Origin of the sequence: Paenibacillus sp. UNC451MF (assembly GCF_000686845.1) — a bacterium.
Lineage (GTDB): Bacteria > Bacillota > Bacilli > Paenibacillales > NBRC-103111 > Paenibacillus_S.
The window spans coordinates 1-57671 of the sequence record NZ_JMLS01000031.1; the positions used below are offsets into that span (position 1 = coordinate 1).

59 protein-coding genes (1 of these 59 running past the window's edge) are annotated in these 57671 nt (G+C 46.9%); 19 read left to right on the top strand and 40 right to left on the bottom strand.

The window, feature by feature from the left end; all coding sequences use genetic code 11:
* From BP97_RS37510 to BP97_RS0126235, 3 genes are all read left to right on the top strand, one after another.
* Positions 1 to 222: transposase (locus BP97_RS37510; RefSeq protein WP_028549151.1), on the top strand; the 222-nt coding region annotated here is incomplete at its 5' end.
* A 209-nt stretch (positions 223 to 431) separates the two neighbouring features.
* Complete coding sequence (locus tag BP97_RS39850; RefSeq protein WP_231506435.1) at positions 432 to 593, top strand: hypothetical protein; 162 nt, start codon at positions 432 to 434, stop codon at positions 591 to 593.
* Positions 594 to 716: 123 nt separating this feature from the next.
* Complete coding sequence (locus tag BP97_RS0126235; RefSeq protein ID WP_051620985.1) at positions 717 to 1265, top strand: GNAT family N-acetyltransferase; 549 nt, start codon at positions 717 to 719, stop codon at positions 1263 to 1265.
* Between the two features lie 52 nt (positions 1266 to 1317).
* Here the strand turns inward: BP97_RS0126235 and xylA are convergent, their stop codons facing one another.
* The 3 genes from xylA to BP97_RS0126250 all read right to left on the bottom strand — a co-directional run bounded on the left by xylA (position 1318) and on the right by BP97_RS0126250 (position 4434).
* Positions 1318 to 2484, bottom strand: a complete 1167-nt coding sequence (xylA, locus tag BP97_RS0126240) for a xylose isomerase (protein ID WP_028551775.1) — start codon at positions 2482 to 2484, stop codon at positions 1318 to 1320.
* A 239-nt stretch (positions 2485 to 2723) separates the two neighbouring features.
* Positions 2724 to 3719 (bottom strand): asparaginase, encoded by a 996-nt coding sequence (locus tag BP97_RS0126245; RefSeq protein ID WP_028551776.1) that lies wholly within the window; start codon positions 3717 to 3719, stop codon positions 2724 to 2726.
* A gap of 19 nt (positions 3720 to 3738) precedes the next feature.
* On the bottom strand, positions 3739 to 4434 hold the full coding sequence (locus tag BP97_RS0126250) for a copper homeostasis protein CutC (protein WP_028551777.1): 696 nt from the start codon (positions 4432 to 4434) through the stop codon (positions 3739 to 3741).
* A 254-nt stretch (positions 4435 to 4688) separates the two neighbouring features.
* Here BP97_RS0126250 and BP97_RS40770 point away from each other — a divergent pair, with 254 nt between their 5' ends.
* The 4 genes from BP97_RS40770 to BP97_RS0126270 all read left to right on the top strand — a co-directional run bounded on the left by BP97_RS40770 (position 4689) and on the right by BP97_RS0126270 (position 7611).
* A complete protein-coding gene (locus BP97_RS40770) occupies positions 4689 to 4865 on the top strand; it encodes a hypothetical protein (protein ID WP_197035542.1) in 177 nt (58 codons plus the stop codon).
* A 100-nt stretch (positions 4866 to 4965) separates the two neighbouring features.
* Positions 4966 to 5580 carry a superoxide dismutase gene (locus BP97_RS0126260; protein ID WP_028551778.1) on the top strand — a complete coding sequence of 205 codons (615 nt, stop codon included), beginning with the start codon at positions 4966 to 4968 and terminating at the stop codon, positions 5578 to 5580.
* Between the two features lie 198 nt (positions 5581 to 5778).
* Positions 5779 to 6903, top strand: a complete 1125-nt coding sequence (locus BP97_RS0126265; RefSeq protein ID WP_028551779.1) for an HD-GYP domain-containing protein — start codon at positions 5779 to 5781, stop codon at positions 6901 to 6903.
* Between the two features lie 24 nt (positions 6904 to 6927).
* A complete protein-coding gene (locus tag BP97_RS0126270) occupies positions 6928 to 7611 on the top strand; it encodes a Crp/Fnr family transcriptional regulator (protein WP_028551780.1) in 684 nt (227 codons plus the stop codon).
* Positions 7612 to 7637: 26 nt separating this feature from the next.
* Here BP97_RS0126270 and mutY read toward each other — a convergent pair whose 3' ends face one another.
* Positions 7638 to 8786, bottom strand: coding sequence for an A/G-specific adenine glycosylase (gene mutY / locus BP97_RS0126275; RefSeq protein ID WP_028551781.1), 1149 nt, complete (start codon positions 8784 to 8786; stop codon positions 7638 to 7640).
* Between the two features lie 70 nt (positions 8787 to 8856).
* Between mutY and BP97_RS0126280 the strand changes: the two genes are divergently transcribed.
* From BP97_RS0126280 to BP97_RS0126290, 3 genes are all read left to right on the top strand, one after another.
* On the top strand, positions 8857 to 9717 hold the full coding sequence (locus BP97_RS0126280; RefSeq protein WP_028551782.1) for a helix-turn-helix domain-containing protein: 861 nt from the start codon (positions 8857 to 8859) through the stop codon (positions 9715 to 9717).
* Between the two features lie 160 nt (positions 9718 to 9877).
* Positions 9878 to 10258: a c-type cytochrome gene (locus BP97_RS0126285; RefSeq protein WP_051620987.1), complete on the top strand. Its 381-nt coding sequence runs from the start codon at positions 9878 to 9880 to the stop codon at positions 10256 to 10258.
* A 231-nt stretch (positions 10259 to 10489) separates the two neighbouring features.
* A complete protein-coding gene (locus BP97_RS0126290; RefSeq protein WP_028551784.1) occupies positions 10490 to 11254 on the top strand; it encodes an SIMPL domain-containing protein in 765 nt (254 codons plus the stop codon).
* Positions 11255 to 11325: 71 nt separating this feature from the next.
* Here the strand turns inward: BP97_RS0126290 and BP97_RS0126295 are convergent, their stop codons facing one another.
* The 8 genes from BP97_RS0126295 to BP97_RS37520 form a co-directional block, all read right to left on the bottom strand.
* The gene (locus BP97_RS0126295) at positions 11326 to 11853 is read right to left on the bottom strand and encodes a DinB family protein (RefSeq protein ID WP_028551785.1); all 528 of its coding nucleotides are present in this window, start codon (positions 11851 to 11853) and stop codon (positions 11326 to 11328) included.
* Between the two features lie 63 nt (positions 11854 to 11916).
* Positions 11917 to 12429 (bottom strand): acyl-CoA thioesterase, encoded by a 513-nt coding sequence (locus BP97_RS0126300; RefSeq protein ID WP_028551786.1) that lies wholly within the window; start codon positions 12427 to 12429, stop codon positions 11917 to 11919.
* A 36-nt stretch (positions 12430 to 12465) separates the two neighbouring features.
* Complete coding sequence (gene acpS / locus BP97_RS0126305) at positions 12466 to 12855, bottom strand: holo-ACP synthase (RefSeq protein ID WP_028551787.1); 390 nt, start codon at positions 12853 to 12855, stop codon at positions 12466 to 12468.
* Between the two features lie 173 nt (positions 12856 to 13028).
* Entirely contained in the window at positions 13029 to 13838 is an 810-nt protein-coding gene (gene nadE, locus BP97_RS0126310; protein ID WP_028551788.1) for an ammonia-dependent NAD(+) synthetase, read from the bottom strand.
* A 129-nt stretch (positions 13839 to 13967) separates the two neighbouring features.
* Positions 13968 to 14402, bottom strand: a complete 435-nt coding sequence (locus tag BP97_RS0126315; protein ID WP_028551789.1) for a BrxA/BrxB family bacilliredoxin — start codon at positions 14400 to 14402, stop codon at positions 13968 to 13970.
* Between the two features lie 116 nt (positions 14403 to 14518).
* Entirely contained in the window at positions 14519 to 14944 is a 426-nt protein-coding gene (locus BP97_RS37515; RefSeq protein ID WP_051620988.1) for a DUF3905 domain-containing protein, read from the bottom strand.
* Between the two features lie 40 nt (positions 14945 to 14984).
* Complete coding sequence (locus BP97_RS41490) at positions 14985 to 15113, bottom strand: hypothetical protein (protein ID WP_269321931.1); 129 nt, start codon at positions 15111 to 15113, stop codon at positions 14985 to 14987.
* Positions 15114 to 15162: 49 nt separating this feature from the next.
* On the bottom strand, positions 15163 to 16122 hold the full coding sequence (locus BP97_RS37520; RefSeq protein ID WP_051620989.1) for a polysaccharide deacetylase family protein: 960 nt from the start codon (positions 16120 to 16122) through the stop codon (positions 15163 to 15165).
* 313 nt (positions 16123 to 16435) lie between these two features.
* On the opposite strand from BP97_RS37520, the gene BP97_RS0126335 reads away from it, so the two are divergent.
* Positions 16436 to 17701 carry a BaiN/RdsA family NAD(P)/FAD-dependent oxidoreductase gene (locus BP97_RS0126335; protein ID WP_028551790.1) on the top strand — a complete coding sequence of 422 codons (1266 nt, stop codon included), beginning with the start codon at positions 16436 to 16438 and terminating at the stop codon, positions 17699 to 17701.
* A gap of 221 nt (positions 17702 to 17922) precedes the next feature.
* On the opposite strand, the gene BP97_RS37525 is transcribed toward BP97_RS0126335, so the two are convergent.
* The 8 genes from BP97_RS37525 to BP97_RS0126380 all read right to left on the bottom strand — a co-directional run bounded on the left by BP97_RS37525 (position 17923) and on the right by BP97_RS0126380 (position 28222).
* Complete coding sequence (locus BP97_RS37525; protein ID WP_051620990.1) at positions 17923 to 19488, bottom strand: glycoside hydrolase family 28 protein; 1566 nt, start codon at positions 19486 to 19488, stop codon at positions 17923 to 17925.
* A gap of 15 nt (positions 19489 to 19503) precedes the next feature.
* Entirely contained in the window at positions 19504 to 20160 is a 657-nt protein-coding gene (locus BP97_RS0126345) for a hypothetical protein (protein WP_231506438.1), read from the bottom strand.
* A gap of 230 nt (positions 20161 to 20390) precedes the next feature.
* Positions 20391 to 21800, bottom strand: coding sequence for a M20 family metallopeptidase (locus BP97_RS0126355; RefSeq protein ID WP_036746582.1), 1410 nt, complete (start codon positions 21798 to 21800; stop codon positions 20391 to 20393).
* A gap of 72 nt (positions 21801 to 21872) precedes the next feature.
* On the bottom strand, positions 21873 to 23186 hold the full coding sequence (locus tag BP97_RS0126360) for a hypothetical protein (RefSeq protein WP_028551793.1): 1314 nt from the start codon (positions 23184 to 23186) through the stop codon (positions 21873 to 21875).
* A 139-nt stretch (positions 23187 to 23325) separates the two neighbouring features.
* A complete protein-coding gene (locus tag BP97_RS0126365) occupies positions 23326 to 24582 on the bottom strand; it encodes an amidohydrolase (protein ID WP_028551794.1) in 1257 nt (418 codons plus the stop codon).
* 54 nt (positions 24583 to 24636) lie between these two features.
* Positions 24637 to 26163 (bottom strand): AbgT family transporter, encoded by a 1527-nt coding sequence (locus BP97_RS0126370; protein ID WP_051620991.1) that lies wholly within the window; start codon positions 26161 to 26163, stop codon positions 24637 to 24639.
* Positions 26164 to 26646: 483 nt separating this feature from the next.
* On the bottom strand, positions 26647 to 27522 hold the full coding sequence (locus BP97_RS0126375) for a cation diffusion facilitator family transporter (RefSeq protein WP_028551796.1): 876 nt from the start codon (positions 27520 to 27522) through the stop codon (positions 26647 to 26649).
* A gap of 271 nt (positions 27523 to 27793) precedes the next feature.
* Positions 27794 to 28222: a hypothetical protein gene (locus BP97_RS0126380; RefSeq protein ID WP_028551797.1), complete on the bottom strand. Its 429-nt coding sequence runs from the start codon at positions 28220 to 28222 to the stop codon at positions 27794 to 27796.
* Between the two features lie 171 nt (positions 28223 to 28393).
* Here BP97_RS0126380 and BP97_RS37530 point away from each other — a divergent pair, with 171 nt between their 5' ends.
* Positions 28394 to 28765, top strand: coding sequence for a DUF4870 domain-containing protein (locus tag BP97_RS37530; RefSeq protein WP_051620992.1), 372 nt, complete (start codon positions 28394 to 28396; stop codon positions 28763 to 28765).
* A gap of 231 nt (positions 28766 to 28996) precedes the next feature.
* Here BP97_RS37530 and BP97_RS0126390 read toward each other — a convergent pair whose 3' ends face one another.
* On the bottom strand, positions 28997 to 29503 hold the full coding sequence (locus BP97_RS0126390; RefSeq protein WP_028551798.1) for an NUDIX hydrolase: 507 nt from the start codon (positions 29501 to 29503) through the stop codon (positions 28997 to 28999).
* An 18-nt stretch (positions 29504 to 29521) separates the two neighbouring features.
* Entirely contained in the window at positions 29522 to 30280 is a 759-nt protein-coding gene (locus BP97_RS0126395) for an IclR family transcriptional regulator (protein ID WP_028551799.1), read from the bottom strand.
* A gap of 408 nt (positions 30281 to 30688) precedes the next feature.
* Between BP97_RS0126395 and BP97_RS0126400 the strand changes: the two genes are divergently transcribed.
* The 3 genes from BP97_RS0126400 to BP97_RS0126410 all read left to right on the top strand — a co-directional run bounded on the left by BP97_RS0126400 (position 30689) and on the right by BP97_RS0126410 (position 33182).
* Positions 30689 to 31657: an aldolase catalytic domain-containing protein gene (locus tag BP97_RS0126400; RefSeq protein WP_028551800.1), complete on the top strand. Its 969-nt coding sequence runs from the start codon at positions 30689 to 30691 to the stop codon at positions 31655 to 31657.
* Positions 31658 to 31831: 174 nt separating this feature from the next.
* Positions 31832 to 32233 carry a PepSY domain-containing protein gene (locus tag BP97_RS39855; RefSeq protein WP_051620993.1) on the top strand — a complete coding sequence of 134 codons (402 nt, stop codon included), beginning with the start codon at positions 31832 to 31834 and terminating at the stop codon, positions 32231 to 32233.
* A 130-nt stretch (positions 32234 to 32363) separates the two neighbouring features.
* Positions 32364 to 33182 carry an SPL family radical SAM protein gene (locus tag BP97_RS0126410; protein WP_028551801.1) on the top strand — a complete coding sequence of 273 codons (819 nt, stop codon included), beginning with the start codon at positions 32364 to 32366 and terminating at the stop codon, positions 33180 to 33182.
* A gap of 149 nt (positions 33183 to 33331) precedes the next feature.
* On the opposite strand, the gene BP97_RS0126415 is transcribed toward BP97_RS0126410, so the two are convergent.
* The 4 genes from BP97_RS0126415 to BP97_RS0126430 all read right to left on the bottom strand — a co-directional run bounded on the left by BP97_RS0126415 (position 33332) and on the right by BP97_RS0126430 (position 38727).
* A complete protein-coding gene (locus tag BP97_RS0126415) occupies positions 33332 to 34204 on the bottom strand; it encodes a carbohydrate ABC transporter permease (protein ID WP_028551802.1) in 873 nt (290 codons plus the stop codon).
* A gap of 27 nt (positions 34205 to 34231) precedes the next feature.
* The gene (locus BP97_RS0126420) at positions 34232 to 35185 is read right to left on the bottom strand and encodes an ABC transporter permease (protein WP_028551803.1); all 954 of its coding nucleotides are present in this window, start codon (positions 35183 to 35185) and stop codon (positions 34232 to 34234) included.
* Positions 35186 to 35300: 115 nt separating this feature from the next.
* Entirely contained in the window at positions 35301 to 36833 is a 1533-nt protein-coding gene (locus tag BP97_RS0126425; RefSeq protein WP_028551804.1) for an extracellular solute-binding protein, read from the bottom strand.
* Positions 36834 to 37194: 361 nt separating this feature from the next.
* A complete protein-coding gene (locus tag BP97_RS0126430) occupies positions 37195 to 38727 on the bottom strand; it encodes an extracellular solute-binding protein (RefSeq protein WP_028551805.1) in 1533 nt (510 codons plus the stop codon).
* 182 nt (positions 38728 to 38909) lie between these two features.
* On the opposite strand from BP97_RS0126430, the gene BP97_RS0126435 reads away from it, so the two are divergent.
* Positions 38910 to 41222, top strand: a complete 2313-nt coding sequence (locus BP97_RS0126435; protein ID WP_028551806.1) for a helix-turn-helix domain-containing protein — start codon at positions 38910 to 38912, stop codon at positions 41220 to 41222.
* A 95-nt stretch (positions 41223 to 41317) separates the two neighbouring features.
* Here the strand turns inward: BP97_RS0126435 and BP97_RS0126440 are convergent, their stop codons facing one another.
* The gene (locus BP97_RS0126440; RefSeq protein WP_197035543.1) at positions 41318 to 42214 is read right to left on the bottom strand and encodes a helix-turn-helix domain-containing protein; all 897 of its coding nucleotides are present in this window, start codon (positions 42212 to 42214) and stop codon (positions 41318 to 41320) included.
* 135 nt (positions 42215 to 42349) lie between these two features.
* Between BP97_RS0126440 and BP97_RS37540 the strand changes: the two genes are divergently transcribed.
* Positions 42350 to 43735: an alpha-glucosidase/alpha-galactosidase gene (locus BP97_RS37540; protein ID WP_036746583.1), complete on the top strand. Its 1386-nt coding sequence runs from the start codon at positions 42350 to 42352 to the stop codon at positions 43733 to 43735.
* 101 nt (positions 43736 to 43836) lie between these two features.
* Here BP97_RS37540 and BP97_RS0126450 read toward each other — a convergent pair whose 3' ends face one another.
* The 4 genes from BP97_RS0126450 to BP97_RS0126465 form a co-directional block, all read right to left on the bottom strand.
* Positions 43837 to 44568, bottom strand: coding sequence for a ZIP family metal transporter (locus BP97_RS0126450; protein ID WP_028551808.1), 732 nt, complete (start codon positions 44566 to 44568; stop codon positions 43837 to 43839).
* A gap of 127 nt (positions 44569 to 44695) precedes the next feature.
* Positions 44696 to 45043: a hypothetical protein gene (locus tag BP97_RS0126455; protein WP_028551809.1), complete on the bottom strand. Its 348-nt coding sequence runs from the start codon at positions 45041 to 45043 to the stop codon at positions 44696 to 44698.
* A 207-nt stretch (positions 45044 to 45250) separates the two neighbouring features.
* On the bottom strand, positions 45251 to 46654 hold the full coding sequence (locus BP97_RS0126460) for an NAD-dependent malic enzyme (protein ID WP_028551810.1): 1404 nt from the start codon (positions 46652 to 46654) through the stop codon (positions 45251 to 45253).
* 192 nt (positions 46655 to 46846) lie between these two features.
* Positions 46847 to 47869: a redoxin domain-containing protein gene (locus BP97_RS0126465; protein WP_028551811.1), complete on the bottom strand. Its 1023-nt coding sequence runs from the start codon at positions 47867 to 47869 to the stop codon at positions 46847 to 46849.
* 532 nt (positions 47870 to 48401) lie between these two features.
* Here BP97_RS0126465 and BP97_RS0126470 point away from each other — a divergent pair.
* Positions 48402 to 48911 (top strand): PCYCGC motif-containing (lipo)protein, encoded by a 510-nt coding sequence (locus BP97_RS0126470; RefSeq protein ID WP_028551812.1) that lies wholly within the window; start codon positions 48402 to 48404, stop codon positions 48909 to 48911.
* A gap of 67 nt (positions 48912 to 48978) precedes the next feature.
* Here BP97_RS0126470 and BP97_RS0126475 read toward each other — a convergent pair whose 3' ends face one another.
* From BP97_RS0126475 to coxB, 9 genes are all read right to left on the bottom strand, one after another.
* Positions 48979 to 49167, bottom strand: coding sequence for a hypothetical protein (locus tag BP97_RS0126475; protein WP_028551813.1), 189 nt, complete (start codon positions 49165 to 49167; stop codon positions 48979 to 48981).
* Positions 49168 to 49384: 217 nt separating this feature from the next.
* A complete protein-coding gene (locus BP97_RS0126480; protein WP_028551814.1) occupies positions 49385 to 50743 on the bottom strand; it encodes a HAMP domain-containing sensor histidine kinase in 1359 nt (452 codons plus the stop codon).
* Positions 50740 to 51414 (bottom strand): response regulator transcription factor, encoded by a 675-nt coding sequence (locus BP97_RS0126485; RefSeq protein ID WP_028551815.1) that lies wholly within the window; start codon positions 51412 to 51414, stop codon positions 50740 to 50742. The genes BP97_RS0126480 and BP97_RS0126485 overlap by 4 nt, the downstream gene beginning before the upstream one ends.
* Positions 51415 to 51771: 357 nt before the next feature.
* Positions 51772 to 52227 carry a DUF420 domain-containing protein gene (locus tag BP97_RS0126490; protein WP_028551816.1) on the bottom strand — a complete coding sequence of 152 codons (456 nt, stop codon included), beginning with the start codon at positions 52225 to 52227 and terminating at the stop codon, positions 51772 to 51774.
* A gap of 25 nt (positions 52228 to 52252) precedes the next feature.
* Positions 52253 to 53143: a cytochrome c oxidase assembly protein gene (locus BP97_RS0126495; protein ID WP_231506436.1), complete on the bottom strand. Its 891-nt coding sequence runs from the start codon at positions 53141 to 53143 to the stop codon at positions 52253 to 52255.
* Positions 53144 to 53261: 118 nt separating this feature from the next.
* Positions 53262 to 53576 (bottom strand): cytochrome C oxidase subunit IV family protein, encoded by a 315-nt coding sequence (locus BP97_RS0126500; protein ID WP_028551818.1) that lies wholly within the window; start codon positions 53574 to 53576, stop codon positions 53262 to 53264.
* Complete coding sequence (locus tag BP97_RS0126505) at positions 53577 to 54197, bottom strand: cytochrome (ubi)quinol oxidase subunit III (RefSeq protein WP_028551819.1); 621 nt, start codon at positions 54195 to 54197, stop codon at positions 53577 to 53579.
* Positions 54194 to 56005: a cytochrome c oxidase subunit I gene (gene ctaD, locus BP97_RS0126510; protein ID WP_051620995.1), complete on the bottom strand. Its 1812-nt coding sequence runs from the start codon at positions 56003 to 56005 to the stop codon at positions 54194 to 54196. The genes BP97_RS0126505 and ctaD overlap by 4 nt, the downstream gene beginning before the upstream one ends.
* 70 nt (positions 56006 to 56075) lie before the next feature.
* Positions 56076 to 57077, bottom strand: a complete 1002-nt coding sequence (gene coxB, locus BP97_RS0126515) for a cytochrome c oxidase subunit II (RefSeq protein WP_028551821.1) — start codon at positions 57075 to 57077, stop codon at positions 56076 to 56078.
* Between the two features lie 421 nt (positions 57078 to 57498).
* On the opposite strand from coxB, the gene BP97_RS0126520 reads away from it, so the two are divergent.
* On the top strand, positions 57499 to 57671 hold the beginning of the coding sequence (locus tag BP97_RS0126520) for a YhcN/YlaJ family sporulation lipoprotein (protein WP_051620994.1). It continues 517 nt past the right edge of the window; only the first 173 of its 690 coding nucleotides appear in the window; its start codon is at positions 57499 to 57501; its stop codon lies beyond the right edge, outside the window.

A 57671-nucleotide genomic window follows, 5' to 3' on the forward strand; every position in this document is an offset into this window, starting at 1 on the left:
CAAGTGCGATTAAACCGGTTGAGTAGATCCGGTAAGCGGCTTTACCAAAAACGAAAAGAAACGATTGAGCGAAGCTTCGCGGACGCTAAACAGCTCCATGGGTTTCGCTATTGCCGTTTGCGGGGGCTTCGAAATGTCACGGAGCAAGCGCTTATGACAGCAGCCGTACAAAACATGAAAAAGATTGCATTCCATCTGGAGCGGAAGGCGAAAGAGGCCTAGCCTCCCATCCGGCCTTCTCAAAATAGCCTCTAAATACAGAAAGAAACCCAACGTTTTAAAAAAACATGGGTTTCTCTACAATCTGAGAGGGCGAAATGCCCTCTTTTTTTCATGCTTTTTCCTTCTAGAACCCCAGCCTTTACAAAACTCAAATCGTCATGCAGTATTTAATAAGAAGTATTATTTCCACGCATGGGAGTGTATATCTTTTGGATACTGTACAATTAAAGCTAACCGATTCGACGAATCCCGACTTATTGCAGCTGATCACCCAACTAGATGAAGAGCTATACGCCAAGTATCCAGCGGAAGAAGTATTCATAGTGGACTTTAACGATCAAGCGATCCATGACGTTGATAGCGTTATATGAAAAATGCGGCTATTATCATATCGAGCCATTCGGTGAGTATATTGATTGCCCCAGCAGCATTTGCATGGAAAAGAAGCTGAGGTAGTTCTATACTTCTCCGTCTTGTAAGGAAAGGAACATGATATGAACAAAAATGAAGCTAGCAGTATCCATTCAAATGAAATCGGTGATTTGAAAGTATGCAGACTAGAGCACGACGACGTTGAAGACATACTTAAGCTGATGGAGGACGTTGTTTCACGTCTCCCCTCCCGCACTCTCTTCGCCACGGACGATATAGATTACCTCCACGCTCACATCGAAGAACATGGAGAAATATACGGCGCGTTTTCCGGTGGACGGCTAGCTGCCTACTCCGTGCTTGCATTCCCCGGTTCCGCTGCCAAAAATTTGGGGCGTGAGTTTGGAGTTCCGGAGGACGAGCTGCATTTAGTAGCGATTTTTGATGCGACTATCGTTCACGAATCCGTTCGAGGGCGAGGCTTGCAGCGGTATTTCCACCATTTGCGAGAGCAGCGCGCTCGTGCCCGCGGCTTTCTGTACGTATACTCTACCGTTCATCCCGATAACGAGGCCAGCCGGCGGAATCTCGAAGCAGCCGGCTTCTCCCTTCAATTTACCCGTCCTATGTACGGAGGACATCCGAGGCACTGTTATGCCAAGCGCCTATAAGAGGTAAAAAAAAACGACACAGGCCGTGGGCCTCATGTCGTTTTTCTTATTTTTAGCGTACTCCGAGCAAAATTTCAATAGTAAGCTGATCGAGCTTCTCGTATTTGATGCCTTCCGCACCGATGCCCGCACGGTCCACTTGATATCCTTTCAACGCTTTCAAGCTCTCAGCGGAGAATTGAATATCGAAGCCAGGCAGATCCAGCTTCTTGCCGTTAATTTCTTGCAACAACGCTTGAATCTCTTTATCCTCGTTGAATTGTCTTACTTTCTCCTTCAAGATCAAGTAAGTTTTCATATTCCCTTTGGCAAACTCGATAACGCCTTGGCGGTCTTCCGTACGAAGCGCGTGCGCATCGAAATGCAGCATGCCTTTGTAGTTGTAGTCTTCCAACAGCTTGACGAGGAAGAAAGCTTCCTTGATGCCATCAGAGCCAAAACGCAAGTCTTGGTCGAAGCGTCCCATCTTCTGATCGTTCAAATCGATATGGAACAGCTTACCTGCATCCAGTGCCTGAGCAACCGCATGATAGAAGTTCAAGCCAGCCATGCGCTCATGGGCAACCTCAGGGTTAACCCCTACCAGCTCAGGATGATCCAACGTAGTGATTAGACCGAGCATAGCTCCTGTAGTTGGCATATAGATGTCGGCACGCGGCTCGTTCGGCTTTGCCTCCAGCGCGAATTTGTAGCCGTAGTTTTGCGAAATGCTGTATTCGCACAAATAGTTGATTGCTTCTCTATAGCGCTTGGTAGCTTCTACTGCATCTTTACCCGCATCGACTTCCGAGCCTTCACGTCCGCCCCACAAAACGAAGGTTTCCGCTCCAAACTCTTTGCCAAGATCCATCGCTTGCATCGTCTTCTGGATCGCGTAAGCGCGTACACGAGGATCGTTGGATGTAAAGCCGCCATCCTTGAAGATTGGATCAGTGAACAGACTTACTGTGGCCATAGGTACTTTCAATCCGGTATCTTCCAGAGCGCGACGGAATTCACTTACAATACGGTCTCTTTCCGCAGGTGTAGCGTCAATCGGCACGAGATCGTTGTCATGGAAGTTTACGCCATAAGCGCCAAGCTCCGCAAGCATATGTACCGATTCTACCGGGGTAAAGCCTTCCCGTACAGGCAATCCGAACGGGTCACGGCCTGAATTGCCTACCGTCCATAGGCCGAATGTAAAACGATCTTCTTTTTTAGGAATAAATGAACTCATAAGTGCACCTCCGCGCGTACTTTGTTTATTCGATAAACTATGTTTCTGAGGATTAGTTTACCACTGATCGGATGAAAATAAAAGACCTGCTGCGGACCTTTTATATATAAATTTTTTAGCGCATTCATGGGACTGAATTCAAGAAAAAGAAAAAGCCGTCTCCCGACGACCTCCAGCCTAGGCACTGAATTCACGGGAAACGACTATTTTTAAGGCAATCATGTATTTCAACAAAAGGGTCACAGCTGGAACACCGCTCTATTCTCCCCTACAATAGTTCCACTGCCATTGGTAAGAATCTTCGGACACAACCTGTACAGTTCGTCGATAGTCTGCTTGCGATCATATCCGATCTGCTCCAGAATAGCTGCCACAATCATCGGCCATTTATCTTCGGAGCCATCCATCACCTTAAGGGCAAACGCAAGCCTCTCCTTACGCAGACCGAAACAGTAGACTCCCTTCGCTCCTCCCTTGGCGACGATATTATCGTCGGAAAGCAGCGTCGAGCAAATCATGTCCGTCCCAGCTACCATCTCGAAGTTGCGGTTCATTAATGCCGTTATCTCCTCTACAGCGACCCTTGTCGCCTTATCGCCAATAAGATCGGGGCAACCCAGCTTCAAATAGGCTAATGCCAAATGATACAGCGGGATAGCAAACACGGGAAAGCCGCAGCCGTCAACGCCGATATGAATATTTTCCGCAGGATATTCGGATAGCATAGCCAATGTTTGAACAATCTCCTGCTGTACAGGGTGTTTCGGATCATCGTACCCGCTCAAGCTAAAGCCTCTGCTCTTACAGTAAGCAAGAATGCCCAGATGTTTGCCCGAGCAATTATGATACAATCGGCGCTCTGGCTTCCCTTGGGTAACGAGTTCGTTGAGAGCAGCTGTATTTAATGGGTAGGTCGCATGACAGGCCAGATGTTCCTCAGACAACCCGATTTTGTCCATCATGGATTCCAGAGCCGTAACATGAAAGGGCTCCGAACGGTGCGACGCAGTCATAATTGCAAGCTCTTTTTCGGTAAAAGGATAGCGTTGTGCTATGCCATAACGAAAAGACGGAATCGCCTGAATCGGCTTCGCCGCCGAGCGCAAATAGGTCATGTGATGTGCATTTCCGACTTTGTACCTCACGCTGCCCGATTCATCTACGCCACAAATATGCCCGGCATATTGGCACTCGAGCAGTCCGCCGCGAAGCTCCTCTACCAGGATCTCGCTCATATGGGTTCCTCCCGCTACATTAATTGGAAAAACTCGCAACGATATTCGCCGCTGCGTGCAGTTTGACTGGATCCAGCGGTTTCCACGGGCTTGAATCCACACGGACACCAGTACCTAAATGGACCTCCGTGACCCCTGATTCAGATATAAAGGAGGCCAGAGATTCAATCTTCAACCCGCTTCCTGCAAGCAGAGTGATCGATAACTCTTTACAAATCCGATTCATTTGTTGAATCGTCTTTATGGAATCTAGCGCGCTTGGCTTTCCTCCTGATGTCAGTATACGCGAAATCGACGAATACTTGCCTATTGTACGGAGCGCCTCTTCTTGATCCCTCACTTCATCTATAGCCCGGTGAAATGTAACGGATACTCCTTTCGCCTCCGCCAACAGACGCTCCATCGCAGCCTCATCAACTCGACCGCCCGGAGTTAATGCACCGACTACAATACCGGCAGGACCAAGACTACGAATGATGCGGATATCCGCAAGCATGGTACGTATGTCGTCCTCATCATAGAAAAACGTATTGGCATGCGGGCGGACCATGACATGAACCGGTATAGTAACCGCGGCAAGTACCTGTTCGATGAGACCGAAGCTCGGTGTCACCCCGCCCTCTCCTATGCCAGATATCAGCTCGATTCTTCCCGCCCCGTTATTTTGTGCTAATCTCGCATCGGCAACACTCGTTGCTATCACTTCCAATATCATGAGACATCCCTCTTCCCTTGAGGTCATTTTGTCTTTTCTTATGTAATTGAGCTTATCGTACGCCCGCATTCTAACATACCCTTGCCCATTTGCATACCCGAAAACAAGGTCATTTATCCTTATCATGTTTCACGCCATTAAACATTGGTTAATGACATGACAAGGTGTCTCCACCCTGATGTCGAGGTATAAAATGGCCGCTGCCGAGAAATGCTAATGCGGGAAATTGACAACAAAGGGAAAGGAGAACGGCCATGACAAGTCAGGACATCCGACGAATTCACGAGCTTAACGATGTAAAAACATCCGGCTGGACCGGAGAAGAGCTGCACTATCATCAACGTGTCATGAGTGATTTGTCCCCTTGGCTAAATGCCCAGGGTACAGCTATGCTGAGTCAAATTATTCAAGAAATCCAAAAGCGGGATTGAATACATTCTCACTTTTTATACATACATGTTGATTTTATATCAAAAATAGAGGATAATAAGAAACGGAATAAGAAATTACATATTATTAGGAGGTATAACCATGGCACATCAATTACCAGCACTGCCTTATGCAAACAACGCGTTGGAACCGCATATCGACGAGACAACTATGATGATTCACCACGATCGTCATCACAACACTTATGTAACGAACTTGAACGGTGCTTTGGAAGGTCACCCAGAGCTTCAAGCAAAAAGCATTGAAGATCTGATCGCTGATCTGAACAGCGTACCTGAAGCTATCCGTACTGCTGTTCGCAACAACGGCGGCGGACACGCTAACCACTCCCTGTTCTGGGAAGTTATCGGACCTAACGGCGGCGGCGCTCCAACAGGTAAATTGGCTGATGCCATCAACAACGAATTGGGCGGCTTCGATAAATTCAAAGAAGATTTCGCTAAAGCCGGCACTACTCGTTTCGGAAGCGGCTGGGCATGGCTTTCCGTTACTCCTCAAGGCAAATTGGTTGTAAGCAGCACTCCTAACCAAGACAGCCCTATCATGGAAGGCAACACGCCAATCCTTGGTATGGACGTATGGGAGCATGCTTACTACTTGAAATATCAAAACAAACGTCCTGACTACATCTCTGCGTTCTGGAATGTTGTTAACTGGGCTGAAGTTGGCAAACGTTACGAAGCTGCAGCAAAATAAGCATTGTACCATTAGAGAGAGGGGCTCTATAGTCCCTCTCTTTTTGATGTGTTCATGGAATATTCCGTAGCATTTTTTTCCTTGATATGAAATAATGGGAACAACGTTAATCGAAGCCTTGCGATGAACCATCAGGCATTTATACAGCTTTCCAGCAAGCACAATCAAATAACCGAGTACAAAGGTGGTATTTAGTCGATGAGACTACTCCCTATCTCAATGGTGCAACCCGGCATGAGGCTTGGCAAATCCATTGTGTCCGAAGAGGGGCAAACGATGTTGAGTTACCACTCGGAGCTTTCCCAGCCTGATATTCGCAAATTAAAGCTGATGGGCTATCAGCAGCTGCATATCGATGATCCTCGAACGGACGATATTCAAATTGCTGATGCGCTGAGCGAGGATACGTCGAGTGCCGTTCGACATCACTTGATGCCCGCTTTTCAAAGGCTGCAGCAATCCGGAGACTGGAACAGCGGAGACATGCGCTCCTTGTCACAATCAGCGCTCATTAGTATGAAGCTGATTCTTGACGATTTGCAGGAGCAGCGCAAGCTATCGCCCGAGGATGATACGATCAGGTTAATGTACACCAACAAAAACAGTCTTTCTATCCTTGAGCAGCTGTGGCAAAACGCCTTGAATGTTTGTGTATATGCCACTCGAATCGGCATTCTCGATGGCTACGGGCAGGACGACCTCTACGCTTTCGGGCTTGGCGCCATGCTGCACGATATCGGTAACACCCAAGTATCCCCCAAGCTGTTATTAAAAACAGGCCCCCTTACACCGCTCGAATACGAGGAAATTCAAAAGCACACAGAGTACGGCTACAAAATAGTCAAAGATGCTCCTGGTATCCCGCTCTTGTCCGCACACTGCACACTTCAGCATCACGAGAAGATTAATGGGAGCGGTTATCCTGCCGGCTTAACTCAAGCGGGTATTCATCCTTATGCCCAATGGATAGGTTTGTTGGACGCTTACGATGCTATGACCAATCCGCGTCCTTACCGACCAGCTTTTCCACCGGAACACGCACTGGAAAATCTTTTCACAAGAGCTGGAACGCTGTATGATAGAGAGAAGGTAGATTCGTTTCGCAGCCGTGCCGCCATTTATCCCGTCGGCTTAAGCGTTCGGTTAAGTACAGGACAAATCGGTATCGTATCGAAACGCAACCTCGGCTTGAAACACCGACCGGTCGTCCGCATTCTTACCAATGAGCAGGGCCAAGACTTGATGAAGTCTGTGGAAATGGATTTATCCACCCACCCGCACATTAGGATTTACCGCATTGGCGAAGATGCGCTGGTACATTAAGTTTGGAAAAGAGATGAGCTTTGAATGCACAATATTGTTCCTTTATTAAAGGAAGTTCCTTTATTTGAAGATCTGACGGTAAGTGAGCTAATGTCCATATCGCCTCTCTTTACGGAACGTAAAATAAAGAAAAATACGGTTTTGTTCCATGAAGGCGATCAAGGAAACGAATTTTTCATCATCGAGACGGGTGTCGTCAAAATTTATCGAATCGATTACACAAAGGAAGTCATCCTTAGCTTATTAAGCGAGGGAGATTATTTCGGGGAAATGTCGCTTATACAGCAAGTTATGACCCGATCGGCTACGGCAGAGACGTTGGCTCCAACCACGATGTATTCCTTAATGAGATCCGATTTTATCGCTTTTTTGGAGAAGTCACCGAAGCTTTGCCTAAAGCTGCTTGAAGCCACAATGGAACGGCTGCGCAACGCCAATGATCAAATTGCCAATCTAACCTTCCTGGATGTACGCACACGGACCATCAAAGTCATCTCCCGGTTAGCTGAGGAGCATGGCATTATGCGTCAGAGTGGGATCTTAATCAATATGAAGCTGACCCACCAGCAGCTGGCCAACCTGGCTGGAACCGTGCGCGAGTCTGTTACCAAGGTGCTGCAGGAGCTTCAGGATGATCAGATCATCTCAATCGATAAAAAAATGATCTTCATAAAAAAGATGGATGCATTAAAAGAGCGGATTGTTTAAAACCCGCTCTTTTTGCTTCCTTTCGACTAAGAGCCTTGCTCAGCGAAATACCGGTTTAAAATTTTCAAAAAGACATTGGGGAACGCATACTGTCCCATCGAATCCCGGTCAACCCACTGATAGTGAGAAGGCATAAGCATTCCCGCGCTGGAAGGCACCATCATGGGCTCCAGACTACAGGCTACAACCTGCATATCCCAATGGATATGACTAAAGGTGTGTTCAGCATGCATGTACCATCTTTCTGGATGAATGCCGATAGTTTCTTCGGCCAATTGATCGATCAATATGGACACCGAAGCGGGAATCGAGTCTATCGCGTGATGCGCCTTCTCCGAACCCGAGTATGCGAATGGAACCTCCGCATGCGGCAGCTCCCACATCCGGGCGAGCAAGCCTTCCTGCGGCCGCTGCCGAATCAGCACCTGTCCCTTGTTCGGGCCGGTTCCTTCGACAAGAGCGGCAAGCCGATACTCTGGACGCGGAGGCTTGGCCTTTTTCTTAACAGGCAGCTCCTCCTCCATTCCCGCTTCCCGGGCGGAGCAATGCTCCATTACGGGACAGGTCAGGCAGTGAGGCGATCGGGGAGTGCAAACCATTGCTCCAAGCTCCATCAAGCCTTGATTAAAATCCCCGGCTGCGCCCTCAGGAATCAGCTCCTTCGCGAGCTTCTCCATCAGCCCTCTTGTGCTGACCTTCATAATGTCTTCCTCGATGAGAAAATAACGTGACAGCACCCGCATGACATTACCGTCCACTGCCGGCTCCGGTTTATTGTACGCTATACTTAGTACCGCTCCGGCCGTGTAGGGACCAACTCCTTTTAAGGTGGAGATTTCCTTCAATGTATCCGGAACCACACCACCATACCGCTCCTGCACCTCACGTACGGCGCCTTGCAAATTGCGGGCTCTAGAGTAATACCCAAGTCCTTCCCACAGCTTCAGCACATCTTCCTCCGGGGCGTTAGCAAGTGCCTCCATCGTCGGAAACCGTTCGGTAAACCGGTGGAAGTACGGTATGACCGTGTCCACTCGGGTTTGCTGCAGCATCACTTCAGAAATCCATATATGATAAGGGTTTTTGCTTCGCCGCCAGGGCAGGTCCCTGCGATGCTTGCGGTACCATGCCAGCAGCTCTTCAGAAAAATATTGTTTTTTAAGGTTCGTATCCATGAGGTCTCCTTCTATTGCCGAACGTTATGGTATAATGATGGCATTTAAAACCATCAGAGGAGTGAGGCAAATGTTAACTCCCGGTGAACTGGCGGCACGGCTCAATAGGCTCGTTATTTCCATCCTACTAGTAGGACATCAAAAATGCAGCCCCCAGTGGCACCAACTGCCCAGAACGATTCAACACAATTCGATCTGGCTTATCATTAAAGGGAAAGGTACGTTTACGATCAACGGAACGCATTATCCTGCAGAGCCTGGAAAATTTTTTTGCTTCAGTCCCGGTATGGTCGTAGAACGGCGTACAGATGCCGAGCAGCCGCTCGAGTACTACTTCCTCCGTTTTCATTATACGGAAACTTTCGAGGAGAAGGAACAGTGGATTTACCGCAGCTCCTCTGAAGCCGCTTTTCCCTTGGAGGGCATGTACACGGTCAACAATACGCCTCAGCTCATTTATTTGTTCGAGCAGCTGGATATTTTATGGAAGCGCAGAGGGCATATGACCGCCATGCGGAGAAAAATATTGCTTCTGGAGTTCTTCCTAACCCTCATCCAAGACTTCCGCGCGCAAAAAATAGCTGGCGACACCACTGCCGCCATAGAGCTGACGCAGGATCATATGGTCGGCCATTATCAAGAGCCATTAACCTTAGAGGGATTGGCGCAAATGGCAGGCTTGAGCGTCAGTCACTATTCCCGATTGTTTAAAAAATATATCGGATACAGTCCTATCGATTACTTGACCCATCTGCGGGTGGATCGCGCCAAAGAATTATTGGTTCTGTCCGATTACCGACTGAAGCTGATCGCTAACAGTGTCGGGTACACGGATGAATTTTACTTCAGCCGTATTTTCAAAAAAGTCACCGGTGTCTCGCCTCGCGATTACGCGAAAAAGCACCGCTTCGCTCCTTTTATGGACCGGTAAAAACGCATAAGCTGTCGTCTCGGCGCACGGTTTGACTTCCCATGTCGAAAGGTGTACGCTACCCATAAGCACGCCTTTTTCCATTGATTTCAACCGATATGGGCGTACAACGGACGGCTTCCGTCAACAGATCAAACCACTCGGGTAGGGGGATAACCGGATGAGTAGATTAAATAAAGGGCTCAGTTGGGCCATTTCTTTGCTAATTGTAGGAACATTGGCCGGCTGCGGCAGTGCCGCCAAGCAGGGCGGGGAACCTTTCGGAGGCAGCAATAAAGCAGCAAGCCAGGGCGACGCGCTGACAAGCGCACCGGAGCAGGTACAAGCTCTCTACAAACAAAGCTGTATCTCTTGCCACGGGAATAATCTCGAAGGCAAGGTCGGTCCCACAACCAATCTGCAAAAGATCGGCGGAAAGCTGACGAAGGAGCAGATCAGCAAGCAGATTATTAGCGGTGGCAACGGCATGCCGGGCTTTGGCACCAAGCTGAAGCCGGAGGAAACCGAAGCGTTAGCTGAATGGCTTGCAGGTAAAAAATAAACCTTAAGCACTACTTACATAGCTGAACGCATAGACCAAAAACATCCGTTCTACGATTCGCTCGTATATCAGATGTTTTTGTTTTTTAATGTGATGAATCAAAATAAGAATGAGTGCTGCGCGCCATTTAATTTCAAAAATTTATTTTGTCTTCCTTATTTGGCTGCAACATTTTACCGGACGATTCCGTTTTTAGAAGTGAAACAACATTTTGGTAATCGGGGGAATAATATGAAATCGACAGTCAAAAACAAGCTCATTATCGGAGTTGCCACAGTCACCTTATTATCTGGCCTGACTTATTTCACCTCTCTTCATCCGGCTGGCGTCACACCAGCTTACGCTGAGCAAGTGAGCCCGGCCTACAGCAAAACTATTACCGTTGGAGGCGAAGGCGAGATCAAGGTTACTCCAGACGTAGCCTATATCAATTTGGGCGTTATGACCAAAGCCAACACCGCAAGTGAAGCCCAGACACTGAACGCTGAAAGCTTCGCAGGCCTGACTTCCATGCTGTATGATACGTACAAGCTCGACAAGACAGACGTGAAAACGTCCGGATTCTCCGTGCAGCCGGTTTATAACTATTCGGATAAGGAACCGAAAATTACCGGTTACTCCGCAACACAAATGGTTCAAGTCACTTACCGCGATATCGATAAAGTGGGCGCTTTCCTCGATGCGGCATCCGCTGCCGGGGCGAACCAAATTAATGGTGTTCAGTTCGATACCGAAAAACGCCAGGACTATGAGATCCAGGCCATTGATTCTGCAATGAAAAATGCCGAAGCCAAAGCGAAAGCCATTGCCAAAACCGTCGGTAAAGAGCTGAAAGGCGTAGTAAACGTAGTCCAAAACGGAAGCTCCGCTATCCCTATTCGCCGCGAGTACAGTCCTATGCTTATGAAAACAGCGGATTCCACTTCTACTCCAACATCCATCGCTCCAGGTGAACTGACGATTACAACGAATCTCAGTGTTCAATACGAATTCTAATAAAAACATGTAAAATAAAAAGAATCTCTCACAGTCTTAATTGACCGTGGGAGATTCTTTAGTTAGCCTGCTTAAAGTCTTTTCAACCCGTAGCGTTCGTACAGCACATTCAAGTGGTGCAGCTCATGACCGACGATGACGCATGCCAATGCCCTTGCAGAGAACACACTATCACTCGCGGTTCCTTGTCTTATCCATGCTTCCTCTGTAAGTGCACTCAACAGGGTGAGAGTAGCTTGTCGAACCGCTTTGTAGTCTTCAAGCAGAAACGCAACGGAACATTGATTAAAAGGAGCACCCTCCATCATCGTATCTTGATCGTAACCAGGCAGTGGCGTCTTATCTCCTCTTGCAATACGAAGCAGGCGGTAGCTCATGATCCGCTCATTGTCCGTAATGTGGCCTAGTACCTCTTTAACACTCCATTTTCCGTCTGCATACCTATAGTTTCCTTGCTCATCCGTTAAATCACTTAACAAAGCATAGGTGCTATTGAGCTGCTCTTTCAAAATCTGGCTCAAATCCCCCTCTTCGGGAACAAGCCTAATATAGGTGCTGTAATAAGGAGCATACTCGCTTGAAGTTGGCCTTTGGTTCATATCGAATAACCGCCTTTCCCCTCAACCGTTTTTTCGAATTTCCAAGCTGCTGATTTCCGTTTCTTATTCCCATGGGAAGCGGGTAATTAAATGATCAGAAAACTCCTTGCTTTCTTCCCGGCGTGCTTTGCGCATTTCAGCTCGTCTTGTAGCCGTTTGATTCAAACGGCGCTCTTCTTCGGTTTCCGGGATCACCTTAGGAACCTGAATCGGCCTCTTGTTCTCATCCATCGCGACGAAAGTAAGAAACGACGTGGCTGCGATCGTTCTTTCGCCCGACTTCAAATCCTCGGTGATGACCTTCACGAACACTTCCATCGAGCTTTTCCCTGTCCAAGTTACGAATGATTCCAAGCAAACCGAATCTGTCGGCCGGATCGGGGACAAAAAGTCGACGGAGTCGGTAGAAGCTGTTACTACCGATCGGCGGCAGTGCTTGGATGCCGAAATAGAGGCAATATCGTCAATGTATGCCATTAACTTGCCTCCAAATAGCGTGTTGTGGTTATTGACATCCGTGGGAAATATTCTGGATGTCTTATACGTTCTCGATTCCTTAACAAATCGCTGCTCCACTACTCTTTTCCTCCCATGCATGTAAACGGTTCTTCTCTAGTTTGATGTTTCAACTATCGCGTAAGCCATAGCCATTGACTCCGTATGGGTTATGCTCAGATGGACTATAGCTCCATTCGGAAGCTGCAGCCTCTGAAGCGCTTCATCTGACAGTCTGCAACCAGGTTTACCTAGAGCATCCGGAAGCACTTCCATATCCTGCAGCGACACCTGCTTGCCGATACCACACCCTAGAGCCTTGCTTACAGCCTCTTTGGCAGCAAAACGGCCGGCTACAAACTCAGCCAATCTTCCTTTGCGCTGAGACGCGAGCTCTCTCTCCGCTTCGGTAAGTATTCGCTGCATGAATCGCTCACCTGCCGTGCTCTCCAGAATGCTCTTCACTCTTGCAATGTCGAGCAGATCCGTACCAATTCCAATAATCATCGGGAAAGCGTCCTTTTCCAGTCCGGTATGAAAGAGCCCTCAACGTCCAGACCCTCCCCGGGTATTTTATCTCATCGTATCGAATCTGCATTCCAAACGCAAGAAAAGAATCCCCGCCGCGACCTGTCTATTCTTTTGAAAAAACAGACCGAGCATGGCTCGGCCTGTTCATATTAGATCCCTGGAATCTGAGCACGCTTGTGCTCTGTTTTCAAGTAATGCTTCTCCAACTTTTCCTTGTCGGCCGGATCGATCTCCTTGCCTTCAAGATAACTGCTGTTAGCCTCGTAAGTGATGCCAAGCTCATTCTCGTCGGTTTGACCTTCCCATAAGCCGGCAGTTGGGGCCTTATCCAGAACGCTTTGCGGAACGCCGAGCGCTGCAGCCAGTTGTCGAACTTGACGCTTGTTCAATGAGCTAAGAGGAGTAATGTCTACAGCTCCATCGCCGTATTTGGTATAGAAACCAGTGATCGCCTCGGATGCATGGTCTGTACCAACGACAAGCAAATTCAGCTCAAAGGCCAGCGCATATTGCATTACCATCCGCGTTCTCGCCTTTACGTTTCCTTTGCCGCCGCGGCTTAAATGCCGATGCTCTCCGATGGATTTCAAGGCATGCTCCGCTTCGAGCGCAATCTCGTTGACCGCTTCCTCAATGTTGGTTTCGACCCGATATTTTAGCTTGAACGCTTCGGCTACGGCGTAGCTGTCCGCGATATCCACTTGTTGTCCATAAGGCTGGAAAACGCCTAGCGTCTTGTATTCCTTGCCTTTTTCCTGCGTTAATTCATCGGTGGCCCGAATGCAGAGTCCTGTGGCTACGGCACTGTCAATCCCGCCGCTGATAGCGATCAAGAGACCGTTGACTCCCGATGATACTATGTACTCCTTCAAAAAATCGACGCGTTTGCGGATTTCTTCATCCACATTGATTTGCGGCTTTACACCCAACTTTGCGATAATTTCCTGTTGTATACTCATCGTTTATACACCTCTTCCACTCTCTATTTCCTATAAGTATAGTGAACTGTATACAGATTGCAAGAACTAAAAAGCCCCTCATCGGCCGTTGATCTATCCGGTACCGATGGGGAGCTTTTAAAGGACTTCTTATTTGCAATACTGCTCAAATGCGCTGATCAAATCTCCAGCGATCATATCGGCCGAACGGTCTTCGATTTGATGACGTTGGATGAAATGTACCAACTCACCGTCTTTCAGAAGAGCGATGGACGGGGAAGACGGAGGATAAGGTGCCAAATATTCGCGCGCCTTAGCTGTCGCTTCTTTATCCTGACCAGCGAATACGGTAAACAATTGATCCGGCTTCACTGCGTTTTGCAGTGCTTTGGCTACGCCTGGTCTGCATTGTCCGGCGGCACAGCCGCAAACGGAGTTAATAACAAGAAGAGCAGTGCCCTTGGAATTCTCGATGTTTTCCACAACCTCTTCAGGCGTGCGCAGTTCAGTGATTCCGTGACGAGTCAACTCATCTCTCATCGGTTGAACCATATCTTTCATGTATGACTCAAATGACATGGACATTTACTTCCACTCCTTTACCTACATAAGGATTTACAAACTATCGTATGTCTCATTATACATCGGCAAGGTAGGAAAGCAAAGTCCTTAATAAAAGTTTGAGCATTCATTTATGGTTATTACGATTTATCAGTATTCGGTTGCTCGCCATTCTCCGCCTCACTGTCCAAAGGGGCACTGTAGACAGGATAAGCGACATTTTTGTCGGGATGAGCAAAATTGCCTGTTTGCGGAATAATCCCCTTCTCGAAATAATCTTTGTTCTCCGCTGTTTGAAAGCCAATATCCTTGAATGGATGCACCCATTCGTCACCTGACATAACCGAAGGATCGACTTCCTTAGACCAGTTTTCTAGCGGAGACTCGTCTGATTCATAGTCGTGGTCTCCGATTACCACGCCCTGAGAGTTGACAAAGGGATCTCTCGGCCCCCTCCCCTCCAGAAATTGCGGTAAAAAGTTAATCTCAAACGGGTCCAGTTCGCTTTGATCCCTTGTATTGGCTGAAACGGGACGACTAGGCTGTTCTTTCTCGTTGGGACTCATGCTTGGTCACTCCTTTATGCTTGCATGATAAATAAAGTTCCTAAACCGAAGGACGGTTCGGGCCATCCAGTTTTTTATCCCGTATCGCTTCATTTGCCACTTCCGGGCTATTATTTTGCTGCGCTTGAATTTGCTGTTCCTTAGAGTTTACGGTGCGGTTCTTTGCCATAGTCACCATCTCCCTTCCCTGTTATTATGCTTCCCCTCATGGAATTAACTCAAAGCTTCAAAAATTGGTACGTAAACGAATGCTTACTGAGTACCTCAAACTGGTAGCCTTGCTGCTTCAAATGAACAATAACCTCGGGAAGCGCTTCTACGGTCGTTGTTTTAACATCCATATCGTGCATCAGCACAATAATCCGATTTTTTCCGGTGCTGTTTCCCTTAACTGCGTTAATAATTTCCTCTTTAGGTTGAACGACTGCGGCAGCATCCGTAGAGCTCACATTCCAATCAAAGTATTGATACCCATTTTTCGACATTTCCCGGGTAATAGCATTCATCACGCTTCGACCTCCAGCCCGCCAGCTTAACCGATTATTCGACCCGCCAGGAAAACGGATTAGCTTTGGTTCTATTCCCACCTTATCATGCAGAAACCGACCTAGCTTGTCCGCATCGGTTTTAAAGGCCTCCACAGAAGCATAGATTCGCTGATAGTCATGCGAGTATGAATGATTGCCCAGCGTATGTCCTAATTGAACGATATGCTTGAGCGACATGAGGTGTTTTTCAGCGGCGCGTCCGGTTACAAAAAAAGTCGCTTTGACATCATTTTCGTTTAAAATCTGCAAAATACGCTCCGTATTACGCGAAGGGCCGTCATCGAAAGTCAAATAGGCTATTTTGTTCTTCCCGATACTTTCCTTTACTTTGGATGAGGGTGCCTCCACTTGATGATATAAAGGTTCGGTGTAGCTTCCTTTTAGCTTAAGCTTAGTCGTTACGCGCTCCTCTTCCTTATCCTCGTACTCTTGCAGCGGAATTGTCGCAGGTTCATTCACTAAGAGTTCATCGGTAAATGGCTGCGGCTGAGAAGTGTGCTCTGTAGCGAGGTCTTCACTAGAGTTGAAATTCGAATCTGTTGAGTAAGTCGGAAGCCATACGGTCCAAATCAATGAAATGGCAATGCATCCGGCTAAAATGGACCACATTAGCCCGTTTCCCTGCTTCAAGGAAATCCCTCCAGTTCCCGACATCGTAAGGTTATTATGGCTCTCCTGTCGTCGGCAAAGACCGTAGAATTACTGGTTAGCCTGGGATATATATGAAATAATTACTTATCGCTGAAGCTCCCTGTCCTTTGCTTTAAGTTGGAAAAAGCGTACAATGAGAAAAACGTACTTTCATAGATGCGCGACCGCGTTTAGCGGATGTTTTTATCACCAATAGGAACGTTCTTCACTTTGTTATGCTGTGGTGATGTTATACCTTCCTATGTGGTGAGCCATTGAAATTCATTCTGGATGCAAGGAGCTTCAAACTATTATGTCTTATGATGTCATCGTGATTGGGGGCGGGCCCTCCGGCCTCATGTCCTGTATTGCAGCGGCCTCCCATGGAGCCAAGGTGCTGCTGATCGATAAAGGGGATAAGCTCGGGCGCAAGCTCGGCATTTCCGGAGGCGGAAGATGCAACGTTACCAACGCGAAAGAGTTGGACGAGCTGATTCGACATATTCCCGGCAACGGGCGTTTCTTATACAGCGCATTTGCGCATTTCAGTAACAAGGATATTATTTCCTTCTTCGAAGGACTTGGGATTCGACTCAAGGAAGAAGATCGGGGACGCATGTTTCCGGTTTCCGATAAAGCCAAGACGGTTGTTGACGCGTTAATTGCCAAGGTTCGCAGCTTGGGTGTGGATATCCGGGTGAACAGTCCGGTTCGGCGTGTACTTTATGCTGAAGATCGTGTCCAGGGCGTAGAGCTGCTGGACGGACGCCGTGTCGAAGCTGACGCAGTCATTATAGCTACCGGGGGCAAATCCGTGCCGCATACAGGCTCTACAGGAGACGGCTACGCTTGGGCAGAAGCGGGAGGTCACACGATTACGGAGCTGTACCCGACGGAGGTACCGGTCACCTCCAAGGAGTCTTTCATTCGCAGTAAGGAGCTGCAAGGCCTATCCCTGCGTGATATTACGCTTTCGGTGTGGAACCCAAAGGGGAAGAAGCTCATCGAGCATGAAGGCGACATGATTTTCACCCATTTCGGCATCTCGGGACCTGCTGTACTGAGGTGCAGCCAATTCGTCGTCAAAGCGTTGAAGCAGTTCAACGTCCCAACTATCCGAATGACACTGGATTTGTTTCCTGATTTGAGTGTCGATGAAGTGTATAACCATACACTTTCGTTATCCAAAGCAGACCCAAAGAAGCAAATCAAGAATGTTCTGAAAAGTGCCATATCGGAACGTCTGCTCCCCCTAATGCTAAGTAAAGCGGGAGTTGCTGAAGATCTCACTTACGACAACCTTCCGAAGCAGCCTTGGATGGAGCTGGCCAAGCTGTTGAAGGCTTTTCCCATCGAGGTAAATGGTACCCTTTCTATTGAAGAGGCTTTTGTTACGGGCGGGGGAGTAAATTTAAAGGAAATCGATCCGAAAACGATGCAATCCAAGCTCGTAGCGGGCTTGTTCTTTTGCGGGGAAATTCTCGACATTCACGGCTATACAGGCGGCTATAATATTACTGCGGCTTTTACGACAGGGTATACAGCGGGGAAAAGCGCGGCGGAGGGCACTCATGATTAACAGGACTATTTCTCATCTGGAATCTCTACTACAATCTGTCCCTCAAAGAATATGACAAATAAACCGCGATGATATCTTAGGAAGAAAAATGGTCACACTTCAATGGTTGATTCAAGACCACATTGAACATATGAAGCATCACTTAGGACAAATGTTTACCGTTGACCGCACATAAAACGAAAAAAGGATGGCCATTACGCCATCCTTTTCTTACTTCCCTCTTACTTCGGCATCCGATTCGCCGCAGAGAAATATTCTGGGCTCGTTCCATCCGTGAACCGGACGGCCGTTTTCGCTTTGGAAAAGTCATTGCCGACGACAAACATCTCTTCCACATCTACCTGTTCCAACGTCAAGAACGCATCCATCCCATTCTCGGCTTTACAGCCTTCGACAGAAAGTCCCTGAACATTCTTCAGTTCAATCGTGCTGGAGCCCTCTTTTGCTGCTTTGCCCCGAAAGCCCTTAAGAGCCAACTGCTCGATATGCTCCCCGTATAGTGCATTGGACCAATGCTCATTCGGCTTCCCATCCCACACGACTTCCACATCGTCAAGCGATACGTTCTTCGCGTGACGGCAAAATACAGCAGGAACATGGTGCGGAAATACACCTCTTGCGGACGGCTGTGTATCGAACAATCCGCCAGGGTAGCCGCTTTTTACCCGCATCGTGTGCTTTAGTCCACGAATCGAGATATTCTCGATGACACTTTCCTCCGAGCCCTCCAGATAAACGCCGCCTTCGGATTCCACCAAAATGTGCTCGAAGCGGATGTTGCGGATTTTCCCAGGTGCGTGCTGCGCGCCGTTGCGGCGTTCAGCCGTAATAAAGATCGGCTCCCCTTTGCCCCACCAGCGAAGCTCCCTTTGGGTCTCCTCCGCATCGCTGAACAATCTTGTCTCAATAATAATATTCGAGAACAATATATTTTCGACCGTAGCGCCATCTCTGACCCACAAGCCCAGACCCCGGTTGGAATTGCGGATGACACAGTTTTGCACAACAATATTGCGGATATCGCCATGGGTTTCTGTCCCGATTTTCACACCGGAGTCATGGGTGACCAACGTACAATTGGTAACCGTAATATTTTCGCAAGCTCCATAGCGCTCTGCACCGTTCTTCGTCGTTTTCACAACGATACAGTCGTCACCCGTTTCAATATGGCAGTCGGAAATATGCACATCCTTACAGCAGTCCGGATCGATACCGTCGTTGTTAGGGCCGCGCTGCTGTCCCAAAATCTTAATCCCATTAATATTAACCCGGTTGCACCCGGTCATATGAAGTCCCCATGACGAAGCGCGATAAAGCGTAACGTCCCGGAACAGCACATCCGTACAGCCCTCAAAGTCAATCAGCTTAGGGCGGAAACCACCTAAAGGAAGCAGCACATAATCGCTAACACCGTCCTCCGGCTCGAGGAAATGCTCCCCGCGTCCATCAATGATGCCCAGACCGGTAATCGATACCTTCTCAGCGTGCCGTGCGCAGATCAACGCATTTTTGCCTTGGCCTTCGCTATAAAATAAATCCTCGGAGCCTGCCGTCTTCGGCGCTACGAAATCTTGTTCCTCCATGCTGCTCACAATGCGTGCCGCCGGTTCCAAATGCAGATTGACAAATGATTTGATCATCACCGTGCCCGACAAGTACTCTCCCTTGGGAACGACAACCGTGCCACCACCCTGCTCAAAGCAATGATCGATCGCTGCTTGAATGCTAGCCGTATCTTTAGCGACACCGTCACCTACCGCGCCAAAATCTTTAATACTCACTATCATACTGCTTCATCTCCTTTATACGCGTTCATTATGCTCATCGCCACAGTAATAGGCAAAGACAGGCTCAATATGCTTAAAGTACAAATGTCCGTCCTCCCAAGCCTGGAAATGCAGATCCATTCGGGAATCATTCCAGTTTTCTGGCGTACCGTTTGTGTTCAATTTTTTCGGAGCAATCGGCTCTTCAACAACCTTCGGGAATTCCTGATAACCGAACAGCAGATTTTCGTGCATGGCAATGATTTCGTATTTTTCTCCCAGAAAGGCACGTTCCTCCTGGAGCTGGTAGTGATAATAAATGTAGCTGGCCATCATCTCCGGCTTCAGGTGCGCTACCCTGCCCGCCCTCCGCTCTACCGGGGCTTTGCGAATCCAGTGATCGTAGCTGACCGGCTCATTAAAATGAAATACGTCGACCATCGGAATCCATTGTCTTTTGCTGGCTTGTCCAGGCCAATCCTCTAAAAAGGGAGCCGCTTCCTGGAACATGTCATCCGGGTGCACCTCTTCATGAATACATTCATAATACAGAAAAACATTCCTCATCCATCGGTATGCCGCAATAGTCATCAGTGCGCCTTCATCCACAAGCCTTCTTGCAGCTTGGGACTCAAGCATGTGCTGCAGGCCCAAGTCTTGCTGCCCCTCTTTTAGCTGCGCACGAAAAATCATTCTTTTCACATTTATCTGCTCCATTCACAACATGATCTCTTAGAGAACTTTTCTTGCATCGTAAGCTTATACTTCTTATTGATACTATGTTTTTGGTTTTCCATCAACAAGACATTTATGCAGCAGCGCCGATTCCCTTTGACTTTTATTGCTCCATTGCTCCTTTTTTGCAAAAAAGAGCCGCTGGCAGCCTCTAAAAGGTGCCAACGACTCTTATTGTCGATGATTTATTATTTCCTTGCAGATGCGACGACATCCTTAGGAATAGGACATTGATAAGTGCTTCCTTCAAGACGATCCTTCAGCTCCTGCTTAGCTTGCTCGATGAGCTCCGGATTCTGAATCATCCTCATGGCTGTTGACGCCATGACCTTACCGGCATGCAGCATGCCTTTGTGAGCTATAGAAGTAGCTCCCAGAGTGACCCACTGCCATGTGTGCGGAGGCGACCCGACGACGAAGCATGCGGTCGTGCATTGAACTGTCGGCGTAACCCAGCTCACATCCCCTACATCTGTTGAACCGTAAAGCGGTAATGTTCCCGTATAGGGGTTCAATCGATCCGCCATATCGCAATTTCTCATTCCTGCAGGAATGTTAGGTGCGCTGCTCTTCTCCGCGTCCGTCAACGTGGCTCTAACGTTACGTGCCAGCTCCAGCTCGGCTTCATCATGGGTTGGAACTCCAAGCTCGGCAAACTGCTCGTACATGATCTGCTCCATCACCGAATTCGGAACGAGGTTCGAGCAAGCTTTATCAAACACGATGCTAACTTCCGTGCCCGTCATAAGCGCTGCGCCTCGGGCGATATCGCTGACCCGGTCAAAGATGTCCTTGGCTTGCGAAATTTGCGGTGCGCGGATTAAGTACAGCACCTCGGCATTCGGCTGCACCACATTGGGAGAATGACCTCCGCTGTTAGTAACCGCGTAATGCACTCTTGCCTCTTGAATAATGTGCTCGCGCAAATAATTGACGCCGATGTTCATGAGCTCTACCGCATCTAAAGCGCTTCGTCCGAGATGCGGGCTAGCGGCTGCATGCGCGCTTTTGCCCTTAAACTTGTAATAGATTTGATAATTAGCCAAGGAGCTGACCGACATGATGCTGTTATAATCCATCGGATGCCAGCTAATAGAGAAATCGACATCATCGAACAGTCCTTCTCTGGCCATAAAGGCTTTACCGGAGCCACCCTCTTCTCCTGGACAACCGTAGTAGCGGATGGTTCCCGGGATGCCGTTCTCCTCCATGTACTGCTTCAGTGCGACAGCAGCGGCCAAGGAGCCGGTTCCAAGCAGATTATGCCCGCAGCCGTGCCCGTTGCCTCCAGGTACAACCGGCTCCGCTTGAGGCGTTGCTTTCTTCTGGCTCAAACCGGATAACGCATCAAATTCGCCCAGCAGGGCTACGACAGGATAACCGCTTCCATAGCTTCCGATAAAAGCGGTAGGAATGCCCCCTGCGCCCCTCTCAACGGCGAAGCCTTCTTTCTCCAATGCTTGACAGAGCAGCTCCGCGGAACGAAACTCCTCGAAGCGGGTTTCCGCATAATCCCAAATACAGTCACTGAGATGAATGAAGGTATCTCTCTTCTGCTCGATAATGGCTGAAAGCCGTTCTGTTGGCTTCATCTTCATCAGTCCCTTACATATAATAAACGAACAATTAACGAAAGTTACGTTTATTAATATTATAGGACTTCTTACGTCTTATTTCAATCCGGAAGTCAGACGGTATATTTTACTTGGCCTTCCGCGCACCGAGTGAAGCTCCTCGCCGCCTATTTCGGCAAGCCCGTATTCAACCAAGCTCCCCATAATCCGCTGAGCATTGCGTATGGTCATGGACAAATGGGATGCCAGGCTTGCTGTTGTGAAGCCATCCCATCCCATTCGCTGAACCAGCGCTTCGATTTTATTGTATGTCTTGGCGCTGATATTCGCTTGAGCCAGCTTCTTCAGCAGCTCCTTGTTATTGGTTCGGTAAGCATACGTTAATTCTTCATCTTCACCGGCGGACTCGACGATGATCCCATTCTCCTGCACGATAACAATGCCCCGATCTTCCTTTTCCTTGGCATGCTGCACTGCTTTGCGTGCATTATTTTCAGCCGAGAAGGCTGTGCTGCCGAAGCCGATGCCTACGGCTACCGGAACGTTGGCCTCCAGGGAAAGATGTCGTACGGTCTCCCTCAGCATCTCCAGCTCCCGTTCTATCGCCCCCCGGGAACTGAATATCTGATACCTCCCATTCCCGTTTTCCAATAAGGAACCGTCGATTTTCTCGCAAAGCAGCAGCAGAGCATGTTTGATCTTAAGCTCCAAATGCTGCAAATGATAGCGCGTGCCCGCTTTCTCAGCGATCTGATCGAACTGGTCGATTTCGATAATTTCCACACCGATTTGGGTGTCTTTAAAATAGGAGCTTTTCGCCTGCTCATGGATCATTTTAATCGCCAATCGAATGTCCTGCTGCGTCATCTCGATACGGTATACGGGCAGATCGTGCCCTTGCAGTGCTTCATACACATAGTTCACGCAGGTTAACGCTCCGTCGATCTTTCCTTCCTTCCATAGCCCAATATGGTATTCTACCAGCTGATCCGGATCAAAATGCTGGTCGAACATTTTAATATAGGTTTGTTCCATCGGGAAGCCTGCTTCTAATAAAGATTCATGCAGATCCAGGTCTTCCGTATTAATCATATCAATAGATACCCTTGTAGAAACCTCATGGCGATGAAGAGACAGCTCCAGTAAACATTTATATAGACTAGCCCCGGTAGGCTTGCAGTAAATGACGTTGGCACCGGCATTCAGAGATTCTTTGGAACGGATATAAGGGATCGGTCCGGAGAAAAACCATCCGTGCACTTCATGTCTATGCTGCTCAATGATGGCCTTGACTTCCTTCGGCTTTTCATATGGAAACGGAATAAATTCAATTTCGTTAGGACTTTCTTTGGATACGTCCAATATTTTCGCTACGGATGGGACAGGGCCTACAACGCCAAATTTATACATAATTGCTCTTGCTCCTTCTTGATTCGTACTAGAAGATGATTCCATTATATCAAGTTCTCCCGATTTCACGAAAATAGAAAAAAAGAGGCTCCGCCTTGATCCAAGGGAACCCTCTTTTCGATTATTTGATGCCGTTAACTTACTGCAACACTCTTCTGGCAATCCGGTTCAACAGCTCGATACCGCGAGGAAGTACTTCCTCCTCAATATCGAACTTAGGATGATGGTGAGGGGCAGGGAGATTCGAACCGATTATCATGTAGGTTCCTTTGCCACCCAGCTCCTGTACTCTGCGGATCATGAAGCTGGCGTCCTCGCTTCCGGCAGAGCTAGGCTCACCGGTTTTAATCGAAGTGAAGCCCTCCACCTTGCGAGCTTCTTCCATTGCCAAAGCAACCAAGTCTTCGTCGCAGACTATCGGAATAGCTGCGCCGATCACATCGATTTGATACTTCAGCTCGTGCATAGCCGCACTGCTGGCAATAATATTGCGAACCCGACGCTCCAGCTCCTCGTTCGTCTCTTCGGATATGGAGCGGGTTTCTATGATCATTTTGGCGTATTCGGGTATGATATTCGCCGCGGTTCCGCTCTGCAGCACCCCGACGTTAATCCTTGTCGACCCTGTGCTGAATCGCGGCAGCGCATGGATGTTCAGAGTAGCGGTAGCTGCTCCAAGCAGCGCATTGCGCCCCTGTTCCGGAGTGGCTCCCGCATGGGAAGCCGTGCCATAGAAATGAGCGGCAAGCTTGGTGCTTGCCAGGAAGCCGTAAGAGCCGCCGTGCATCTCACCTGTAGGCACGTCTGTGCCCAGATGATGACAAAACAAATAGTTCACGTCATCCAGATGCCCTTTTTGCACGATGGAATAAGCTCCGCGAACACCTTCTTCAGCCGGCTGGAATATAAGCTTCACCGTACCGGAGAAATCCCCGTCGGCCAGCTTCTCCGCAAGCCCAAGACCGATGGTCGTATGACCGTCATGGGCACAGGCATGCATATTCCCCTCGTATTTCGAGCGAAAACCGTTTGATTGCGGGTAATGATCAGCCTCTTCGCTTTCCCGAATTGGCAAAGCATCCATATCAAACCGGAAAGCGACGGTCGGTCCGGGAGCGCGTCCTTTTTTTATTCCGATGACAGCGGTGTAGCCGCCTCTCATTCGTGCAGCAATGTCAGGATTCGCTCCATCGCGCAGCGCACGCTCATAAGCCTCTTCAAGCACCGTCTCCGACGGTAGGCCGCGGCGGGACGGACCGTCCAACGCATCTTGTCCATAGATGACTTCATAGCCCCAGGCGGTTAACAACTCTACCACCTTTGATGCAGTGCGGAATTCGGTAAAACCAACCTCTGGATGTTCATGCAAATCACGCCGTACAGCAATGATGTCCAATGTCTCCAACTCCTTCGAATCTTCTTTCTATATTTTACGACAATACAAGACTTTCTACATTTTGGGATATACGCCCGGCCCGATCGGAAGACCAAGGAAGAACCAGATGACGAGCAGCAGCGTCCAAACGATAAAAAACGCGATAGGATAAGGCAATATTAATGAGAAATACGTACCCAGCTTGGCGTCCTTCTTATACTCCTGCAAAAAGCCCAAAAACAAAGCTAGGAACGGCGACATCGGCGCAAAAGGAATCACTGAGGAATCCGCAACCCTAAACACGATTTGAGCAAATGCAGGATGATAGCCAAGCGCCATAAACAGCGGAATAAATACCGGTGCCAGAATCGACCAGATGGCCGAGCCGCTGGCAATAAACATCGTAAGCAATGCGGACAAAAACATCAAGCCGATAACAACCGGAATACCGGTCATGTTCATTTTTTCAAGGAAATCGGTAATCCCGAGAGCAATGAATTTCCCCATGTTGCTCCAGTTAAAAAACGCGACGAATTGCGACAGCGGGAACACCATGACGATAAATCCGGCCATCCCCTTCATCGGGCTTACGAGCAGCTTAGGAATATCATTCTGGCTTTGAATCAGCTTCATTTTGATCCCGTACGTAACCGCTATGGTTAGGAAAAATAAAATGATAATCGGCACAATACCCGACATAAATGGAGACGGAATGACCGTACCTAATTTCGGATCGCGCAGCAATGCTCCCTTAGGAACAACCAGAAGGACCATGACCACTACAAAAATAAGAGCTACAATTCCAGTTGTGCGAAGGGCTTTGTTCTGCTGGTCGGTCAGCTTCTCCAAATGCTTATCCGTACTTCCTTCATACTTGCCCAGCCGGGGTTCAATGAACTTATCTGTAATAAGTGCGGCAACAACCGTTAGTACGATAACCGAAGCCATCATGAAGAACCAGTTATCCGTTACGTTGACCGTAACTCCAGCGATGACTGATTTAGCGATATCCGAGCTGATTCCAGACAAGAGCACATCCGTCGTCACAATGAGAATATTCGCTGTAAACCCGGAACCTACTCCCGCAATTGCTGCGAGAAGCCCTGCAACCGGATGACGTCCTACAGCCATGAAGATGAGCGCACCCAGAGGAGGCATAATGACGAGTGCAGCATCTGAGGACACGTGACTGAAAAAGGCAATGAATACGACAAGATAGCTGGCATATTTGGCGCTGACCCGAGTCGTCATTTTGCGCATTAACGCTTCAAGCAAGCCGACTTTTTCAGCCAAACCGACGCCTATCACCAATGATAAAATCGATGCAAGCGGCGTAAAGGCCGCGAAGTTTTTCGTAACGTTCATGACGATCCATTGAATACCTTCTTTACTTAGAAGGTTCTTCACATAGACGGATTCCTTTTTGATCGGATCAAACGCAGCAACGTGAAAATAAGACAATAGAGCTGTTGCTACCATCAAAATGGCGATCAAATAAATAAACAATACAAATGGGCTAGGGAGCTTGTTTCCTACGCGTTCCACCCATTTAAACAAACCCGACTCGTTTGCGTCAACCACTGGATTTGCAGCCTTTTCCATATTTGTTCCCCCTGATTAAAGTGTGTAGGTCGTATGATGCGGATGCAGGGTGCCCGAACCAAACTTTCCCCAATGATCCTTCCAAGTATCCAATAATGAGACCGTCATTCCCATTTGCTGTTCAGTCATCTCCATGGGATCCCGTCCACGATTTCATTCTGCCGCTCCTTCAAACGTTTGGCCTAACGCAAGAAGAAGCTTGTTGCCACAGCTTTTGAAATCGTTTTCTTAAATGGTTGAGATAACTTCCCTCATGACATCTTCAAATAAAATAGATGCACCAGGAACGAGCGTAACCCATTAATAGATAATATAGCGAAATTTTCGTTTAATTCATTATATATTCGTTTTCGATATATTTCAATATGCATGTTATGTTTATTGTCATATCCGTTATTTGTATCTAAAAGAATAGCAATAAAAGGGCATAGCAAAAAGCCACAGCACATGCTGCAGCTTTCTGTGTTGCGTATAAGGGCGTAATTAACAAGTGCCGGAATAAGGCTCAATATGAACGTGCACATTTTCAATATGATGCTTTTTGTTCATGCGTCGTTCGATTTCATCGCTAATATTGTGACTTTGCTCTACGCTCAACTCGGCGCTCACCTCTACGACGACATCAAGCAGCACGCTGCTTCCATGGACGCGGGCCTTAATGTCCTTAATTCCTTTGACACCAGGGGTATCCCGAACCGTCTGGCGGAATAAGGTTAGTTTCTCTTCATCAAACCCGTCCGTTAGAGCATGGGTAGCTTCATAAAAGATATCCCAGGCTGTTTTACAAATGACAATTCCCACTGCAAAAGCGGCAACTGCATCGAGAACAGGCATGCCCAGGCGTGCTCCGAAAATACCGACGGCAGCACCGATACTGACGAGCGCATCCGACCGATTGTCATAAGCCGCAGCCATCAGCGACTGATTATTGATCTTGCGAGCGAGACGGCTATTGTATAAGTAGACGAACCACATGCATACCGCACAAAACAAAGCAATCCATGCAGCTATCATGTCCGGAGCCTGTCCTTTATCTTCAAAAAAACTCCGGCCTGCCTGGATAAGCACCTGGATGCCGGCTGCGAACATGATGAACGAGGCAACCATGGAGGCGATAGTTTCCGCACGCATATGTCCATACGGATGATCGTGGTCGGGCGGCTTACGCGAAATGCGCAGGCCGATAAGTACGGCAAGCGATACTATGATGTCGGTTGTATTGTTAATACCGTCTGCAGATAAAGCTTCTGAACCCGTCATGTAGCCCATGCTGATTTTAAAGGCGGATAATAAAATGTAAGCAACAATGCTGACCCATGCGCCTCTCTCACCCTGCTTTAGATTATCGTATGTGTCCACGCTTGGCTCTCCTCCAGCTTCATGTTTCGGAACATAACTTTAAGACCGAAACCCATCATAGCAAACGAAACTCGTGTGGGTCTAGAGAAACAGTGTTTTCCGTGCAACGAAAAATAGGGACAGCGCAACTTTGTTTTCCGCGGCAAATCTTTTTCACCCAAGCTAAGTTCACGCGCTGCAAGAAAAACATAAAAAAACAAACAGCAGTCCCCGCGCTTGCGGCAGACCGCTGCTCTATGTCACCAACAATACTGCGCCTACGCAGCAGCGTTTATAAACGCACGCCGGCATCAAAATAATTGTAATCGTCGGAAGCTGGATCAAACACTGGCGCTCCGTTGCCCTCATCCGATTCCCCTGCCCCTACTCCCGGAAAGCTATCGGCGCTTGTCACAGCTGCCTCTTCCAAATCTTCATTGACCAAATGAGCGGGAATCGAAATATAGTCTGCTTCATTATAAGCCAACGCGTAAGTATCGCTTTCCGTTCCGGCTCCTTCCACTTCCTTCAGCCTTCCTCCGTGGGCTTGGGCTATCTCCAACGCTGACGTCAGCTCGCTCCCGTCCACTTCAATGTGCAGGGTAGGCAGCTTCATTTCGCTGTGCACGCCGCTCTGATACCCTAGCTCTTGCAGCGTTTCTCTGGCCAGTTGTGCCGATTGTTCATTGTCAAACTCAAAATAAATAGGTACACCCGTCATGCGTTTCGTTCCTTTCTTGAGAAAGAGATGGTTTGCCTTAGATTCCCCGAGAACGCGCCAAACTATTCCTTTTTATGCAAATAGACATACGCCTGGATCCCGCTGCATAGATTGGTTACAAAACGATTAAGGCATGACCCATCCTTCTATTATGAAAGAGGTGTGTGTAATTTGACCCAGTACAACGATGATGATCGCGGTTACACTACTGCGGACAACTCTGCTTCAGCCGCTGACCCCGCAGATGTCAATCAAAACAAATGGATTGCAGTGGTCGCTTATATTATATTTTTCATTCCACTGCTAGCCGCCAAGCAATCCCGCTTCGCCATGTTCCATGCCAATCAAGGACTCGTACTGCTCCTGCTCAGTATCGCCTGCAATATCGTGCTCGGTTTTATCCCTTTTATCGGGTGGATTCTACTCCCAATTGCTAATCTAGCCACGCTTGTGTTAGCTATAATAGGGATTATTCAGTCGGCAAACGGGCAGCTGAAGCCGCTTCCTGTGATCGGCAATATTTCTATTATTAAAGTTCCGTAACATTGCATAAAATTCTTGGGCTACAGAAACCCTCTCGCCAGTGAGTGGGGAGTGGATTGGGAGCGGGATTTCCGACCGCTGTTGAAGCTCCTGTTCCTTGAATCACTGGTAGGAACACGAGCTTCAAAGGCGGACACTATCGTTTCTCCACCCCATCCAAACTTCCAAACATAAAATCAAAAAAGCCAACTCCATTCTAAAAGCGGAGTCGGCTTCTTTTATTTACGGGGATTAATTTCCCCCTACGGCATATGACTCTTCTAAAGGCAGCACCAAGCATTCGATCAGCTTCCCTTGGCGGAATATGCAGCGGTATTCTCGGCATACCTCAGAATTGAGCATTGGGGGCAAAAAGTGGCGAACATGCACCGCAACCCCTTGGTTGTCCGGGTGAATGACCCATTCTATCGGCTTTAACGACAAAATCCCTTCATCCGTCTCGAGTGGCTTATCGAAAGCGGCGCCTGCCCCATCCGGCATCTCCGCTATATAAACGTACATCCCACTGCTGGGTTTACCGTCGACTTCCCATGTAACGATTCCTCCAAATTGCGCCTCCGGCAATAGGATTCCCGTCTCCTCACGCACTTCCCGAAGCACGCTTGCATAAGGCGATTCCTCTAGTTCCAGCTTACCGCCGACTCCGTTCCAAAGCCCGAGCAGTGGAGACTTATGACGGTTCAGCATCAACAGCTGATCGCCCTTGCGAATAAAGCAAAGATTGTATTTCAGCCTCATATCGCCCGTCCTTTCATATTATTGGCGTCCTCCGAAAGCAAGCTTCCCGGCCAATGAGACTGCCAATGTCCCAGCGAGCGTCTTCTTCTTCTCCCATTCATGCAAAGGCATGGAGATACTGACCGCTCCGCTGATTTCACCACCTGGCTGCTTGATCGGAGCCGCAATGCAGCAAAAGCCCATAACCGCTTCTTGCTCATCGCAGGCGATTCCATCCTCCTTGGCCTGCATCACCTGCCTCTTCAGGTCGTCGCTCGACATCGCTGTAAATGGGGTCAGTTGGGGCAATGCTGTCCCGGGCGGATACAATTGCGTCCACGAATCTTCGTCCAGTCCGCTTAGCATCATCTTGCCAAGCCCGGTTGCATGAGCTGGAAACCGGGATCCCGGTCCGGAAATGACCTGAACCGGTGTCGGAGCCGTTTCCTTCGCCAGATAGACGACGTCCTTGCCCTCGAGCTTGGCCAACTGCACGGATTCGCCAATTTCCCTCATGATTGCAGGAGCCTCGCGTTTGAACAGATCGATCAAATCGAACTGCTGGAAATACGCGCTGCCCAGCCAGCCAAAATAGCCTCCCAAACCGTACGAATCGGCTTCGTCCTTCTCAATCCACCCCAGCTCTTCCATCGTCTGAAGCAGGGAGAACATAGTGCTCTTGCTTATACTTGTCCTTTGGCACAAATCGCTAAGCTTTAGTCTCCCCCGATTCACAGCGATTTCACGCAATACACTGTGAGCCCGTCCCAGTGCGGGGACCCAGTATTTTTTATCCATGTCTCGCATTGCCTCCATCATTCTTATAATTTAATTTAAGAAGTCTTTATTTCAGTTCAAAATACCGAACTTTGTTTTAATATATTTTCCATATTTTATCACCTAAAGATATGAAGGGTCAACGGAACTTTTCCTTATAGACAGCGGTTCTACTGCAACGAATTTACCCAAAAAAGATTGCCTGAGAGTCCCCAAATTTACATATTCTGTTTGTCAATTGACCGTTGTTTTGTTATCATTGACAAAGTACTTAATGATGTGTAATGATAGGGTTAGAAAATACCACTTTACCGCTTGAAAGCTAAAAAGCTTAAAAGTTGCGAAGTAATACGAAGTGGCTAGTAACGCCCGCCGTACGGTTTCTTTGCCGGGCTGACTCCGCCACATAGAGAAAAGGAGCACATTATGATGACAAGAAGTTTGAACCACAAAATTTTGGATTGCACGATTCGTGACGGAGGTCTCGTCAACAATTGGGATTTTAGCGTTAAAATGGTACAAGATATGTATGCAGGCTTAAGTGAAGCCGGCGTGGAATATATGGAAATCGGCTATAAAAACTCCGCCAAATTGCTTAAAGGTGCCGATGCAGGCCCATGGCGCTTTTTGAACGAGGACTTCTTGAAGGAAGTTATCCATACCAAAACGGATACTAAGCTGTCCGCTTTGGTTGATATCGGCCGTGTAGACGAGAACGACATTTTACCTCGTGAGCAAAGCCAACTGGATTTGATCCGCGTAGCCACTTACATCAAGGATGTAGATAAAGCGCTGGAGCTGGTTCGCAAATTCAACAGCTACGGTTATGAGACAAGCATTAACATTATGGCTCTTTCCCATGTTATGGAGAATGAGTTGACTGAAGCGTTCGAAGAAATCAACAAAAGCCCAGTTGACGTTGTCTACATTGTAGACTCCTACGGCAGCATGGATTACAGCGATATTGATTACCTCGTTGCCAAGTTCCAACGTCTGCTTCCTGAGAAGCAATTGGGTCTTCATATGCATAACAACATGCAGCTTGCTTTCTCGAACACGATCATGGGAGCCAGCAAAGGCGTTCAATTCCTGGATTCTTCCGTATTCGGCATGGGTCGTGCGGCAGGTAACTGCCCTACCGAATTGCTCGTAAGCCACTTGAAAAATCCTAGATACGAAGTTCGTCCAGTACTTGACCTGATCGAGAACCATTTGATTCCTATGCGTGAGAAAGTAGAATGGGGCTACATCGTTCCTTACATGATCGCCGGCGTATTGAACGAGCATCCTCGTGCAGCTATGGCACTCCGCGCAAGCAATGAAAAGGACAACTATGTAGAGTTCTATGATAAGCTGACTTCTCCGGAAGCTATGCCTACCAATCACCATTCCGACTAATTTATTAAACTACCCTTCACGGGACGACTGCCTTAAGCAGTCGTCTTATTTTTGTTAACCTGTTCATTGCTTTACATGTTTTTACCATATAATTCATGGTGTTCGGGCCGATTGCTCCCATATTTTGTGGATATGATAAAGCTAGTAACAACAAATTTCCAAGGAGGCATTCAAATGAACAATAAAATATGGCTATCCGCTGCTGTAATGACGCTTATCGTCGGAGGAAGCTTAGGCTTGACACACTCTGCCTCAGCAGATCCTGCTGGAAGCTCGTCCTACGTAGAGACGGAACAAATGATGAATTACGATGAACAAGACGAGGCTGAGCAAACCGAATTACGGAAGCAGGCTAAGATTACTAAAGATCAAAGCGTCAGTATCGCCAAGAAAAAAGTTGCAGGAAAAGTTCAAGAGGTCATGCTGGAAATTGAGGACGGTACGGTTGTTTATAATGTAATTATTGAAGACAAGCATTCTCAAATGATGGAGGTCAAAGTCGACGCCAACACTGGACAAGTCATCGAAGTAGAACAATCCGACAATGATATGGAAACCGTTGAAGATATGGAATAATGCTTTAAAGCCTTCAGCTCGTAAAGATGCGGAAGGCTTTTTTTGTTATAATTTGAGAATCAAACGTCATTATACATTATACTTCCTATCGATCTCCAGCTTACTACTCAGAGCAAAAGAGGTGTTACTTATGCGACAGTCCTTTACCCGCAAAATCCCCAAGCAGCTGCTTAACCCAGCCAGCGGTTATTTAACCGGATACAGCCATACGCTTAATCCTTATGCCGGCTGCGCTTTTTCCTGTTCGTATTGCTATGTGCGTGAAATGCCGGTAGCCAAGTTTCGGTCAGAGCCCTGGGGCACCTGGGTTGATATTAAGGAAGGGGCTGCCGCTCTATTGGCGAAGGAGCTGGTCAAGGCGCGCCGCAAAGGGCCGGTATCCATCTTCATGTCCTCAAGTACAGATCCTTACCAGCCTGTTGAATATCGCGAACAGCTCACCCGCTCCCTGCTCGAAACGATGGTGCAAGAGAAGCCCGACTTCCTGCTCGTCCAGACACGCAGTCCTCTCGTTACGCGGGATGTGGACCTGCTGCTTCAGCTGAAAGAGCGAGTACGCATAAGCATCACAGTCGAGACCGATCTAGAATCGGTACGACGCGCCTTCACTCCTGCAGCTCCGCCCCTGGCGGCAAGACTACAGGCATTAAAGCAGCTTTCAGCAGAAGGACTCGATGTTCAAGCTGCTATCTCCCCTGTTCTGCCCTCCTCTGAGCAGTTCGTAGAACGATTGGCGGAAGTCGTAGATCGCGTATGTATCGATGACTTCTTCATGGGCGACGGCAGCCTAGGCAAGCGAACTGAAAGGCTCGGCATTCGCCGTATATACGAGGAGCTCGATTTGTCCGATTGGTATGACCGCAACGCCTACCAGCGCGTACTGAGCAGTCTAAAGGCCCATTTCCCCGAAAACCGGATCTATGTCAGCCAAGCTGGATTTTTGCCATGATGGTTTAGCTCATACCTCTCTTATACATGCCTAATGAATAAGTACAAAAACGCCTCTGTAAGTTTTGCCACTCAACGGCAGCTTACAGGGGCGTTTCGCTTCAATGATTCACAAGGAGAGCCGCAGCCGGCCCCCGACACCAGGAAGGATTAACCTTTAACGGAACCGACCAAAGCACCTTTAGCGAAATATTTTTGCAGGAATGGATATACGATCAAAATCGGAAGGGTCGAAACAACGATTACAGCCATCTTGATCGTCTGCTCAGGCGGCTTAATGAAGTCGTTACCCGTATCCGCAGCCATACCGCTCGCTGCAATAACGATCTGACGCAGAAGAACCTGAATCGGCCATTTTGACGCATCGTTGATGTACATGATAGCGCTAAAGTAGGAATTCCAGTAGTTTACCGCGTAGAATAGAGAAATCGTGGCCAGTGATGGCAGAGATAAAGGCAGTACGATTTTGAACAAAATACCGAAATCGCCGCAGCCGTCAATCTTCGCTGATTCTTCCAGACCGTCAGGCAAGCCTTGGAAAAAGCTGCGCAAAATGATTAAGTTGAACGCACTGATCGCACTTGGCAAAATCATAGCCAGGTAGCTGTCAACCAGCCCCATGCTTTTAACCACGAGGAAGGAAGGAATCAAACCACCGCTGAATAACATAGTGAACACGATCATGAGGTTAACGGTTTTACGGCCGTCGAGGTCTCTTCTTGTCAAACCGTAAGCCATTAATGACGTTAAGAACATACTGATCAGCGTACCACCCGCGGTAACGCCAATGGATACTGCCAACGCCTTAAAGAGAGTTCCCGTCGATAAAATATATTGATAAGCACTCAATGTGAATTCAGTCGGAAACAAGACGAACGGCTTGCGCGCCATCTCTTCTGCTGTAGTAAACGAGCCCATAACCACGTGAAGGAACGGCAGAAGCATAAGCAGCGATACAATAATAAGGAAAAAAATATTAAAAAAGTCGAATAATCGGCTGGCCATTGTTTTATCTTGAACCATGTTGATGCCTCCTTTGAAGTAAACGGCTTAGTAAATTCCGTCCTCACCGAATTTCTTAGCCAACCAGTTGGAGAACAGTACCAGAATCAGGCCAATGACGGATTTGAACAAGCCGACTGCGGTACTAAAGCTGAATTGTCCTTGCTTCAAGCCGGCAGTATAAACGTAAGTATCAAGAATCTCGGCCACATTTTTATTCATCGAGTTCAGAAGCAGGTAAATATGCTCGAAGCTAGTATCCAGGACGCTTCCCACTTTCAGAATAAGCAGAACGATAACAACGCTACGAATGCTCGGGATCGTAATATGCCAGATTTGACGGAATCGTCCGGCCCCATCCATCCTTGCCGCTTCATACAAGCCCGGGTCAATAGCAGCCATTGCCGCCAAATAAACGATCGTCCCCCAGCCCGCTTCCCTCCAAATTACTTGAAGGACGTAAATCGGATTAAACCACTCCTCACTCATGAGGAAGTTGATCGGCTGTCCGCCGAAATAAGTAATCAGTTCGTTAATAAGTCCGCCATCCATCGTCAGCATAACGAATGAGATGGATACAACGATAACCCATGACAAGAAGTGAGGGATATAAACGATCGTCTGTACGACGCGTTTGAAATATGAGTGAGTGACTTCATTAAGCATAAGCGCCAGTACAATCGGTACCGGAAAATAAAACACGATGTTGACGACAAACACAACCAGTGTATTTTTGAATATGTTCCAAAATTCAGAGTCGGTAAATAGTCTTCTAAAATGCTCTAGGCCGACCCATTCGCTTCCCATTATCCCTTTATAAGGCTGATAGTCCTGGAACGAAATAATCAGTCCGAACATAGGAATGTATTTAAATATTAGAAAATACAGAAATCCAGGCAATATCATCAAGTAAATATAACGGTTGCGAACGACCCGTTTCCAGAGACTGCTTTGAGGCTTGGGAACAATCACTGCGGTAGACTGTGCAGCCGTATTATTCATAAGGTTCATTCCTTTCTATCGTTAGCAATCATGAGATGCGAGAATAAATGAGATAGGTTAAGGCTGCCGATCTGCTCAGCAGCCCTTGCCTTTAATCACCTCTTATGGGACCAGCTTATTTGCCGCCGTTGCTTTTATACTGTTCGTTAAATTCATCGATGATTTTTTGACCGCCGTCATTTTGCCATTTCTTAATTGCCGTTTGGTAAGCAGCTTCATCGATTTTGCCCATTACGAATTGGTAAGTTGCATCTTTAACTTGATCTTGGAGTCTTGCGCCTTTCTCGTTGTATGTTTTGGAATCCAGAGCAACCGTTGGATCCGTAATCATAAATTTAACTGCTGCGTTGGACAAATTGTTCGCTTTCTCTGCAACAGGCAATGTGTAGAAGGAAGGCGTAATATTCGTTGTTTCATACAAAGCCATGTTCAAGTAAGGTCTTACTTCTTTCTCTACAAGCTTGCTGTCGGTCGAAGGCAATACTTTGCCGTCTTTCTTCGTGTAATGCTCGCCTTCCACGCCGAATTTCAACAGGTCAGCAATTTCAGGGGAGTAGAATTTATCCATCACGTTCAGGATGCTTTTCAGATCCTTCTCGGTTTTAACGGAAGATTTAGGGAAGAGAACAACGGTTCCATATCCCGGAAGACCCCAAGTAATAGTTTTACCTGTGTTATCTTTAATTTCATTTACTACATCGAACTTTGCTTCAGGGAAGTTTTTCTCGGTTTTCTCTTGCATCGTTTTGACATCGCCCATAGTTCCGATGTACACTCCCGCTCTGCCTGTATACATCAGGTTTTGCTGGTCCGTTTTACTCGTAACAGGGAAGTCTTGGTTGATCAAGCCCTCTTCACGCAGCTTTTTATAAAATTTCAATGTATCCAAGTAACCTTTGCTCATGAAATCCGGTGTCAGCTTGCCATCTTGAACGCCCCAGCCATTTGGAGTGCCGAAGTACATGGAAACGGTTTTGAACGATCCGTACACCAAATCATTACGGTCGGCCAACGGGATCGTTTTGCCGCCTCCCGCCAGATCGGCTTCTTTAAATTTCTTCAGCATGTTATAAAGATCGTCCACAGTTTGAGGAGCTGGAATACCTAATTTATCCGCCCAGTCCTTCCGATAGATTAAACCGGAGCGAGCTGGTTGTCTTTCTTGATACAGGGAGTAAATTTTGCCCCCAACTTCTGTGTTTTTCAGAACTTTTGGATCCAAATTTTTCAGATTCGGATAATCTTTCAGATAAGCACCGATTTCCCAAAATTGACCGTTCTTGATTGCGTCTCTCATTAGAACAAAGGAAGCCTGGTTTTTGAGATATACCACCTGCGGCAGTGAACCCGTTGCGAAAGCCGCTTGAAATTTCTCATCATATGAACCGTCAGGAACCCATTGAATCTCAAGCTGGGAGTTTGTTTTTTCTTCCAATATTTTTTCGAGCTTATCCGAAGGCACCTCAGTTGTCTGTAAATCAGCCATCATCGTAATTTTCACAGGCTGCTTATTGTCATCATTGGATCCTGCGGCTGCACCGTTTGTTTCCGTACCTTTGCTGCTGCTGCAACCCGCAACGACTGAACCAACTAAAGCGAGTGTACAAATAGCGCTTACCCATTTCAAATCTTTTGAAGACTTTCTCATATTCTCTTCCTCCCCAATTTCATAAATTTTATTTATAAAAGTGCTCTATAAACTGCTTCGCATAGCTGCTTACTCCGTCTGTCGAGTAATAATGTAACCCCTATTACAGATTTCGTACATTATCCCTGACTCACATCTTATAAACCCAGTATTGGCGCGGGTTTGAGCTGATCGTATATGCAGAAATTAACCTGATATAGCCCCTGTGCAGCGCTTTTGTAACGGCCAAAAACAGGCTTTTCCAAGCTGCAGATACCGATTTTCAGGTCATAGCGTTCACGAAATAACGGAAACAAGTTTAAATTCAAACAATAAAAAACCTACCAAATGGGAGTTTGGTAGGTTAGACTTATGGATCTATTTATCGGACAGCAGTCTTACTTTTATTGTAAGCCTCTTCCAATTCTTTTATAATTTGAGTTCCACCCTTATTCTTCCAGATCTCAATCTCATTACGGAAGCCTGTGCCATCAATCTTACCGAGAATATAATTGTAGGTTGCATTGGTCATGATAGAGGCTAATTCGGTTCCATGAGCATCATTAGTTAAAGAAGACAAGCCTACGGTCGGATCATGGATAAGGATACTTTCGTTATCGGCAACAAGACGATTAACCTCCTGCAAAATAGGCTCTTGCCCCTTTTCGTTCGGCTTCAAAATGTTGGGGTTACTTATATTCGCAATCATTAGAGACAGCAGGGGACGAACCTCTGCATTCATAAGCTGAAACATGTCCGGAGGGACGGCTACTTGTCCGTCCTTAAGCATATAATGCTTGCCCTCCTTTCCATACAGCATCAGATTCGCTACATCCTTATTCATCGTTTTGTCGAAGAACGCAAGAATCGCCTTCAGATCCTCCTGCGTTTTAATCGCCTTCTTGGAGAAGAGAAACAGCCCGCTATAGTGGGGGATAGACCACACTCCGTAGCCCTTTGGCCCCTGGATACGGTTCGCAAGCGTCAATTCGGCGTTTGCATTCACCTGCTTCATCTCCTCCAGCATCCGTGGCGCATCGGAAAGACTGCCCACATAGACGCCAGCCTTCCCGCTGATCATCATATAGCGCTGCACCTGCTTGCTAGCTACCGGAAAATCTTTATTCATGATATTCTCGCTATACAGCTTCTTCATAAAATTCATCGTGTCCATATATTCCGGTGTCGCAAAATCAGGGATAAAGGTACCTCCGGACAACAACCAATTGTTAGGCGTACCAAAATAGGAGCTTAAGGTCTTGAAAGCGCCGTAAATCAAGTCGTTGCGGTCGATCATTCCGACGGTATCCTGCTTTCCGTTGCCGTCAGGATCATTCAAGGTGAACGCTTGGATAACCTGATAAAGCTCATCAATCGTAGTCGGCTCCTTCAGGTTTAACCGCTCCAGCCAATCCTTGCGGATCATAATTCCTTGACGGGAGGGCGGCCTCTCATTGTACAAGCCGTAATATTTACCGTCCAGCATAGTCTCATCCAGCGTCTCTTTGCTTAGCGTTTTCAAATTCGGATAATAATCAAGATAAGGTCCAATATCCCAGAACATATCGGAGCGAATCGAATTTTTCACTAAATTATAATCAATCTGCCGGACATAGGTCACCTGTTTTAAGGTGTTGGTCTCCAGCGCATTCAGCATTTTACTTGTATAGATATCATCCTGAATCCATTGAACATTCAATTCGGCTCCAGTCTTTTCGTTTAGCTCGCGCATAAGCTCGTCCGAGGGCGGTTGAGGCTGGAATAGCGGTACCATCATACTAATTGGGGTTAGTCCCGGTTTATCGACCACGGTCTCAGCGTTGTGGCTTCCCTTGGAACAGGAGCTGAGCAGCACTAATGCTGTAATGACAAGAGCAATCGACCGAATCCAACGTGTAGCATACCAACGGTTCATTTGGATCCCAACCTCCTTTCCACCTCATTCTAACATTTCATTATACACGAAAAAAGTCGAAAAACTGGCTTGTCGTGACGAATTATTGTTATATTTGTCATGAATACGCATTGATCTATCAACTTTAACCTTGCTACAATTAGGAGGCACGCTCTACAACTAACACACGGGGAGGTATTTCGATGAGAAAATACAGCTTTTTAACCAAAATGACTCTATTCGGCTGTATTTTGTGTACGCTTCCCGTTATTTTTATAGGCTTTTTCTCCTATATGAAATCTTCGAAGGAGATTCAGAAGCAGGTTAACTCAGAGCAGCTGCAAATATTGACACAAATGAACTCTAATGTGGAGCAAACGCTGCAAACCGTGAATCACGCTTTAGATCAGTTGAACAATTCTACGGTGATGTCCGAGGCGCTACGGCGTCCCATTACCGAGCAAGACTTCATTCTTTATAAGGATCTTCGCAAGGAAATCAGCAATACCCAGTCGTTTTATACGAATCTGGAGGATGTCGTTATCGTTAATCTGAAACAAAACTGGATGTTAAAAAATTCAGGCTTTTATCGCATGGATCAATATATTCATCGTTCCCAAATTGCCAATCAAATGATGCTCCCGAGCTCGACCTCCTGGGTATTGAATCCGAGCCTTTGGTTTTATAGCGAAGAAAAGGCAAATGCTAGCACTTGTCCTTATACGATCAGTCTTGTCCAAAAGCTCCCGACCCAAGACTTGGATAAGTACGGCTTGTCCATTGCGAATATCTCTTCATGCAACATGCCGGGTATTCTGAACTACAAGCCGCGGGAATCGGAAACCGTTATGATTTTGGACGATCAAGACAGGATCATCTACCATAATGATCAATCCATGATCGGAAGGTACGCAATCAATACGGGATTTATTAAAAATCCAGCGATTTTCAGCAAATCCTCGGACCAATTTCAAACGGATGTGGACGGTAAGAAGTACACCGCGACCTATCTGCGTTCTTCCTATAACAATTGGATCTATATGTCGATCATTTCCATTGATAGTCTTACCAAGGAATCGGTTAAAATTCGTAATTTTACCATTATCATTAGCGTTGTTATCGTTCTAGCGTTCATGACCGTCGCCTGGATCTCTTCTAGACGGATGTATAGCCCTATTCGCCGTATGATCAAGCAGATCCCCGTCAAGGAGGCGCACAACAGCGGTTCCCGGCTTAATGAATTTGATATGATCGGCAGCATGATGCAGGACCTGTCATTATCCAAGAGCAGGCTGGAGCAGGAAACTCACCGCCACTTCCAACAAGCGCGGGACTTCTTCCTTATGAAGCTGTTCCAGGGTACGATGCGGCGTAAAGATATTATGGAGAAAACGGAGCAGCTCGGCTTCAGCGACAAGCTGGAGAGCTGGAAGGTCATGTCCGTCATCAATATACAGATTGATACGCTTGAAAATACGTCTTATGAAAAGGACGATCTGGACCTGCTGCTCTTTGCTGTCAGTAATATTACCGAGGAGAGCATTCCTGAGGGCCTACGTCTGCCTCCGGTTTCCATCGACCAAACTCTCGTTATCCTGGTAGGACAACCGGAACAGCATTCTGAGGGATACAACCGTTGGATCTATTCGCTTACGGAATCTCTCCAGCAAGTAATTCAAACGATTCTAAAGCTTAAGATAAGTATCGGGATCAGCCTTCCTTTCAATGATCTTAAGCATACGACCATCGCTTATCGTGAGGGACTGGAGGCACTGAAACACCGTATTCACCTGGGGGTCGGCGTCATCATTCATTATGCCAACATGAATGCAGGCAAACATCAGATGAATCTGGATTATCCTTGGCTCACCGAGAGCGAAATGTTCGATGCCATTCGGCTAGCCGACGAGCAGAAAGCGATAGAACATTTTGAAACTCTGATGCAGATCATTTTCAAGCACGAGATGTCCCCCCAGGAATACCAGGTTCCCTTCATGAGGCTGCTGAACAACCTGCTCATTATGATTCAGGAGGCAGGCATTCGCTTAAACCAGCTAAATCCTGGCGGAGAATCGTACTATGAGGAGTTGAATAAACTCCACATTGGCAAAGAAATCGAAGAGTGGTTCTTATCCCGACTTATCCTGCCGTTAATCCGGATTTTCCGTGAGCGGTTGGATTCTCAGTACCAAAGCATATCGGAGACAGTGCTCGACCGCATTCATAAGGAGTTCGACACCGATCTGACTATTGAGCAATGTGCTGCGGATCTTCATTACAACGCCAATTATTTGAGCAGCGTTTTTCGGAAGGAAACCGGTCAGACCTTCAGTGATTATCTTACCGCCTTCCGAATCACAATGGCTAAAAAATGGTTGATCGAAACGGATATGCCTATCAAGGACATCGCTCAAAGGCTGCAATATCAACCGCAAAACTTCAACCGCTTTTTCCGAAAGCAGGAGGGTATGACCCCAGGGCAATATCGGGAAAGCTTCCGGAAAAATCAAGCATGAATCCAGCGCTTCACACTGCGCGAGAAGCAAATAAGCAAAGCAACCCGTCTAAGAATCGGTGCGCTTTGCTTATTTCGCTTTGTGCCCCCTATTAATTAAGGCTCAATCCTTAAAAAATAGACGGGATCGCCGGTCTTCCCCAGTCGGTATTCATTTGGCGTCGCTCCGACAAAGGAACGGAACACCTTAATAAAATAATTTGTATACTCGAAGCCCGCTTCCTTGCCGATCATCTCAACCGTCTTGTCCGTATGCCTTAGCAGCCACGCCGCCTGTTCGATTCGGATTTTCCGCAAATACTGATTGGGCTTCAAGCCCGTTTTCTTCGTGAACTGCCGGCAAAAATGAAATTTACTGAGACCCGCAGCCTCAGCCAAATCATCGATAGATACATCACTGGCATATTTCGATTTCATCAATTTAATAGCAGCCCGGATAGAATCAGGCATATCCTGAGGGGCACGTACAATGTCCCTCCCCTCTGCCAGCCGATGCAGGGACATTAACAGCTCGTACAGTCTAGAAGAAATCTTATATTTATCCAGCTGAGGATCCCGATATACGTCTGCATACAATCGGCTTAATATCGCAAGAGGCTCCCTATATTCGCGAAACGAGAGCACCGTTCCCATTTTTTTTGCGATATCCGTGAAATGATTTAGAGCATCCGCTCCATTGACGACGATGTAAAGAAATTCCCACTCTTCCTCTTCCACAGGAAAGTAATACTCCTGATCGCTTGGAATCATCGTGATAAAGCCCGTATCCTTAGGCAGCGAATAGAGCGTATCTCCATCCCTCAGCATCCCTCGTCCCGACAGCGTATATTGAAATACGACGAAGCCCCCTCCACGCTCCCGCCCGTTCCAACGATAGTCAGTTGAGTTCACTCGATCCCATCCGATATTGATGAGTCGAATGGGCAGCTCCGCGCTGCTTAAGTACTTGAACCCGAAGCTCGAGCGTTCACAAGCCTCATGATAATTGAGCAATATAGTATCATCCTTTCGATAATATGTTATCATTGTAAGCCTTTTTTCTTTGTTTTATTATGTAACTGTCCAATACACAAGTCAACGAAGATCAATGCATTTATACTTTAAATGTCGGATAGGAGGACTTTTATTATGTTAAAAATTGCTATGGTCGGTGCAGGAAGCATAGGATTTACCCGCAGGTTGGTTATGGATATTTTAGCGGTGGAAGAATTTCAAGATGCGCAATTTCGTTTCATGGATATTAACGAGGAAAGCTTGCAGATGGCCGCCAGTCTGTGTCGGCATATGATTGAGAAGAACAATCTGCCAGCGGTTATCCACGCGACGACCAATCAGCGAGAAGCGCTGACCGGAGCAGATTATGTGTTCTGCACCGCGCGTGTTGGAGGACTCGAGGCGTTCCGCCACGACATTGAAATTCCACTCCGCTACGGTGTCGATCAATGTGTAGGAGACACACTGGGGCCAGGGGGCGTTTTCTTCGCGCTGCGTACGATTCCGGTGCTGCTGGATATCGCCCGCGATATGCGTGAGGTCGCTCCGAATGCACTGCTTCTCAATTATTCCAATCCCATGGCTATGAATACATGGGCGGTTCGCCGCGCCGGCGGCATTAAGGTTGTCGGACTGTGCCATGGCGTTCAGCACAGCCATTCGCTCATCGCCAAAGCGCTCGGGCTGCCAAGGCACGAGGTCGATTACACAGCAGCAGGAATTAACCATCAAACCTGGTTCGTCCAAGTGTCGCATCAAGGACATAGCTTGCTGTCCGATATTCTTCCTGCAATGGAGAAGCATCCCGATATTGCCCTTAGGGAGCCATGCCGCATCGATGTGCTGCGCCGCTTCGGCTATTTCTCGACGGAGTCGAACGGACATCTAAGCGAGTATTTGCCGTGGTATCGCAAACGGCCGGAAGCGACAGCTCAATGGATATATCCCGATACATGGATCGGTGGAGAAACCGGGGGCTATCTAAACCATTGTCTGAGCCGCGGCGATGAATATAAAGAAAACTATCCGAAGTGGCTTAGTGGAGAATTGGAATCGATACCTCTGGGCCAACGTTCAGAAGAACACGGCTCCTATATACTTGAAGCGCTAGAAACAGGACGCGTATATCGAGGCCATTTCAACATCGGTAACGAAGGCCTGATTACCAATCTGCCGGAGCAGAGCACGATAGAAATCCCCTGCTATGTAGATCGCAGCGGTATCCAGCCAACGTTCATTGGATCGCTACCGCTCGCTTGTGCAGCAACCTGCCGCACAAGCATCAGTGTGCAGGAAATGGCAGTCGAAGCGGCTTTGACTGGCAATCGCGAGCTGGTTAAGCAGGCGGTTCTGCATGATCCGCTGACCGCTGCCGTCTGTACTACAGATGAAGTGTGGCGATTATGCGATGACATGTTCGAAGCATTAGCTCCTTGGCTGCCGCAATTTAATGGGGAAAATCGTACATGGAAGGACATTCCGCAGCCGGATGGCGGAAAGCTTAATTTCATTAATAAATAATGGCGGTAAGTCTTTTTATATAAGCTCCAGTAATCGCTGCAACCAAAACAAAAGCTGACTTCCATCTAATGAAGTCAGCTTGTTTATTCACTTTATCTCTTTTAACGAATCCCATGTGTCAAGCCGATCATCGTCAGCAGACCTGCAATGAACGCGAAGGTGGCCGGTCTTTCATGACCGTCCCCATGGCTTTCAGGTATGAGCTCCTTGTATACGACATAAAGCATGGCGCCTGCTGCAAAGGCAAGCCCATATGGAACGACATTGCCCATCCGTGATGTAAAATGAAATCCTGCGAAGCAGGCGGCAAGCTCCACTAAGGCTGTACCCGAAGCAAACAAAACCGCTTTCCATTTGCCGACCTGATGGGAAATAAGGAACAGAGCGATCAAGAATCCTTCCGGCACATTTTGCAAACCGATGGCAAACGAAACGAGAGGTCCCAAATCCGGGTGTTCACTCGCATAGCTAACCCCGACAGAAAGTCCTTCCGGCAAGTTATGTAAGCCCATAGCAAGCAAAAAGAATAAAGACTTGTCCTGCATGGCCTGCTTGCCTGAGGAATGAGCAGGTTCCGTATGCGGAATTGCTTTTTCCATAAGGGTTAATACGGCTGTTCCTGCCAATATTCCTGCAGCGAGCACCCACAGATTGGAGAGCTTCAATGCGGAAGGAATAAGACTGTATGTCGATGCGGCTACCATAATGCCTGCCGTATACGCGAGAAGACTGTCTCTTCTGCTGTGCGATACATGCTTGAACAGCAGCGCGGGGATAGCCCCGAGCACCGTGCATAATGAAGCGATGATACCGCTTAGCGCCATTTGTTCCATCCGAACCAACTCCATATGAGACATATCAGACCCTTATCATCATATGTACAAGCATGAAAAAAAGACCAGCAAGCTGTCTTGTCCCCCTCTTGGATTGGGATTCTCCCTCTATCGGAGTTGAGTAGGTCTACTTCCATTTAGTAATGATAAAACCCCCGGCAATGACGGCTAGACCCAGGTATGTTTTCCAGGTCGGTATTTCTTTGAGAAACCAGTATCCCATCACGACGCAAATCAAAATTTCCAAACATTTGGACAAGCTGAGTGCTACCGTCAAGCTCCCAAATGATTTGTAGCAATATTTGATCCCGTAACCTATCATCAAATTCGTCGCAAAAAGCAACGGCAGCAGCTTGAGCTGGTAATAAAACGTAGACCAAAACAAAGGCTCGATATGCTTCGCTTGGTAAGCTAACACTGCATTGATTGCGAATAACCCCGCTAAAAGCAGCCCAATGCCATAAACGACAATCATTAGTTATGGCTCCTTCCTTATGCTAACTATGGTTATTTCAGCTTGTATACTTAATGTTTCTTTATTGCAATTTTTTTAACCATAGGGAATTAACTTGGGATTAGGAAAGACTTATCGTCACTTGGCTAAATCTTCAGTCAAAAAAAGACCTCCCTGACAGGGAGGTCCTCCATCCATCTATGAGCGCAGCCAGCACTGGCCGGGCTATTACCGGAAATCCGGCGGGATACGGCGTGCTACGCCAGTTCCGATAGCTGCTTCAATTACGGCATGACGCACATTCGTTACAACATGCTCGTTAAAAATACTCGGAATGACATACAGCTCATTCAGCTCCGCATCACTCACAACCGAGGCGATAGCGCGAGCTGCAGCCAGCTTCATCTCTTCATTGATTCGACGTGCGCGGCAGTCGAGCGCTCCACGGAAAATACCTGGGAAGCACAGAACGTTATTGATCTGATTCGGATAGTCGCTTCTTCCTGTTGCCATAACACGCACGTAAGGCTGTGCCACTTCCGGATCGATTTCCGGCTGCGGGTTAGCAAGTGCAAATACAATCGGATCTTTAGCCATCGATTGTACGTGATGTACTTTCAACAAGCCTGCACGCGATACGCCGATGAATACGTCTGCTCCTTGGATTACGTCTTCCAAGACTCCTGCCTTCGATTCAACCTGCGGCTGTTGTGCAAGCCACTGCCACATAGGCTGTTCATAAGTACCGCCTTGGACAATCGCACCGTCACGGTCAACAGGGACAAGTCTGCCTACTCCTGCTGCCAAGAGCATTTTGCAGACCGAGACGCCTGCTGCGCCAATTCCGTTAACTACAACACGGATGTTTTCAATCGGCTTTCCTACTACCTTCAACGCATTCAAGAGACCCGCCATCATTACGACTGCCGTTCCGTGCTGATCGTCGTGGAATACTGGAATATCAAGCTCTTGCTCCAATCTCGATTCGATCTCGAAGCAACGCGGCGAGCTGATATCCTCCAAGTTAATGCCACCGAAAATCGGGCTCATAGCTTTAACGGTACGGATAATTTCCTCTGTATCCTTGGTATCCAAGCAAATCGGAAAAGCGTCTACTCCAGCCAATTGCTTGAACAGCATTGCTTTCCCTTCCATAACTGGGGCAGCAGCTTCCGGTCCGATATCGCCAAGACCTAATACGGCTGTTCCATCTGTAACAACGGCTACTGTGTTCCGCTTGATGGTAAGGGAGTACGCTTTATTGGGGTTCTCATGGATAGCGGTACATACGCGAGCTACGCCTGGTGTATACACACGGGACAAGTCGTCGCGGTTTTTGATCGGCATGCTCGGAGTAACCGAGATTTTCCCACCCAAATGCGCCAAAAAGGTCCGGTCGGATACGTTGATCAGCTTAATTCCCGACAGCTGTTTAATGCCTTGAACGACTTGCGCCTCCGCAGAGTCCTGGACATCCACCGTGATGTCCCGAACAGATGATTCCTTGCCGACACGTATAACGTCGATCGAGGTTACATCTCCTCCTGCATAGCTTATTGCTGCAGCTACGTCACCGAATGTCACTTCTCCGTGCGTCAGCTCCACCCGTAAAATGATACTTGTATTGGCCATAAAAAATGCCTCCCTGAGTTCGATATTATGAACTTATTTCCATATAATGAATTTCAATATTCCAAATCATATCACGCATACTTTTATTTTTGCAATAAAAAATTTATCCGCTTTCATTTCTTAACTTCTATGAGAAGATCTACATGCTACAAAAATCAGTTGAATTCTAATCTAAGTTAAAGCAAATACAAACTACCGAACCGCTTTTTTCAACATATCTTCGTCCATTGCACCTTGATGCTTTTTACGGATTACTCCCTGTTCGTCCAGCACATACGTTGCCGGATATGCGGATACTTGATAAGTTTTCCCCACTTGTCCATCCACATCCAATACTAGGGGAAACGTGAGCCCCCAATGCCTCTGGAAAGATGCCACCACCGTTTGGCTAGCCTCCGTATGCGTTGCGTCGACAGATAAAATAACGACGTTCTTATCCTTGTATTCGCTATAAAATTGTTGCATGACCGGCATCTCTACCCTGCAAGGCGGACACCAGGTTGCCCAGAAGTTGATCAGCACCTTTTTCCCTTTGTAATCCGACAGCTTGGCCTTGGTCCCTTCGAGTGTCGTTAATTCGAAATCAGGAGCTATTTGACCGATACCAATGCCTATTTCGCTCGCTGCCTGGCTTCCCCAACCGGATTTATCCCATGTGTTTGAGGCAACCGCACTTAGCAATGCATGCATTATGACAAAAGAGAGAAACAATGTCTGCATCCTGCTGCGTCCCGCTTGAGGCTCTCTCATCCATCCAAGGACTACAGTCCCTATACCAAGCACAGCGATAACAGCATTCGTGGTAATATTCCCTTCTAAGAAAGCGACTTCCAACATTCGATATATCGTATAACCAGAAATTATTGAGACAAGCCACGAATCTATATAAACAGCACGAATTGGCGACGCGCGGTCTTTATACCATACATAGCCTGCTGCAAGCAGTGTGGCTAGCCAAGCTCCCTTAACACCTCCGCTAAAATACAACAGCGTTCTCGGTTCATTCAATACATTTTGAGACTGAAACAGGATCACGCTTAGCTTCCATATCAAAAACCAGATCAGTATTGCTTCAAACGGCCTTTCGTAACCTGTTCCTTTAGGCAAGGCACTCCGCAGCCTTAATCTCATGACAGCATAAGCTGCAACCACGGCAGCCGCAACGATCAGAACCTGGCCTGACACAACCAATGGCCCCAACGTCCATGTATTCAAATTCCGCTACCTCCTAACCCTAGCCTATGTTCATTGTCTATCGGATGATTGGACATGTCAAATCAAGTCTTTTTACACACCATATAGAACTCTCTTATAGGGGGGCCAGATGATAAATCTTCGCAATCTTTATCCTTATGTCTGTGGCAATTTACTTTACAAGGGTTTGAAAGTAGCACTTGAGCCTCTATGAATTATATTCATTGCATGAAAAAGCTGCTTGCACCCTCTCTTATTATCGTATTTTTGCCTAAACAGCACTCTTCAAGGAATTCAAACATGAATGTCTCTAACTGGAGCTTTATTCAATTTCCAGCTAACATTAAATGTCATATTCATTCCATTCTACACCAACCCTTATTACCTAATATTTACCTAAATATCCATTATAGAGTTCCTTTAAATGCTTTGAAAAGCCCTAATCTCCGTTGCGTAAAAGCTGTTCATGAAGCTGTCATTGTGGATAGAATATTCTATACCCATGTATGGTATAATAATACTTAAAAACCATTTGCTTTTGGGGGTAATCTCTATGAAATTCAATGCCTTGATTCCTTTAACCGGAATGGTCGCTTTATCGTTTCTTCTATCAGCCTGCGGCTCATCCGCCGGTAAATCAACGACGGCTATGGCTCCCCAAGCCTCTCACCAGCAGCACGCCCCTAACGGCGATTTGCAAGAAACTACTTCCGGTATCACGAAACTCCCTACATTCCTTGACAAGCAGCGGCCAGAAATCAAGCAGGCCTATCAGGTGGCGGCATCTGTCTCTGATCTTCTGCAATGGATTCCATGCTATTGTGGTTGCGGGGAAAGCGCGGGACACACAAGCAATAAAAACTGCTTCATCAAAGAAATCAAGCAGGACGGCAGCGTCGTATGGGATGATCACGGAACACGCTGCGGTGTCTGTCTGGAGATTGCAGTAACATCGGCAAGAATGAAGCAGGATGGCAAATCTGCCAAAGAAATCCGTTCCTACATCGATCAGAAGTATCAAAAAGGCTATGCCAAGCCTACGGATACTCCAAAGCCTGCTTAATCTACGATATGTAAAAACAAAAAAGAAGCGGACGAGGAACCAGCCTCGTTCGCCTCTTTTAGTTTCATTACAATACGATAGATAATATATTCTGTACAGGGATATAAAAACTATTGCCAACGGATGAAACGACTTGTATAGTGCAGCCTTTTAATCCTTGGAACTTTCCAGTTACAGAAGTATTGTCAAAAAACACTCTAATAGTTTGACCAAGTGATAATCTTTCAATGATAGAAATAATAGAAGAAGAATCCATACTCGCCACCTCCTTTTTCTTCTGGAGATGGTATATTATATGAATTATATAAAACTATGACTAGATTCATATACTACGGTACGTATCCATTTTATAGAGTCTATGACAGCAGCATTCCTCAGTCATTCCTCTCCAAAGATATAATTAGGCTTGAACAAGCCATGCTTTTGTCCAGCGCCATTGATCCAAATGTTGACTGTTCAACTGGATATGCTCATTACACTGAACTAGGAAGTATAACCGTAACAGAGGTTCCCTCTTCTACTTTACTGCTCACAGTAACCGTTCCTTTATGCATCGATACGATTTTCCTTACAAGGGACAATCCCAATCCATTCCCTTCCGCTGTACCCGTGCGAGAACGGTCAGCTTTATAAAACTGGTGAAAAATCATCGACAGCTCCGCTTCCGGGATACCTATTCCTGAATCAGCAATCACTACTTTGACTTGGTGTACCTCTGCCGTCATTCTTATTCCAATCATGCCGCCTTCTGGAGTAAATTTGATGCTGTTTCCTAGCAGATTGATCCATACCTGATTGAGCAAGTCCTGATCAGCCGCTATGACCGTTTTGGGTAAATTTAATTCCAGATGAAGCTGCTTTGCGCTCCATTGAGGCTCACACACGACCGCAACATGGCGAATTTGCTCATCCAGACGATACGTTGATATTTGAAATGGATGATGTTTGGATTCCAGTGAGGCCAGCTTCAATAAGTTATCGCTTAAACGTGATAAACGCTCACTTTCGGATTGGATAATATCCAAATAATACAATCGTTCGTCAGAAGGCATCGCACTGTTCTTTAATGCCTTCGTAAAACCGATAATCGAGGTCAATGGCGATTGAATCTCGTGAGAAACATTGGATACGAAGTCCTGTCGCATATGTTCCAGCTGCTTGAGCTCATCTGTCATTTCATCGAAGCTTTGAGTCAAAATTCCGATCTCGTCATTACGCTTCAAATTCATTTGAACGTTGAAATTGCCTTTGGCCAGCTCTCGCGTCGCCTTGGTCAACATATTTAGCGGTTTCACCAAATACCTTGCTGCCACGACCATAACCAATCCTCCCAGGACTAAAACAATGAGGAGGTTGATTTGAATCGTATTTTTAATCGAATGGCTTATTGTCGTATAGTTCGGCTGAATAAAGAGTACGAAAGCTTCGCCTTCTCGCTTCAAAGGAAACCCCATAAGCCATCCCGGCAGCTCACGGTTCTGTTTGTCCAAGAAAGCTTGATACGAATTCTCGGTGAAAACCTGCTTCACCTGATCATTGGAAACCATAATAGAGTTCGAAGAGCTCACCAGCCTTTTGCCAGAGGCGTCATAAATGCTAATAAATGACGACTTCATCTCTGCAAAATGCTGCACTATTCCCTGCCATCGCTCCTGCTCCGTTTCAGATAAAATATCAATCATTCCCTCCGCAGAGCGGCTCGTATCCTCTCTCATCCAATCCTGCATTTGCTGCTCAAACATCTGGTTCGTAACAAGGAAGGAACCGACCAAACCAATTATAACTGCAACGATAAAAGCTACCACCACTCGTGTGTAGAGAGACTTTATCATTCCTTCATCTCCAACCGGTAACCCAGACCGCGAATTGTGCTAATCTTGAATGAGACGCTTTCCATATGGAATCGTTCTCTCAATCTTTTGATATGAACATCTACCGTCCTCTCGTCTCCCTCATAATCAATTCCCCATATTTGCTGGATGAGTTGTTCTCTTGTAAATATTTGTCCAGGATAGCTGGCTAATTTAAACAACAGCTCAAATTCCTTAAGCGGCAGCACGACCGTGTCGTCTCCAAGCTTCATTTCATGAGAAGATTGATCTAGCAGTACCTCTCCAATGTGTACGACATGGGAGGCTGCAATTTTATAACGCTTCAGCAGCGCTCTTACTCGAAGGACAAGCTCTATTGGATCAAAAGGTTTCACCAAATAATCATCGGTTCCTAGCTGGAAGCCTTTTACTTTTTGACCGGTTTCCCCTTGGGCAGTAACCATAAGTACCGGAATGTCGTAATGTGCTTTAATTTCCTGGCATAGCTCCCAACCGTCCATCTCAGGCATCATAATATCAAGCACCACGAGATCCATCCGTTCTTTCTCCAGCCGAGCTAATGCTTCCTTCCCGTTGTACGCTTCCCTTGTGACCCAGCCTTCCCGTTCCAAGAATAAGGTCATCAGCTTTACGATATGCCGATCATCATCCACAACCAGTATATTAGCCATAACCATCTTCCTCCCCTGAATGGCATGTTCTGTCCATAGTATATCCATGTTGCAGGAACGGATGAATGAAGGCAAAAAAAAGACTTCGTTCTTTGAACGAAGTCATAGTATCGTGAAACCAGAAGAGCTTGAAATATTGCTAGTATACGCCGGTGGAGTACCCCCTTCCGGCCGCTGTTGTTATCGGGAAATTTTGAATTTATTCGTCTTATAGCTGTATTTTCCCGATAACAAAGGCGGACGCTATCGCTCCTACAGGGGATACTTCACCTCCCGCCTTCTGCGAGCATCTGGATCATAGGTTTCATATCAATCTTAGAACTCCATTCTTAAACGAAGTCTCTTTATTTATAAAGATTAAAGTCCCAAGATCGCATCAATCATCGGTTTAGTATCTCCGCCTGGGTACAGAACGTACAGAAGAACGTAGACAATGACACCCGTTGGAGCTGTAATCAGCCACATAACCGCCGTCCAGCGTCCGATCTTCTTATGCTTCGCAAACCTTTTATTGAAAGCGTGAAGCAGAGTAATCACTCCAAAAACACCGGCTAACGTAGCCAAAGTAATATGGAAAAAGAGGAACAGATGGTACGCCAGCTTCAACGACTCCGGTCCTCCGAAAGTCGTGTTACCTACAAAGATGGTCCGTGATACATAAATGATGAAAAAGGCCAGGGCAAAACCGGCTCCCCAGAGCATCAACTTCTCATGCCCTTTACGGTTTCCCTTTAAGATTTGTCTCCAACCGAAGGCTACAAAAATAGCACTAATAACAATAAACGACGTGCTGATCGTCGGCAATATATGCATTCTCGCTCCACCTCATCTTCCTTAATCAGGCCCGGTTTGCATTGACCGAAGAATGAGCGAACGACTCATTCTGCAAATCTTCTTCTTCTTCCTCCTGCCGTTCTCTGCGATACCAGCGGAAGAAAATGTAGGCTAATGCCGCACCATAAACAATTTCCTGGACAATCTTCATAATGACGCCGCCCAGCTGCTGATCGTTCAAAATCGACATATACAAGTATTGCTCGGATACACCCTCGTAATTCGCATACATAGGCTCACCTGCAAAAATGATAAGAGCACATGCCGGTGTTAGCAGGATCCCATTAACGAAAATGTAAGCCATTTTCTTAAGCTCCGTCATCCGGCTGTATTCAGGCAGAGGACAAAACACAGGGAACCACATTTGGAACGCAGCAAGTAAAAACACGGTATTGTACATATCATGGAGCAATGGATTAGCCATCAGCGTGTCCATGATCATGGGTATATGATAAAAGGAGAATACCATGTTAAACACGAACAACGAAACCAATGGGGACGTCAATCCATACATGATCCTGTGAATACTCGGCCGTTTAAACAGCGGGCGAATCAGCCATCCCGGAATACCCAATAGCACCACCGGAGGCATTACCAAGTAAAGAATCGACTGTTGAAACATATGAGCACTGAAGCTGAAGTGATGCCCATAATAGCTTAGTGGACTTCCCTCCGCTATATAGAACATTAGCAAGCCAGTATAAAAGTACAACTGATGCTTTATCGAAACAGGCTCTGACTCTGCAAACCGATGGCGCCAGCGATTGACGGCTAATCCGTACAACCATCCGATGACAACAAGAATAAGCAGCAGAGCTGGGCTCCATAATGTGGCAAAATCTGCAGTCGCACCATGCCCTCCATGCCCCATCTGTCCCATTGGATCTGTATTCATGCTAACCTCTCCTTTCTTGGCTAATGAAGTCAAAATTTGGATTGTTACTAATTTGTGAAAAATAGCGCAAGCCTAAGAAAAAAAGGGGAGCTTTCATTTCTAAAAGCCCCCCTCCTTACTACCACCAAGTCCAGTAAACACCTGCAGCTACTGCTGTCAGGGCGACAATCGCCCCGAAAATCAGACCCACGATCGGGAATAGATGTCCTCTTTCCTTCATGTGCATCCAATAAGCTAACTGGAACAATATTTGCACGACCCCGAGGCCGGTCAAGAACCAAAGCAAAAATGCGCGATCCAAACCACCATACAGCACTGCTGCAAAGGCGATCATGGTTAATACAATGGAAACAATATAGGACAAGTAATGGTTCTTAGGGCCTTCCAACTTATGCCGATTTCCGGCAGACGATGAATGCTGTTGGCTGCTCATTTACGGTCCCACCTTCCCCATCAAGTACACTACGGTGAAGATAAATACCCAAACTACGTCGATAAAGTGCCAGTAAAGTCCTGCTACATAAAACTTCGGTGCTGTTACTACAGTCAATCCCTTTTTAAAGGAGGAGATGATTAACAGCGTTATCCATAACACCCCAAACGCAACGTGCGCTCCATGGAAACCGACTAACGTATAGAACGAAGTTGCAAATGCGCTCTTGGAGAATACATGACCTTCATGTACATACTCAGTAAACTCGTAAATCTCAAGACCCAAGAAGCAGAGACCCAAAAGTACTGTTACACCCATCCAGGACAAAAGCTTGCCCAGTTGACCGCGGTGTAATGCCATCGTTGCGAACACACTGGTTAGGGAGCTCGTCAACAAGATGAATGTTGACAGAGCTACCGTACCCAATTGGAAAATTTCTTGTCCCGTAGGACCGTCAGGAACTTGATTACGCAAAGCGATAAATGATGCGAACAACGTACCGAACAATACGCACTCTCCACCAAGGAAGAGCCAGAAGCCCAATACTTTATTTTTTCCTTCTAATGTTGCAGTTTCCGCGTGAGGTGGCAGGGCACCGCCTACTTCGTGATGTGCACTCATGCCTTTACCCCCTTATCATTGAGTTCTTCCGGTTCAATATGATAACCGTGATCATCATATACGGATCTTAAGAACATGCTAAGCAGCATAATTCCTAAACCTACTCCAGATACCCAATAGGTATGGTACATGAAGCCAAAACCGGCGATGAAGAAACCAATTGAAAATACAAGCGGCAAAATCGAAGGTGACGGCATATGAATCGAACCGATTGGTTCTGCTGGTGTCATCTCTTTGTTGCCAGCCATTTTTTCTTTCCACAATGGATCCAATCCGCGAACAAGCGGAGTTTGTTTAAAGTTGTACTCTGGAGGCGGAGATGGAATCGCCCACTCCAATGTACGGCCATCCCAAGGATCTGCAGGAGCATTCTTAGGCTTACGTGCAGTAGCAATTGTATTGATCAAGAATACGATTGTACCGATACCCATCAAGAAAGCACCGATCGTACTGATAAAGTTACCTTCTTCTAAACCAACGCCAGGCTGGTATGTAAATACGCGACGCGGCATCCCCATCAATCCCAAGAAGTGTTGCGGGAAGAATGTCATGTGGAAACCTACAAAGAAGGTCCAGAAATGAATTTTACCTAATGTTTCGTTCAACATGCGACCGAACATTTTAGGCCACCAGTAGTAAGCACCGGCGAACAATCCAAGAACCAAACCACCTACGATAACGTAGTGGAAATGCGCTACGACGAAGTATGTATCGTGATATTGATAGTCAGCTGCTGGAACCGCAAGCATAACCCCTGTAATACCACCCATAACGAACGTCGGGATAAACGCTGTTGCAAAAATATTGGCTGTCGTGAACGTAATTTGACCGCCCCAAAGCGTGAACAGCCAGTTAAAGATTTTAACCCCTGTTGGTACTGCAATAGCCATTGTAGCAATGGAGAATATCGCGTTACCGACAGGACCGATACCTGTTGTAAACATATGGTGAACCCAAACCATGAAGCCCAGGAACCCGATCAGCGCTGTAGCGAATACCATGGAGCTATATCCGAACAAACGTTTTTTCGAGAATGTACTAACAATCTCAGAGATAATACCAAATGCAGGAAGAATCAAAATGTAAACTTCGGGGTGACCGAAGATCCAGAACAAATGCTCCCAAAGTACGGCGTTACCACCCTTAGAAACATCGAAGAACGCACCGCCGAACAAACGGTCAAACATCAATTCAACCAAACCTACGGTAATCGCAGGGAAAGCGAACAAAATCAATGCGGATGTGATGAATGCAGTCCAAGTAAACAACGGCATTCTCATATAAGTCATACCAGGAGCACGCATGTTGATGATCGTTACAAGGAAGTTAATCCCCCCGATCAGCGTACCCAAACCGGCAATCTGCAAACCAAGGACGTAGAAGTCTACTCCATGATAACCAGTCGTTGTATCAATGATACTCGCAAGCGGTGAATATGCCGTCCAGCCTGCTGCAGGCGCTCCGCCCAAGAACCAGCTTGTATTGAGCATGACACCACCGAAGAAAAACAACCAAAATCCAAGCGCATTCACAAAAGGGAATGCTACGTCACGCGCACCGATTTGAAGCGGAACTACCGCATTCATAAACGCGAATATGATCGGCATCGCTGCAAAGAAGATCATCGTCGTACCGTGCATGGTAGTCAGCGCATTAAACGTATCGCCGATAAAAATCTTTTGGTCAGGATACAAAAGCTGAATCCGGATCAGAATCGCTTCTACACCGCCCATCAGGAAGAACAAGCCTCCTGCAATCAGGTACAATATCCCGATTTTTTTATGGTCAACTGTAGTAAGCCAATCCATTAAACCGGTGTAATGTTTTGCTTTGTGAGAGTGAGCCAACGTATTAACCTCCTTTGTTCCAAGATGTTCGTTATTTCAATGAATTCAAATATTTAACCAAGTCGTTGATTTGGTTGTCTTGCAATGGAACTTGAGGCATTTTGTTGCCCGGTTTCACCGATTGAGGATCTTTGATCCATTGTTTAATGCTTTCATCGTCGTGAGGCAAGATGCCAGCAACCATTTCACGAGTTCCGAATCCGTTCAAGTTAGGTCCAAAGCCAAGTCCTTGTGCGTTAACCGCGTGACAGGACAAGCAGTTGTCTTTAAATACTTGTTCTCCGTTTTTAGCTTCTGCAGGAATCGAAGCCGGAGTTTTCATTTTCTCTACCCATTTGTTGAAATCCGCTTCCGATTTGGACACGACTTTAAAGTCCATCAGAGCATGGGACGCTCCACAGAGCTCGGCGCATTTACCCATAAAGGTATCCGCATCGTCTGCTTCCAAATAGAATACATTCGTCATTCCAACGTTCGTATCTTGTTTACCGCCGAGGGAAGGTACCCAGAAAGCGTGAAGCACGTCGGCTGATGTAAGTTCAAATGCGATTTTTTTGCCTGTAGGAATAACCAGATCTTGAGCTGTAGCGATTCCAAGTTCCGGATACTCAAATTGCCACCAGAATTGGTGTGCTGTTACTTTAACGTGTACTGCATCTTTGTCACCGATGTGATTTTCCGCTAATTTCACTGTATAACTCACTGTTGGCACAGCCAAAATGAGCAGCAAAATAATTGGAATCACTGTCCAAATGATTTCCAGCGTATGGCTTCCTTCAACTTGCTTCGGAATGATATCTTTATCGCCTTTCTTCTTCCGGAAGCGAACCAATACGTAAATGTAGATTACGAATACAACCACGACGACCAAGATCATAATGCCCAAGCTCAGCTTCATTAAGAACAGCTGGTCTCTGGCTACCGGACCTCTTGGCTTCAAGGCGGAAATCCTATCGTCTCCACACCCCGTCAGAAGCAACATCATCAACCCGAAAAGAGGGATGAAACGCCACAGATTTTGCCATCGATTCATCTTATCAATCCCACCTCTAAAGCTAATATTTTTCGAACAAAAGGTCATATATTGTCAATGAACCTAATCACCATATTAACTATAAATTCGTACCACTTTTTTGTCAATGAATCTGAAGAAGTTCACAAATTGTTCTCAAACAGCCATTTTCATAGCATTTTCATTGGTTTTTCTCCTTTGCCTCTCTTGTTTTATTTCCATAATTCAGGGCTTTTATGCATCTCAACACCTTTTGTCGAATAACGCATATTTCTCCCGAATTAACGGATTCTAATATAGAAGAAATTCAACTGCAGTTGCGAGGGCTATGGTGCTATGTGAATCAGTTTTCTCAATAGTCCCCCCAATTTATGCTTACAAGAAACGTTTTTTTCCACTGCTGTACTTTGCTTCATGCAAAACTTATGAGGAGGTTATGATGATGTTCCATCTGCGACTTTCATGGGCGGCGGTTTGTACAAGCTCCCTCATTCTCCTTAGTGGATGCTTCTCCACTTACGATTACAACAGCGCCAACAATTTCGGCAGTAAGCGGGATGCCCCCAGACAGGACACTACGCGGGCTTATCAAACGCAACAGCAATATGCCATTGT

What these genes read in the sequence shown, in the direction of transcription:
- BP97_RS0126315 (WP_028551789.1), bottom strand. Translation starts at nt 14,402, where the DNA reads ATGTCCATGTCATTTGAGTCATACATGAAAGATATGGTTCAACCGATG.
- BP97_RS0126475 (WP_028551813.1), bottom strand. Translation starts at nt 49,167, where the DNA reads ATGGATTCTTCTTCTATTATTTCTATCATTGAAAGATTATCACTTGGT.
- BP97_RS0126470 (WP_028551812.1), top strand. Translation starts at nt 48,402, where the DNA reads ATGAAATTCAATGCCTTGATTCCTTTAACCGGAATGGTCGCTTTATCG.
- BP97_RS0126390 (WP_028551798.1), bottom strand. Translation starts at nt 29,503, where the DNA reads ATGAGGCTGAAATACAATCTTTGCTTTATTCGCAAGGGCGATCAGCTG.
- BP97_RS0126420 (WP_028551803.1), bottom strand. Translation starts at nt 35,185, where the DNA reads ATGAATAATACGGCTGCACAGTCTACCGCAGTGATTGTTCCCAAGCCT.
- BP97_RS41490 (WP_269321931.1), bottom strand. Translation starts at nt 15,113, where the DNA reads ATGGCAAAGAACCGCACCGTAAACTCTAAGGAACAGCAAATTCAAGCG.
- ctaD (WP_051620995.1), bottom strand. Translation starts at nt 56,005, where the DNA reads ATGGATTGGCTTACTACAGTTGACCATAAAAAAATCGGGATATTGTAC.
- BP97_RS0126295 (WP_028551785.1), bottom strand. Translation starts at nt 11,853, where the DNA reads ATGAACCAAAGGCCAACTTCAAGCGAGTATGCTCCTTATTACAGCACC.
- BP97_RS0126355 (WP_036746582.1), bottom strand. Translation starts at nt 21,800, where the DNA reads ATGAAGATGAAGCCAACAGAACGGCTTTCAGCCATTATCGAGCAGAAG.
- BP97_RS0126400 (WP_028551800.1), top strand. Translation starts at nt 30,689, where the DNA reads ATGACAAGAAGTTTGAACCACAAAATTTTGGATTGCACGATTCGTGAC.
- BP97_RS0126480 (WP_028551814.1), bottom strand. Translation starts at nt 50,743, where the DNA reads ATGATAAAGTCTCTCTACACACGAGTGGTGGTAGCTTTTATCGTTGCA.
- acpS (WP_028551787.1), bottom strand. Translation starts at nt 12,855, where the DNA reads ATGATTATTGGAATTGGTACGGATCTGCTCGACATTGCAAGAGTGAAG.
- BP97_RS37540 (WP_036746583.1), top strand. Translation starts at nt 42,350, where the DNA reads ATGTTAAAAATTGCTATGGTCGGTGCAGGAAGCATAGGATTTACCCGC.
- BP97_RS0126415 (WP_028551802.1), bottom strand. Translation starts at nt 34,204, where the DNA reads ATGGTTCAAGATAAAACAATGGCCAGCCGATTATTCGACTTTTTTAAT.
- BP97_RS0126235 (WP_051620985.1), top strand. Translation starts at nt 717, where the DNA reads ATGAACAAAAATGAAGCTAGCAGTATCCATTCAAATGAAATCGGTGAT.
- BP97_RS0126290 (WP_028551784.1), top strand. Translation starts at nt 10,490, where the DNA reads ATGAAATCGACAGTCAAAAACAAGCTCATTATCGGAGTTGCCACAGTC.
- BP97_RS0126435 (WP_028551806.1), top strand. Translation starts at nt 38,910, where the DNA reads ATGAGAAAATACAGCTTTTTAACCAAAATGACTCTATTCGGCTGTATT.
- BP97_RS37515 (WP_051620988.1), bottom strand. Translation starts at nt 14,944, where the DNA reads ATGAGTCCCAACGAGAAAGAACAGCCTAGTCGTCCCGTTTCAGCCAAT.
- BP97_RS0126395 (WP_028551799.1), bottom strand. Translation starts at nt 30,280, where the DNA reads ATGGATAAAAAATACTGGGTCCCCGCACTGGGACGGGCTCACAGTGTA.
- BP97_RS0126370 (WP_051620991.1), bottom strand. Translation starts at nt 26,163, where the DNA reads ATGGAAAAGGCTGCAAATCCAGTGGTTGACGCAAACGAGTCGGGTTTG.
- BP97_RS0126430 (WP_028551805.1), bottom strand. Translation starts at nt 38,727, where the DNA reads ATGAACCGTTGGTATGCTACACGTTGGATTCGGTCGATTGCTCTTGTC.
- BP97_RS0126260 (WP_028551778.1), top strand. Translation starts at nt 4,966, where the DNA reads ATGGCACATCAATTACCAGCACTGCCTTATGCAAACAACGCGTTGGAA.
- BP97_RS0126505 (WP_028551819.1), bottom strand. Translation starts at nt 54,197, where the DNA reads ATGAGTGCACATCACGAAGTAGGCGGTGCCCTGCCACCTCACGCGGAA.
- BP97_RS0126280 (WP_028551782.1), top strand. Translation starts at nt 8,857, where the DNA reads ATGTTAACTCCCGGTGAACTGGCGGCACGGCTCAATAGGCTCGTTATT.
- BP97_RS39855 (WP_051620993.1), top strand. Translation starts at nt 31,832, where the DNA reads ATGAACAATAAAATATGGCTATCCGCTGCTGTAATGACGCTTATCGTC.
- BP97_RS37525 (WP_051620990.1), bottom strand. Translation starts at nt 19,488, where the DNA reads ATGATAGTGAGTATTAAAGATTTTGGCGCGGTAGGTGACGGTGTCGCT.
- BP97_RS0126285 (WP_051620987.1), top strand. Translation starts at nt 9,878, where the DNA reads ATGAGTAGATTAAATAAAGGGCTCAGTTGGGCCATTTCTTTGCTAATT.
- BP97_RS0126500 (WP_028551818.1), bottom strand. Translation starts at nt 53,576, where the DNA reads ATGAGCAGCCAACAGCATTCATCGTCTGCCGGAAATCGGCATAAGTTG.
- xylA (WP_028551775.1), bottom strand. Translation starts at nt 2,484, where the DNA reads ATGAGTTCATTTATTCCTAAAAAAGAAGATCGTTTTACATTCGGCCTA.
- BP97_RS0126495 (WP_231506436.1), bottom strand. Translation starts at nt 53,143, where the DNA reads ATGAATACAGATCCAATGGGACAGATGGGGCATGGAGGGCATGGTGCG.
- BP97_RS0126360 (WP_028551793.1), bottom strand. Translation starts at nt 23,186, where the DNA reads ATGTATAAATTTGGCGTTGTAGGCCCTGTCCCATCCGTAGCGAAAATA.
- BP97_RS0126270 (WP_028551780.1), top strand. Translation starts at nt 6,928, where the DNA reads ATGCACAATATTGTTCCTTTATTAAAGGAAGTTCCTTTATTTGAAGAT.
- BP97_RS0126490 (WP_028551816.1), bottom strand. Translation starts at nt 52,227, where the DNA reads ATGCATATATTGCCGACGATCAGCACGTCGTTTATTGTTATTAGTGCT.
- BP97_RS0126265 (WP_028551779.1), top strand. Translation starts at nt 5,779, where the DNA reads ATGAGACTACTCCCTATCTCAATGGTGCAACCCGGCATGAGGCTTGGC.
- BP97_RS0126245 (WP_028551776.1), bottom strand. Translation starts at nt 3,719, where the DNA reads ATGAGCGAGATCCTGGTAGAGGAGCTTCGCGGCGGACTGCTCGAGTGC.
- BP97_RS0126345 (WP_231506438.1), bottom strand. Translation starts at nt 20,160, where the DNA reads ATGATTTTTCGTGCGCAGCTAAAAGAGGGGCAGCAAGACTTGGGCCTG.
- BP97_RS0126485 (WP_028551815.1), bottom strand. Translation starts at nt 51,414, where the DNA reads ATGGCTAATATACTGGTTGTGGATGATGATCGGCATATCGTAAAGCTG.
- BP97_RS0126450 (WP_028551808.1), bottom strand. Translation starts at nt 44,568, where the DNA reads ATGGAACAAATGGCGCTAAGCGGTATCATCGCTTCATTATGCACGGTG.
- BP97_RS0126455 (WP_028551809.1), bottom strand. Translation starts at nt 45,043, where the DNA reads ATGATTGTCGTTTATGGCATTGGGCTGCTTTTAGCGGGGTTATTCGCA.
- nadE (WP_028551788.1), bottom strand. Translation starts at nt 13,838, where the DNA reads ATGAGTATACAACAGGAAATTATCGCAAAGTTGGGTGTAAAGCCGCAA.
- BP97_RS40770 (WP_197035542.1), top strand. Translation starts at nt 4,689, where the DNA reads ATGACAAGTCAGGACATCCGACGAATTCACGAGCTTAACGATGTAAAA.
- BP97_RS0126380 (WP_028551797.1), bottom strand. Translation starts at nt 28,222, where the DNA reads ATGACGGGTGTACCTATTTATTTTGAGTTTGACAATGAACAATCGGCA.
- BP97_RS0126250 (WP_028551777.1), bottom strand. Translation starts at nt 4,434, where the DNA reads ATGATATTGGAAGTGATAGCAACGAGTGTTGCCGATGCGAGATTAGCA.
- BP97_RS0126460 (WP_028551810.1), bottom strand. Translation starts at nt 46,654, where the DNA reads ATGGCCAATACAAGTATCATTTTACGGGTGGAGCTGACGCACGGAGAA.
- mutY (WP_028551781.1), bottom strand. Translation starts at nt 8,786, where the DNA reads ATGGATACGAACCTTAAAAAACAATATTTTTCTGAAGAGCTGCTGGCA.
- BP97_RS0126410 (WP_028551801.1), top strand. Translation starts at nt 32,364, where the DNA reads ATGCGACAGTCCTTTACCCGCAAAATCCCCAAGCAGCTGCTTAACCCA.
- BP97_RS0126335 (WP_028551790.1), top strand. Translation starts at nt 16,436, where the DNA reads ATGTCTTATGATGTCATCGTGATTGGGGGCGGGCCCTCCGGCCTCATG.
- coxB (WP_028551821.1), bottom strand. Translation starts at nt 57,077, where the DNA reads ATGAATCGATGGCAAAATCTGTGGCGTTTCATCCCTCTTTTCGGGTTG.
- BP97_RS0126425 (WP_028551804.1), bottom strand. Translation starts at nt 36,833, where the DNA reads ATGAGAAAGTCTTCAAAAGATTTGAAATGGGTAAGCGCTATTTGTACA.